The organism is Streptomyces melanogenes (genome assembly GCF_014649795.1).
Classification (GTDB): domain Bacteria; phylum Actinomycetota; class Actinomycetes; order Streptomycetales; family Streptomycetaceae; genus Streptomyces; species Streptomyces noboritoensis.
On the sequence record NZ_BMTS01000032.1, the window covers coordinates 1 to 56629 of the forward strand.

Genomic DNA, 56629 nt, shown 5'->3' on the forward strand with positions numbered 1-56629 from the left:
TCGTGGTAGGGGGCCGCGATGTCCAGCCAGGCACGCAGCACCCCCGCCAGGCGCGCCTCCAGATCGCTCTCGCGGTCCAGGACGTCGCGGACCGCCGCCTGGTGTTCGGCGGCGATCCGGTCGTAGAACCCCTGGATCAGGTGTTCCTTGCCCGCGAAGTAGTAGTACGCGTTGCCGACCGAGACCCCGGCCTCTTTGGCGATGGCCCGCATGGTCGTCTTGTCGTAACCCAGCTCCTGGAACAACCGCATCGCGGTCTCCAGGATCAGGGTGCGGGTCTGCTCGCCCTTGGCGGGACCCTGCTCGCTCTGCGGGACCTGGTTCTCTGCTGGCACGCCAAGAGCCTACGCATGACCGCGGTCAGGCTTCAGCCCGGGTGAGGACGGGAGTGTCCTGCACCGGGCGGCCGAACTGGCGCACCCCCGGCACCGCCGCCGTCGCCAGACAGGCCCCGCCCACCACCAGCGCGGCGGCCAGCAGCGGCACTTCGGGCCCCCAGGCGTCGGCGGCCAGCGGCCCGAGCGCGTACCCGACGGGCATCGCCGCCAGCGAGAGCAGCCAGTCGTACGAGGTCACGCGGGCCAGCGCGTGGCCGGGGATGGCCGACTGCACCGCGGTCTCCCAGACCGGCGAGAGGAAGCCGAGCCCGAGCTGGGCGATGCCGTACGCGGCGATGCAGACCGGCGCCGGGGCGGAGAGCGCAAGGAGGGTGAGCGGCAGGGCGTAGGTGGCCAGGCCCAGATTGGCCGTCAGGATGGGGCGCCTGGGCCGGGCGCGCCCGGCGAGCAGCGAGCCGAGCAGCAGGCCGACCGCGCCCGCCTGCATGAACGCCAGCCAGAACCCCTTGCCGTCGAACTGCTCGAAGGCGATGGCCGGTCCCAGCGTCATCAGGACGGCGGCGGCGCCGTTCCACGCGGAGTGGGCGAACAGGCTGGTCCAGTACCAGTCCCGCGACCGCATCTCGCCCCAGCCCTCCTTGAGGTCGGCGGCGAGCGAGCGCCGGACCAGCGGCACGTGCCGCACCCGGATCGAGGTCAGCAGAGCCGCGCTGACCGCGAAGGAGGCAGAGTCCAGCACGAAGGCCCAGCCAGGTCCGGCGGTCAGGATGAGCACGGCCGCGAGCGCCGGGCCGCCCAGCCGGGTGGCGCTGCTGACCACGCCCATCAGGGCGTTGGCGCGCCGCCGGTTCTCCTCCTCGACCGTGCTGGTGATCAGCGGCGCCATCGCGGGCATCGCGAAGGCGGAGGCGCAGCCGCCGATCGCCTCGGCGAGCGCGATCTGCCACAGCCGCGGGTCCCCGCCGAGCAGCTCGATGCCCACGAAGAGCTGGGTGGCGCAGCGGACGAGGTCGGTGCCGAGCGCGACCGTACGGGCGTTGACGCGGTCGCCCATGACGCCGCCGAACGGCAGGAGCAGCAGCTTGGGGACCATCGAACAGGCGAGCACGATCGCCAGCTTGGCGGTGGAGCCGGTCGCCATGAAGACGGCGAGGCTGAGCGCGGCCGGGATCACGGCGTCGCCGAGCAGGGACAGGGAGCGGCCGATGAAGAGCAGCCGGAACGCGCGCGTGCGCAGGGGATGCGGCAGTGGTGGCATGCCTCGCAATCTATTTCGGTGCCGAATAATTCGTCAACGAAATATTTCGCGGCCGAAGGGGCAGGTCGGGCTGTCGCGTACGTACGATCAGGACATGGAGAGCGCAGACAGAGCCGAGGAGCAGCGGGACTGGACCGACGGGCACGTGGAGCAGTGGCTGCCGGTGCTGCCGGGGCTCGACCCGGTGGTCGAGGGCGCGGTGACGCGGATGAAGAAGCTCTCCGTCCACCTCCAGCGCGTACGGGAGCAGTCCCTGGTCGACTTCGCGCTCGACCGGCCGGAGTTCGACACGCTGCACAAGCTGGCGGGGCGTGGGGGTACGGCGACGCCGTCGCAGCTCGCCACGGACCTGGACCTGGCGCCCGCGTCCGTCACGGGCCGCCTCGACGCGCTGGAGCGGCGCGGGTTCCTGCGCCGGACGCCCTCCACGACGGACCGGCGACGGGTCCACGTCGAGCTGACCGAGTCGGGTCGGGCGACGTGGCGGGGGGCGATGGACATGCTGGGGGACGAGGAGTCGCGGGTGCTGGGGGCGTTGTCGCGGGGCGAGCAGGAAGCACTCAACGACATGTTGCGGCGGATCATGGTGCTCGCGGAAGCGCGGGGCTGAGCGCTGGACGTGGGGCGACCATTAGGGGCGCGGGGAACTGCGCGACCAGCCCACGACGGCCCGCAGACGAGCAACTAGGCGGTACGCGAAAGGCCCCGCCTCCCGGAAGGGAAGCGGGGCCTACGCGTACCGCTCAGGGAATCAGAAGCGGCGCGTGATCAGCGCACGCTTGACTTCCTGGATCGCCTTCGTGACCTCGATGCCGCGCGGGCACGCGTCCGTGCAGTTGAACGTGGTGCGGCAGCGCCACACGCCGTCCTTGTCGTTCAGGATCTCCAGGCGCTGCTCCCCGGCCTCGTCACGCGAGTCGAAGATGAAGCGGTGCGCGTTGACGATCGCCGCCGGGCCGAAGTACTGGCCGTCGTTCCAGAACACCGGGCACGACGAGGTGCACGCGGCGCACAGGATGCACTTGGTGGTGTCGTCGAAGCGCTCGCGGTCCTCGGCGGACTGCAGCCGCTCACGCGTCGGCTCGTTGCCCTTCGTGACGAGGAAGGGCATCACGTCGCGGTACGCCTGGAAGAACGGGTCCATGTCCACGACCAGGTCCTTCAGGACCGTCAGGCCCTTGATGGCCTCGACCGTGATCGGCTTCTCCGGGTTCAGGTCCTTGATCAGCGTCTTGCAGGCGAGCCTGTTCTTGCCGTTGATCCGCATGGCGTCCGAACCGCAGATGCCGTGCGCGCACGAGCGCCGGAAGGTCAGCGAGCCGTCCAGTTCCCACTTGATCTTGTGGAGACCGTCGAGCACGCGCTCCTTCGGGTCGATCTCGACCTGGAAGTCCTGCCAGGTGGCCTCGTCCGAGATCTCCGGGTTGAACCGGCGGATCCGGAAGGTGACCGTGATGTACGGGGAGTCGGCGAAGCCCGCCTCCGCCTTTTCCAGAGTGGGGGTGGCCATCAGTACTTACGCTCCATCGGCTGGTAGCGGGTCTGGACGACGGGCTTGTAGTCGAGTCGGATCGAGTCCTTGCCGCCGTCCGCGACCTCGCGGTACGCCATGGTGTGGCGCATGAAGTTGACGTCGTCGCGGTTGGGGTAGTCCTCGCGGTAGTGACCGCCGCGGGACTCCTTGCGCGCCAGGGCCGAGACGGCCATGACCTCGGCCAGGTCGAGCAGGTTGCCCAGCTCGATGGCTTCCAGGAGGTCGGTGTTGAACCGCTTGCCCTTGTCCTGGACCGAGACGTTCTTGTAGCGCTCGCGGAGCTCCGCGATCTTCTCCACGGCCGTCTTGATCGTCTGCTCGGTGCGGAAGACCATGACGTTGGCGTCCATGGTCTCCTGCAGCTCCTTGCGGATCACCGCGACCCGCTCGGTGCCGGTCGACGACAGCAGGTTCTTGACCTGCGTCTCCACCAGCTCCGCCGGGTTCTCCGGAAGCTCGACGTAGTCGTGCTTGGCGGCGTACTCGGCGGCGGCGATGCCGGAGCGCTTGCCGAAGACGTTGATGTCGAGCAGCGAGTTGGTGCCCAGGCGGTTGGCGCCGTGCACCGATACGCAGGCGACCTCGCCGGCTGCGTACAGGCCCGGGACGACGGTGGTGTTGTCCGCCAGGACCTCACCCTCGACGTTGGTCGGGATGCCACCCATGGCGTAGTGCGCGGTGGGCTGGATCGGGATCGGGTCCGTGTACGGCTCGATGCCCAGGTACGTGCGCGCGAACTCGGTGATGTCCGGGAGCTTGGCGTCCAGCTGCTCCGGCGGGAGGTGCGTGAGGTCGAGGTAGACGTGGTCGCCCTCGGGACCGCAGCCGCGGCCCTCACGGATCTCCGTGTAGATGGAGCGGGACACGACGTCACGGGACGCGAGGTCCTTCATGACCGGCGCGTACTTCTCCATGAAGCGCTCGCCGTCCTTGTTGCGGAGGATGCCGCCCTCACCGCGGGCGCCCTCCGTCAGCAGGATGCCCATGCGCCAGATGCCCGTCGGGTGGAACTGGAAGAACTCCATGTCCTCCAGCGGCAGACCACGGCGGTAGCAGGCGGCCTGGCCGTCACCGGTCAGGGTGTGCGCGTTGGAGGTCACCTTGAAGAACTTGCCGGTGCCGCCGGACGCGTAGATCACGGACTTCGCCTGGAAGACGTGGATCTCGCCGGTCGCGAGCTCGTACGCCACCACACCGGCGGACGTCTTGACGCCGTCGACCTCGGTGATGAGCTGGTCGAGCACGTAGAACTCGTTGAAGAACTCCACGCCCTCCTTGACGCAGTTCTGGTACAGCGTCTGGAGGATCATGTGGCCGGTGCGGTCCGCGGCGTAGCAGGACCGGCGGACCGGGGCCTCGCCGTGGTTGCGCGAGTGGCCGCCGAAGCGGCGCTGGTCGATGGTGCCGTCCGGGGTGCGGTTGAACGGCAGGCCCATCTTCTCCAGGTCGAGGACCGCGTCGATGGCCTCCTTCGCCAGGATCTCGGCGGCGTCCTGGTCGACCAGGTAGTCACCGCCCTTGACCGTGTCGAAGGTGTGCCACTCCCAGTTGTCCTCCTCCACGTTGGCGAGCGCGGCGGCCATGCCGCCCTGCGCCGCGCCCGTGTGGGAGCGGGTGGGGTAGAGCTTCGTCAGCACCGCGGTGCGGCTGCGCTTCGTCGCCTCGATGGCGGCGCGCATACCGGCGCCACCGGCGCCGACGATGACGGTGTCGTACTTGTGGATCTTCATCAGAGAATTCCTCAGTCCCTCAGCCCGTGGCCTAGCGGATGTTCGGGTCGAAGGTGAAGATCACCAGCGTGCCCAGCAGGACGGTGAACACCGTGGCGGTGTAGAGCAGCATCTTCAGCCAGAAGCGGGTGTTGTCCCGCTGCGCGTAGTCGTTGATGACCGTGCGCAGGCCGTTGGCGCCGTGCAGCATCGCCAGCCACAGCATGGCCAGGTCCCAGACCTGCCAGAACGGGTTGGCCCAGCGGCCCGCCACGAAGGCGAAGCCGATCTTGGAGACGCCGCCGTCGAGCACCAGCTGGATGCACAGGTGGGTGACGACGAGGACGACCAGGACGACGCCGGACAGCCGCATGAAGAGCCAGCCGTACAGCTCGAAGTTGGTGCGGGTCGACTTCGGCGTCTTCTTGGTCCGCTTGCGCGGGGCCTCGATGAGCGGCGCGGGGTTGTCGGCGTCGTACAGGCCGGTGGCCTCGACCTCGCCGATCGCGGAAGTGGTTTCGGCAGACATGTCAGTCCTCAGCTCCCGAACAGTTCGCGGGCGGCGTGACCGAGCACCGGGTACAGCGCTCCGGCCATCAGAATCAGCCAGGTGATCACGACGGACCACAGCATCTGCTTCTGGTAGCGGGGGCCCTTGGCCCAGAAGTCGACCGCGATGATGCGGAGACCGTTGAGCGCGTGGAAGAGGATGGCGGCGACGAGGCCGTACTCCAAAAGAGCCACGATGGGCGTCTTGTAGGTAGCGACGACCTTGTCGTAGTCCTCGGGGGAGACACGCACGAGGGCGGTGTCGAGGACATGGACGAACAGGAAGAAGAAGATGAGGACACCGGTGACTCGATGAGCCACCCACGACCACATGCCTTCCCGGCCGCGGTACAGCGTTCCAGCCGGCACGGAAAAACCCTCCGGGAGCGGGGACTAGGGCCGGCCGGCTTGACTGTCGGTCTGACCCGGCCGGGTACGGTCCACCGGCCCCGGTCATCGTAGCGACGAGATGTCGGTTCGTTCGCGCGGGGTCCTCAGGTGTGATCAAACAGGCAATCAATCTGCCACGGACGGGCTACGGACGGGCCCGGACGGGCCGTCATGGGGCCGGTGGTGGGGGCGGGTTCAGCGGGGTGCGCCCGCCGTGTCCGGTTCCGGGTGGTTGGTCAGGAGATGGGTGAGTCGGGCACGGGCGAGTCGCCGCAGCTCCTCGGCGGCGATGGCCCGCTCCTCGTCCTGCTCGTTGGTCATCCGCACCCGGATTCCCCCGAGCATCTCGTTCAGGTGTTCGGTGGGGCGTCGCCCCTCCAGGCAGATCACGAAGGCGTGCCCGAACCGGCTCTCGTACGCGGCGTGCGCGGCCCGCAGCGCGGTGTGGGCCGCCGACGGGGCCGTGGGGTCCAGGCCCGGCGAGCGCTCGTCGGCAAGGGCCTCGGTGAGGTCGTCGTGCGCGAGGTCGTAGCTGGCCTCGTCGGCCGCGGCGAGCAGCGCGTCCAAATCCGGGTAGGGGCGGTGGGCGGCCACCCGCAGGGCCCAGCGGCGGCTGGCGCAGCACCCGAGCAGCACGGCCTCGGCGGCCGCCTCGGGGGCGTGGTTGAACCGTACGAGCCCGTCCTCGACCGGCTCGTACGGGCCCGGGATGACCGGGTTGGTGTAGGCCTGCTCCGATACGGCCGGGCGGCCTGTGGGGCGGGGAGTGTGATGAAGTGGCGGCGGTCGCTTCCGGGGGCCGGCGTGGGAATCGCTGGACAGCGTGGGCTCCTCGAACGAACGACGAACGGCGGCCGGCGACGGCTTCGTGCGGGCGCCGGCGGAGAGACAGCAGAGAGGCGGGAGGTGAAGAAGAGGTGGGAGTGCCGCCACGCTATCGAGGCCCGGTGGAGGGTGTCCGACGGTCGCGCGAATTTCACCCGGACGTGAGGGGTGAGGTGCGCATGGTGGACGCCTCCCGGGTCCCTCGCCTCGCCTTCGCCGTGGTTGTTCCCGTATGGGAGGATTCAGAGTGATGTCGCAGTCCAGGAGTGCCGGCGGCGCCGACGGCGCCCGCGGTGACCGGACGGCCCGGATCGGCCGGGGCGCCCTGGTGGCACGCGTCGCCGTCGCGGCGGCGGCCGCCCTCGTGCTCACCGTGCTGGTCTGGCCCGAGGACGACACCCACGGCGGCCACGGCGGCCGCCTCGATCCGAAACCGGGCGCCTCCTCCTCGCCCGCCCAGATCTACCCGCTCTCCTCGCCGCCCCGCACGATCCCCTCCGTACGGCAGCACGAGCCCGCCCGCGGCCCCGGCTTCCGGCCCGTCGCGGCCACCCGCGTCGTCGTGCCCACCGGCAGTGAGGCGCTCGCTGACGAGGCGCAGCTGCTCGCGGAGGAGCTCGACAAGGAGTACGCGCAGGGCGCGGCGCCCCGGCCCGGGGACATCGAGCTGGCCCTGGACCCGAAGGCCAAGGCCACCCCCGAGTCGTACACGCTGACCGCCCGCGAGCGGACCGTGCGGATCACCGGCCCCGACGAGGCCGGGGTCTTCTACGGCACCCGCACCCTCAAGCAGGCGCTGCGCGACGGCGGGGTGATGCCCGAGGGCGTCGTCGAGGACTGGCCCGACCGCCCCCAGCGCGGCCTCAACCTGGACATCGCCCGCAAGCCGTTCACGGCGGGCTGGATCGAGGCCCGGCTGCGCGAGATGGCCGACCTGAAGATGAACCAGCTCGGGCTGCACTTCTCCGACGACCAGGGCTTCCGTATCGAGTCCGCCTCGCACCCCGAGGTCGTCTCGCGCGACCACCTCAGCAAGCGCGAGGTCGAGCGGATCGTGGCGCTCGCCCGGCGGCTGCACATCGAGGTGGTCCCCGAGATCGACTCGCCGGGCCACCTGGGCGCGGTGATCAAGGCCCACCCGGCGCTCGGGCTGCGCAGCGCCACCGGCCGCACCGTCCAGGGCGCGGTCGACATAGCGAACCCGGAGGCGGCGCGGTTCGTCGACGACCTGCTGCGCGAGTACGCGGACCTGTTCCCCGGCGCCTACTGGCACCTCGGCGGCGACGAGTACCTCGCCCTGATGGCCAAGAACCCCGAGGCCACCTACCCGGGCCTGGCCGCCGCCGCGCGCGCCAAGTACGGCCCCAAGGGCGACATAGCGGACCTGGCGACCGGCTGGCTCAACGACCGGGCGGCGACGCTGCGCCCGTACGGCAAGAAGTTCAAGGCCTGGAACGACGGCTACTTCAAGGGCACCTCCGTCGCCCCCGACCGGGCCCGCGAGGTCGAGTACTGGACCGGCAAGGAGCTCGGCGCCCGCCCGCCGGAGGAGTACCTCGCCGAGGGCCGCAAGACGGTCAACCTCAACGACGAGTACCTGTACTACGTCCTGGGCGAGCCCAACGCCTTCAAGTACCCCACCGGGCGGCGCATCTACCAGGAGTGGACGCCGCTGGTGCTGCGCGGCACCAGGCCCGTCGCCGCCCGCTACTCCGACCAGGTGCTCGGCGCCCGGTTCGCCGTCTGGTGCGACTACGCCGACGCCCAGACCCAGGACCAGGTGGCCCGCGGCATCCGGATGCCGCTGCGCGCCACCGCCCAGAAGCTGTGGGACCCGCGCACGCCGGCCGTGGACTGGGAGGAGTTCAAGGAGCTCGCCGACAAGCTGGGGTGAGCTCCCGCCAGGCCCCGGCCGTCAGGCTGGGGTGAGCCCCGTCAGGCCCCGGCTGTGACAATTCCGGCCGCCCGTGCGCAGAACAGACCATGGGGGACGGGGGCCGGCATGGCCGGATACGGGCCGACGACGCGGAGCTCGGGGCGGCCGTCGCACGCGCCCAGGAGGGGGACGAGCGGGCCTTCGCCGTGGTCTACCGGCTGGTCCACCCGGGGCTGCTCGCCCAGATGCGGGCGCTGGTCGCCGCCGAGGCCGAGGACGTGGCGTCCGACGCGTGGCTGGAGATAGCCCGTGACCTGGCCCGGTTCCGGGGCGACGGGGCGGGCTTCAGAGGCTGGGCCGCGACCATCGCGCGCCACCGGGCCCTGGACCACCTGCGCCGCCAGAAGCGAAGACCGCGCACGGTCGGGCTCGACCAGGAGGCGCTGGAACTGCCGGGCGGCCAGGACACCGCCGAGGCGGCCCTGGAGTTCCTGTCGACCCGCTGGGCGCTCCAGCTGATCGCCACCCTGCCGCGCGAACAGGCCGAGGCGGTGCTGCTGCGGGTGGTGGCCGGGCTCGACGGCGTGGCGGCCGGGCGGGTCCTCGGCAAGCGCCCCGGGTCCGTACGGACCTCGGCGCATCGCGGGCTGCGGCGGCTCGCGCAGGGGCTCGGGTCGGAGACGGACCGGCCGTAGGCGCGGGGGAGTCGGCGCGGAAGGACGGCCGGGGCCGCCACCCCCCACAGGAGAGGCCCCGGCCGTCTTCCGTCGGGGCCGTGTGGCGACCCCGTACTCCTCTCAGCGCCATGGCTGCGTTTTCTGTCACACCGCGCTGTGTCAGTGAATTGTTGCGGGTTGTACAAGTAATGGACTTAACCGCCGCCCAGGCCGTAGCGTGCTCCTTCGCGCCGGTCGGCGCGGCAGCGATGACCGGCTGCGACACCAGGGCAGGGTGCAGGGAGTGCAGGGGGAAGACGCGGAGCTGACCGCCGCGATACTCGCGGCACAGGGCGGCGACGAGAGCGCGTTCCGTGCTGTGTACCGCGCGGTGCACCCACGGCTGCTGGGCTACACCCGCACGCTGGTGGGCGAGGCCGACGCGGAGGACGTGACGTCCGAGGCGTGGCTCCAGATAGCCCGGGACATCGAGCGCTTCAGCGGCGACGCGGACCGGTTCCGCGGCTGGGCCGCCACCATCGCCCGCAACCGGGCCCTGGACCACATCCGGATGCGCGGCCGCCGTCCCGCCGTGGGCGGCGACGAGACCGAGCTGACCGGCCGCCCCGCCGACTCGGACACCGCGGGCGAGGCGATGGAGTCGCTGGCCACCGGACATACGATGGCGCTCATCGCGCAGCTCCCGCAGGACCAGGCCGAGGCCGTGGTGCTGCGGGTGGTGGTCGGGCTCGACGCCAAGAGCGCGGCCGAGACCCTGGGCAAGCGGCCCGGCGCGGTGCGCACGGCCGCGCACCGCGGCCTCAAGCGGCTGGCCGAACTGCTGGGCACGGAGGACGCCCCGGCGGATCTCGGCGGTGTGCCGCCGCAACGGAACCGGTCGTGCGGTGTGACGCAATCGGGTGCGCCGACGCAGAAGGACATGTGATGGCCGACGAGCGCCACGAATGGCTGGACGAGGACGTCGCGGAGCGGCTGCTGCGCGGCGAGAACGTCGTTCCCGCCGACGACCGTGCCCGCGAGCAGGCCGAACGGCTCTCCGCCGTGCTGCGCGCGCTGGCCGGTCCCGACGTACGGCAGACCATGGACGCCCCGGCCGCCGCCACCCGCGACCTGCCGGGCGAGGCCGCGGCGCTGGCCGCGTTCCGCAGCGCCCGCGCCGAGGCCGGCGCCCCGTCCGGCGCCCGCGCCGACACCGTCGTACGGGTCGGGCGCGCGCCCCGTGGCACCCGCGCGCCCCGACGGCTACGGCCGGTCCGCTTCGGCCTGGCCGCGGCGCTCGCCGGGTGTGCCCTGGGCGGCGTCGCCATGGCCGCCGGGACCGGTGTGCTGCCGGGGCTCGGCACCGCGGGGCCCGGCCCCGAGTCGTCCGTGTCGGCCGTCGCGAGCCCGGAGCCGATCGCCTCGGAGTCGCCGTCCGCGCGCACCGGCGCCCCCGCCACCCCGAAGTCGCCCACGCCGGGCCGCTCTCCGTCGGGCGAGGCCACCACTCCGGGTGCCACACCGGGATCCGCCGGTACCCCGAAGACGACGCCCGCCCCACCCGCCCCGACCGAGGGGCAGAAGAACGACTGGGCTTCCAAGAAGGTCGAGTACTGCCGCGACTTCCGCTCGGGACGCCTCGACCAGAACCGTCGACAACGGCTGGAAATCGCCGCTCTGGGCGCCGAGCGCGTGAAGCAGTTCTGCGATGCCGTCATCGCGGAGGCCGACCGGGGCCGCAAGGGCGGCTCCGGGGGCAAGGGCGACTCGGGCGGCAAGGGCGGCTCCGGCGACGACAAGGGGGACGGCCATGGCGGCCCCGGCGGCACCTCCGGGGGCCGCGGCGGCCGTGACGGCTCGGTCCTGAAGCTGCCGAACGTGAGCTGGTCGACGCCGCCCGCGAGCGGCTCACCTGCGCTCCCCGGTCTGCCGGGCGTCCCGGGCACCGGCGACGCCGACCAGAGCGGCGCGACCCGGCCGCCCGCCCTGCCGGCCGTCCCGCCGGCCTCCCGCGCGCTCCCGGCGCCGCGCCCGCTCGCGCTGCTCGGCGCGGTCGTGACGGGCGCCGACCAGCGGCTCGCACACCGGCTCGACCGACTGGTGTGACACTTTTCGGCCCGCCGACGCAGTAGGAAGTGAGCCGACTGGTCATCGGCGGCGCAGTGAGCCCGGGTTCCCCCCGTACCCAGGGCTCGGCGCGAATGGCGCGGGCGGGAGACGTTCCCCCGATCCCGCCCGCGCCCTCTCTTGTCCGGCCGGGCCGCCCTGGGCGGCCCGGCGGCCGGATCACCAGTAGATGACGACCTTGTCGTTGACCTTCACCTGGTCGAAGAGCTTGGCGAGCTTGGCCTTGTCGCGCACGTTCACACAGCCGTGCGAGGCGCCCGCGTAACCGCGCTTGGCGAAGTCCGACGAGTAGTGCACGGCCTGGCCGCCGCTGAAGAACATCGCGTACGGCATCGGCGTGTGGTAGATCGACGAGACGTGGTTCTTGCTCTTCAGGAAGACCTTGAAGGTGCCCTCGCGGGTCGGCGTGTACTGCGAGCCGAACCGCACGTCCATCGACGACAGGACCTTGCCGTTCACCACCCAGTTGAGCGTGCGGGTGGTCTTGCTGATGCACAGCACGCGGCCGGTCATGCACCGCTTGTCCAGCTTGGTCTTCGGCTTGTTGACGGCCTTCCCGGCGAGCTCGTCGCGGGTCGGCTTGGTCGTCATGTCCGCCAGCCGCTGCAGGGTGGCGGTGTCTGCGGAGCCCGTGGTGGGCAGTCCGCGCTTGCTCTGGAAGCCCTTGACGGCGGCGACGGTGACGCTGCCGTATGTACCGGTCGGCGTGTCGTCGAACCAGCCGACCTGGGCGAGCCGGGCCTGGAGCTCCTGGACCTGGGCGCCCTTGGCACCGGTCGCCATCAGGATCTTCGGGGCGGACTTGGCGGCGCTGTTGGCGGACGGGGCGGACGCGGGGTCGGCCTCGGTGGCGCCGTCGGCGGTGCTGCCGTCGGCCTTGTTGTCGTTCGCGGTGCCGTCGGACGGTGCCGTCGACGGCGCTGCCGCCGCCGGCTTCTGGTCGGCGGCCCCCGCCGCCTTGTCCGACTGGGCCCCGCACGCGGCGGTGACGGTCAGCACGGTCGCCGCGGCGAGCGTCCTGGCTATGACAGTGGTGAGATGGATCCGGCGCATCGTCGCCCCCCTGATGATTCCCTCTGGTTGACCCCAGAGACTGTTTCCCGGCCCGAACGGTTGCAAAAAACCGTCGAGGAAGCGAGGCGGAAAACATGGCGCGCGAGTCGGACGGTGCCCGGCGCACCGAGAGCGGTCTTCCCCTCGACCCGGTCTACGGGCCGGACGCCCTGGCCGGGTGGGACGCGGCCGAGCAGTTGGGCGAGCCGGGCGCGTACCCGTTCACCAGGGGCGTCTACCCGACGATGTACACGACACGCCCCTGGACGATGCGCCAGTACGCCGGGTTCGGCACGGCGACCGAGTCCAACGCCCGCTACAAGCAGCTGATCGCCAACGGCACCACGGGCCTGTCCGTCGCCTTCGACCTGCCCACCCAGATGGGCCACGACAGCGACGCGCCGCTGGCGCACGGCGAGGTCGGCAAGGTCGGGGTGGCCGTCGACTCGGTCGAGGACATGCGGGTCCTGTTCGACGGGATCCCGCTGGGCGAGGTCTCGACGTCGATGACGATCAACGCGCCCGCGGCGCTGCTGCTCCTGATGTACCAGCTGGTCGCCGAGGAGCAGGGCGTCCCGGCGGGCGAGCTGACGGGGACGATCCAGAACGACGTGCTCAAGGAGTACATCGCCCGGGGCACCTACATCTTCCCGCCCAAGCCGTCGCTGCGGCTGGTCGCGGACGTGTTCCGGTACTGCCGGGCCGAGATGCCGAAGTGGAACACGATCTCGATCTCCGGCTACCACATGGCCGAGGCGGGCGCCTCGCCCGCGCAGGAGATCGCGTTCACGCTGGCCGACGGCATCGAGTACGTCCGTACGGCTGTGGCGGCCGGGATGGACGTGGACGACTTCGCGCCGCGCCTGTCGTTCTTCTTCGTCTCCCGTACGACGCTCCTCGAGGAGGTCGCCAAGTTCCGGGCGGCTCGGCGGATCTGGGCGCGGGTGATGCGGGAGTCGTTCGGCGCGAAGGACCCCAAGTCGTGGATGCTGCGCTTCCACACCCAGACGGCCGGGGTGCAGCTGACCGCCCAGCAGCCCGAGGTGAACCTGGTCCGGGTCGCCGTGCAGGGCCTGGCGGCGGTGTTCGGCGGCACGCAGTCGCTCCACACGAACTCCTTCGACGAGGCGATCGCGCTGCCCACGGACAAGAGCGCGCGCCTCGCCCTGCGGACGCAGCAGGTCCTCGCGTACGAGACGGACGTGACGGCGACCGTCGACCCCTTCGCCGGGTCGTACGTCGTGGAGTCCATGACGGACGCCATGGAGGCGGAGGTGCTGGCGCTGATGCGGCGGGTCGAGGACCTGGGCGGGGCGGTGAGCGCGATCGAACACGGCTTCCAGAAGGGCGAGATCGAGCGCTCGGCGTACCGGATCGCGCAGGAGACGGACAGGGGGGAGCGGGTGGTGGTGGGGGTGAACCGGTTCCGGTTGGAGGCGGAGGAGGCGTACTCGCCGCTGCGGGTGGATCCGGAGATCGAGGCGCGGCAGGGGGCGCGGCTCGCGCGTCTGCGGGCTTCGCGGGACTCGGGTGCGGTTGCCTCGGCGCTGGCGGAGTTGCGGTCCACCGCGGGGGGTTCGGGGAACGTCCTGTACCCCATGAAGACCGCGCTGTCCGCTCGCGCGACGGTGGGGGAGGTGTGCGGGGCGCTCCGCGAGGTGTGGGGGAGCTATGTTCCGCATGAGGTGTTCTGAGGCTGCGGGATGCCTGCGGACCGGTGGGGGCTGAGCGCGCAGTTCCCCGCGCCCCTAAAAACCCTCGTTTGTCTGCGGACCGTGGGTGGCTGGTCGCGCAGTTCCCCGCGCCCCTAAAAGCGCCCCTCCGGGCCGCCCAGGGGATTGCCGCGCAGCGGCATTCTTAGGGGCGCGGGGAACTGCGCGACCAGCCACTCACCCAGCCGCAGACGAAGGCCGGGCCCTTACCCCTCGTCCCGCCCCGCGAACACCGTCTCGATCCCCGCGATCACCACCCGCAAACCCCCCTCGAACCGCTCCTCGTACCCCCTGAAGAGATCCGGCCCCGCCGCCGCGGCCAGCGGAAAGTCGCCCAGGCGGACCGCGCGCGCGTCGATGTCGAGGGGCTCGGGGCCCATGCCCTGTTCCTCGGCCACGAAGCCCATCGTGTAGGCGTACGCGGTCGTCCCGGCCAGCACCGCGTCGCTCGGCGCGATCCCCGCCGCTTCCATCGCGGTGAGCAGCGCCTCCAGCGACGCGGCGTGATCGGTCCCGGTGAAGCGCGCACCCCCGTACACCTTCGCCCCGTCGCGATAGCTCAGCAGCATGGACCGCAACGCCCGGTTGAAGGCGGCGAGTTGGTCCTGCCAGGGCGTGTCGGGGGTCATGTCGGGGACGCCGTCCGCCGCCATGCGGCGGTACATCACCGTCGCCATCTCATCCAGCAGCGCCTGCTTGTTCTTGAAGTGCCAGTACAGCGCGGGCGCCTGGACCTTCAGCTCCTTGGCGATCGCCCGGAGCGTGAGCCCGTCCAGGCCCACCTCGTTCAGGAGCCGCAGCGCGGTGTCGGTGACCTGTGCGCGGTCGATTCTCGTCGTAGCCACCTTGACAACTTAACACCGTTAAGCGGATGCTCCCGGCATGGCACTTAACAACGTTAAGCAAGCGCCCGTGACCGCAGTCGACGTCCTCGTCGTCGGCGCCGGTCCCGCCGGGCTCGCCCTCGCCGTCGACCTCGCCCGGCGGGGCGTGGACACCCTGCTCGTCGAGAAGTCCGACGTGCTCTTCCCCGGCTCGCGCGGCAAGGCCGTCCAGCCGCGCACCCTGGAGGTGCTCTACGACTTCGGGATCCTGGACCGGGTCCGGGCGGGCGGGTGCGAGTACCCGCGGATGCTCACCTGGGAGGGCCCGGACGGGACCGTGCGCGGCCGCGAGTGGGACATCATGGAGCGCGCCGAGGCCACCGAGCGGACTCCGTTCCCCAACGCCCTGATGATCGGCCAGTCGCACCTCCAGGCGCTGCTCCACGACCATCTGCGCGCCCTCGGCGGCGAGGTCGTCTTCGAGGCCGAGGTGACCGGCCTCGACCAGGACGAGGACGCGGTCACGGCCACCTTCGCGGACGGCCGCGAGGTCCGCGCCCGCTATCTGGTCGCGGCCGACGGCGGCAAGTCCACCGTGCGGCGGCTGCTCGGCGTCTCCATGCGCGGCGAGCGCGTCGACCCCAAGCCGATGCTGGTGGCGGACGTGCTCCTCACCCCGGACGCGGTGCGGACCGTCGACGAGGACCACTGGCACATGTGGCCGGGCGCGAGCGGCGGCGGCGCCTCGCTCTGCCCGCTGCCGGGCGTGCCCCGGCTGTTCCAGCTGTACGCGCAGTACGAGGACGTGGACGCGGTGCCGGACACCACCCCGGAGGGCGTACGGAAGCTGGCCGCCACCCGTACCCCGGTCACCGCCGACCAGGTGGCCGAGGTCGTCTGGGCCTCGGAGTTCCGGCCGTGGGCCGCCTTGGCGGAGCGGTTCCGGGAGGGCCGCGTCTTCCTGGTCGGGGACGCCGCCCATGTGCACTCGCCGGCCGGTGCCCAGGGCCTCAACACCAGCGTCCAGGACGTCTACAACCTCGGCTGGAAGCTCGGCCAGGTGCTGCGGCACGGCGCCCCGGCCGAGCTGCTCGACACGTACGAGCAGGAGCGGGAGCCCGTCGCCGCCGACGTCCTCGGCATCAGCACCCGGCTGCACCGCGAGGCGCGGTTCGGGCAGCAGCCCCAGCGCGGCAACGAGGTCAAGCAGCTCGGCATCGGCTACCGGGGCGGCCCGCTCGCCTCGGGCGGCGCGGGCGCCCTGGAGCCCGGCGACCGCGCCCCGGACGGCATCCTCCCGGAAGGCCGCCTCTTCGACCTCTTCCAGGGCCCGCACTTCACCCTGCTGGCCTTCGGCACCGAACCCCCGAGGGATCTCGGCGACCAGATCCACGTCCACGAACTGAGCCCGTACGCCACCTACGGCCGCGGCCTGTTCCTGATCCGCCCCGATGGATACGTGGGCTGGGCGGGGGAGACGGCGGAGGGGCTCAGGGAGTACCTGGCGAGGACCGGGGCCGCCGCCGGGTGACCTACGCCGCCCGCGCCCGCCGCGCCGCGGCCCGCGCCCGGCGGGCCAGCTTCCGTACCGTCGCGTTGCGCGGGATGAAGGCCAGCTGGGACGGGATCGCGCCCGGGAGGGCCAGGGTCGTCAGGCGGCGGCGTTTGAAGTAGCGCCAGGTGTGCGGGGTGAGATGGCGGGAGAGGTAGCGCTCGGCCGCGGGGCGCAGGTCGGGGCGGATCTCGGACTGCATCGCGTAGCCGACCGCCGCCACCAGCGCCGCCAGGTCGTGCGGCGGCTCCGGCGGCTCGCCCTCCAGGGGCGGCAGCAGCGCGTCCACCAGCGTCACCGGCACCCGGTTGCTGTTCTGGTACGGGGTGAGGCGGTCCAGGAGGAGGTCCGTGCCGGTGCGGGCGACGGGGATGTCGTAGAACGCGGACGCGGTGAGGAGCGCGGTGGAGAAGCAGCCGACCACCAGCGCCGGGCGGATCCGCTCGTACAGCACCTCGGCCAGCAACGGGCTCTCCAGGACCGTCAGTTCGACGCCCAGGCCCTCGGCCTCCGTGCGCAGCGACTCCGACCAGGCGGGCGGCGCCGAGGGGTGCGGCTTGAAGACGATCCGGCGGTGGCCGCGCGCGGCCGCGCCCCGCACCATCGAAAGGTGCAGCCGCTCCTCCTCCGCCTCGGTCAGGATGGAGAGCGCGGCCAGGTACTGGCCGAGCAGCAGGGCCGCGCCCTCGGGCACGTCCAGGTCGGCGTCGTCGGCCGACAGCTCGCCCACCACCTTGGTGAAGGCCGCCGTCGGGATCACCTCCGCGCCCACCTCGAACTCGCCGAGCAGCAGCGGCTCCAGGCCCGGCACCAGGTCCAGGTGCAGCACCCGCCGCACCCGCGAACCCACCAGCGGGTCCAGCTTGTTGCGGGTGGGGCCGTAGCTCATCAGCCCGTCCGCGTACACGTGCAGCGGCGCGTCCGGGAAGAGCTGGGCGACCGCGCCCGCCGGGTTGACCTGGATGGACTCGACGGCCAGCTCGATCCGGTCGTCCCCGAGGTCCCAGGCGCGCCGCAGCTGCCGCTCCCACAGCGGGACGTCGTCCGCGCGCGGCGCCCAGCCGCCCGGGTGCATCGGCGCGATGGTCTCGTTCCACGACAGCACCCCGTCGAAGCGCTCCCGCAGCGGCGCGAAGCCCGGCATCTCGTCGAGCGAGGGCGAAGTCTCCGGGATCGGGGCGTTGTTGCTGACCAGGAGCAGCCGCCGGTCGGCCGGGCCGAAGCAGTCGCTGTCGATCGCGGCGGCCAGCGTCGCCACTCCGTACAGCGTCGTCGCCAGGAAGATCTGAGTCGTACGCATCAGGCCGCGGCCCCCGCCGAGCCGAGGGAGGCCGTGCGTCCGCGCAACCGTCGCAGCCGGGACGCGCGGCCCGAGTCCATCGAGTCGAGCGCCTCGTTGAGAATGTCCTGCGGCATCCTTTTCAGCGCTCCCGCACTCATTGTCCGCAGTTTCCGTGCCACGGCCGGTTCGAACCTTTCACTGTTTCCCAGGTGGTGGGAAATGATGGCGCAGTATGTCCGTACCGCCTTCGGCAGCAGTTCCGCGGAATTTGGATCTTGGGCTGTTTCCTCGATTACCTGGTCGAATGCCCGGATGAAATCGAGCTGGCGTACGTCACCGATCTGCGTCAGTGAAGTCGCCACTCCGCGCCGGTAGTAGACGCCGAGCAGACCCACCACCGCGAAGGATTCCGCCCGCCGGTGCAGCCGCCAGATCCACGGCCGGTCCTCGGCCGTGCGCAGCCCGTCCGTGAAGTGCAGCAGACCCCGCTCCACCAGCCGCCGGTGGTAGATCCCGGCCCAGGCGAACGCGTAGTCCACCGAGGTCGAGCGGGTGGTCGGCAGGATCGCCGTGCGCGGGTCCAGCACCTCGCCGCGCCGCCCGTGCGGCACCCGCTGCACCGAGCGCTGGCTGCCGGTGCACTGCACGTGGTCGGTGCGCAGGAAGTCGCAGCCCAACTCCTCGATCTCCGCCACCAGTCGGGAGTAGTAGCCGGGCGCGAGCCAGTCGTCCCCGTCGAGGAAGGTGACGTACTCGCCGCGCGCCGCGTCGATGCCGGTGTTGCGAGCGGTGGCGAGACCGCCGTTCTTCTCGTGTCTGAGCACCACCGCCCCCGGCAGCTCGCGCTCGGCGCGGGCGAGCAGCGCGGCCGTACCGTCCGAGGAGCAGTCGTCGACCAGAAGGAACTCGAAGTCCTCACGCGCGTTGTCGCGCAGACTTCTCAGGGTGTCGGGGGCATAGGTCCGCACGTTGTAGAACGGCACGACCACGGAGAGCTTGACCACCCGGGTGACGCTAAGTGCCGCCGCGTCATTCGCCCTGTCCGTGCGAGGGATGTTGGGTGAACACTGGGCGACCGGCTTATTAACCGGTTCACTTTGCGAGCTCTTTCTTCTTTCGTAGACGCGCTGTTAACCATCTGTTGCGGTCCAGTTGGGCCGCCAAACGGAATGGATTCCTAGTTTCGTCGACGTGCCATCACGTACGAACCCCACCGACACTCCGCCGCGGATCGCCGTTCTCGCCGATTCCGACACCCGGTGGAAATGGGGTGCCCTCACCGCCCGCCGGATCGCCGAGCGCCCGCCCGAGCTCAGCGGCTTCCTGCTGCGCGGCCGGGCCACCCCCACCCCGCGCCAGCTCGCCGAGGTCGGCGTCGACGCCGACGCCCTGCGCGAGGTGACGATGGCCGCGTTCCTGAAGGCGGTCGAGGGCGAGCGGTACGACGTGGTGGTCCTCGCGCTGGTCGGCGGCGCGGCCCAGGCGGCCCTGCACGGCCTCGCCCGGCTGTGGCCGGCCGGCACCCGCAGGCCCGTCCTGGTCACCGGCTACGTCGGCGTCGTCTACGAGAAGCTCGCCGACGGCCTGCTGCTGCGCCACGGCGCCGACGTGGTCCTTGCCAACTCCCGGCACGACGCCGAGCGGTTCCGCGCGGTGTACGAGGGCGTGGGCGCCGACGCCTCGGCGGTGACCGAGGCCGCCCTGCCCTTCCTCGGCGGTGCGCCCTACGCGCCCGAGCCGGGCCGCGACACCGTCGTCTTCGCCGCCCAGCCCTCCGTGCCCGAGAGCCGCGCCGACCGGCTCTACCTGCTGCGGCGCCTGATCGCCCACGCCCGCCGCCACCCCGACCGCGAGGTGCTGCTCAAGCTGCGCTCCAAGCCCGGCGAGCACACCACGCACATCGAGGAGCAGCCGTACCAGAAGCTGGCCCGCTCCCTGGAGCTGCCGCCCAACTTCCGTCTGGTGTACGGGAACATGGGCGAGGTCCTGGACCGCACCGACCTGCTGGTCACGGTCTCCTCGACGGCCGCCCTGGAGTCCCTGCACCGCTCGGTGCCCACCGCCGTCCTGACCGACCTGGGCGTACGCGAGGGCCTCGGCAACCACCACTTCGTCGGGTCGGGCTGCCTCGCCTCCTGGGACCAGCTGGACGACGGCCACCGCCCGGCCCCCGACGTGGGCTGGCTCGCCGCCCAGGGGGTGGCCCCCGGCGACGCCTACGCCACCGCCTTCGACGCGGCCCGCGCCCGCATCGCGGAGCTGCTCGCCCGGCCCGGCCTGCCGCCCGTGCGCCCCTACTACACGCCCGAAACCGCCCCCGGCTATCTGCCCGGCATCCTCGCCCGCCACCACCTCGCCCCCGACGGCACCCCGCTGCCGGGCGCCGCACCCGAGGCGGAGGCCACCGGCGTACGCCGCCTGGTGCGCGACGCCGTACGGGACGCGGCCCGCGGGGCCTACCGCCACGGCGTGCAGCGCGTGGCCCCGGTCATCCGCCGGATGGGAGAACTCTGATGAACGACCGGCCTTCGACGAACGCCCGGCCCAAGGTCCTGGCCGTCATCCCGGCCCGGGGCGGCTCCAAGGGCGTCCCCGGCAAGAACCTCGCCGCGGTCGGCGGCGTCCCGCTGGTCGTCCGGGCCGTCCGGGCCTGCCTCGCCGCCCACCACGTCACCGACGTCGCCGTCTCCACGGACGACCCGGCGATCGCGGCCGCGGCCGCCGCGGCCGGCGCGCACGTGGTGGTGCGGCCCGCCGCGATCGCGGGGGACACCGCGACCAGCGAGGCGGCCGTGCTGCACGCCCTCGAAGGGCACGCGGACACCGACGTCGTCCTGCTGGTGCAGTGCACCAGCCCCTTCCTGACCCACGAGGACGTGGACGGGGTCGCCGCGGCCGTCGTCGTGGACGGCGCCGACACCGCCGTCACCGTCGCCCCCTTCCACGGCTTCGTCTGGCGCGAGTCCGTCGAGGACGGCGGCGAGGGCATGGGCCACGACAAGAGCTTCCGCCCGCGCCGCCAGGACCGCCCCCAGGACTTCCTGGAGACCGGCGCCGCGTACGCGATGGACGCCGAGGGCTTCCGCACCCACCGCCACCGCTTCTTCGGCCGCACCGCGCTGGTCAAGACCGACCCGGCGCGCGTCCTGGAGATCGACGACCCGCACGACCTGGCCCGCGCCCGGGCGCTCGCGCCGCTGCTCGACCCGGCCCGCACCCCCGACCACGCCGACGTCGACGCGGTCGTCCTCGACTTCGACGGCACCCAGACCGACGACCGGGTGCTCATCGACTCCGAGGGCCGCGAACTCGTCGCCGTGCACCGGGGCGACGGGCTCGGCGTCGCCGCCCTGCGCCGCGCGGGACTGAAGCTGCTGATCCTCTCCACCGAGCAGAACCCGGTGGTCGCCGCCCGCGCCCGCAAGCTCCGGATCCCCGTACTGCACGGCGTCGACCGCAAGGATCTCGCCCTCAAGCAGTGGTGCGAGGACGCGGGGGTCGACCCGGCGCGGGTGCTCTACGCGGGCAACGACGTCAACGACCTGCCCTGCTTCTCCCTCGTCGGCTGGCCGGTCGCGGTCGCCGACGCCCACGACTCCGTGCGTGCCGCCGCGCGCGCGGTCACCGCCACCCCCGGCGGTGAGGGCGCGATCCGCGAGATCGCCGCCTGGCTCCTCGGACCCGAGCTCCACCACACCCCTTCGCTCCACAACTCCCCCGCCCAGTAAGGACACCCCCTCATGAGCAACCGTCTGCGCACCTTCGGCAGCCGTACCGCCGGACCGGGTCAGCCGGTGTACGTCACCGGTGAGATCGGCATCAACCACAACGGTGACCTGGGCAACGCCCTCGCCCTGATCGACGCCGCCGCCGACGCGGGCTGCGACGCCGTCAAGTTCCAGAAGCGCACGCCGGAGATCTGCACGCCGCGCGACCAGTGGGACATCGAGCGCGACACCCCGTGGGGCCGGATGACGTACATCGACTACCGCCACCGGGTGGAGTTCGGCGAGTCGGAGTACCGCACCATCGACGAGCACTGCAAGAAGCGCGGGATCGACTGGTTCGCCTCCCCGTGGGACACCGAGGCCGTCGCCTTCCTGGAGAAGTTCGACCTGCCGGCGCACAAGGTCGCCTCCGCCTCGCTCACCGACGACGAGCTGCTGCGCGCCCTGCGCGCCACCGGCCGCACGGTGATCCTCTCCACCGGCATGTCCACCCCGAAGCAGATCCGGCACGCCGTCGAGGTGCTCGGCAGCGACAACATCCTGCTCTGCCACGCCACCTCCACGTACCCGGCGAAGGCGGAGGAGCTCAACCTGCGGGTCATCAACAGCCTGATGGCCGAGTACCCCAACGTCCCGATCGGCTACAGCGGCCACGAGACGGGCCTGCAGACCACGCTGGCCGCCGTCGCCCTCGGCGCCACCTTCGTCGAGCGCCACATCACCCTGGACCGCGCCATGTGGGGCTCCGACCAGGCCGCCTCCGTCGAGCCGGGCGGTCTGCAGCGCCTGGTCCGCGACATCCGCACCATCGAGGCCGCGCTCGGCGACGGCGTCAAGAAGGTGTACGAGTCGGAGCTCGCCCCGATGAAGAAGCTGCGCCGGGTCACCGGTGTCGTCGCCGAGGCCGAGGCGGCCGACGCCGACCGCGCGCCGGTCTCGGTCTGAGCCGGGCCGGCCGCCGTGCCTCGGGACACCTCCGCCACGATCGCCTTCGTGGAGAGCCCGGTCCAGCTGCTCAACGTGCTGGAGTGGGCCCATTCCACGCGCCCGCTGCTGAACGGCGTGCCGGCCCAGCGGTCCGGGCCCCAGGACGCGGCGGCCGCCCACGACGACCTCACCGTCGTCGTCCTGTCGCCCACCGACCCGATGTCGCGCGGCCAGCTGCGCCGGATGGCGGAGCTGGCCCGCGAGGAGGGCATGCGGGTGCGCTGGGAAGAGGCGCGCGGCGGGCCCACCGCGCCGCTGCGCACCATCGGCGGGCTCTCCTCGCTGCTGCGCCGCGCCGACCGGATCGTCATCGGCGACCCGTTCTCGCGCTACGTCCAGCTGCTGCTGACCGTGGCCCGCGCCCGTGACCTGGTCGTCGTCGACGACGGCACGGCCACCATGGAGTTCGTCGCCCAACTGGGCAGCGGCGAGCGGCTGGTGCGCTGGCACCGGCGCGGCAGCCGGGCGGGGGCGCGCGACGTGCTCTTCGCCCCCTTCGCCGCCTCGGCCCGCCGTCGGCTCACGCCCTCGCGCGGGCGTACGGTCGAGGTGTTCAGTGCCATGCCCGTACAGGCGCCGGAGGCCGTCACGGTCACCCCGAACACCTTCGGCTGGACCCGGGCCCGGTTCGGTCCGCCGCGCATCACCAAGGGCGCGGACATGGTGGGCACCTCGCTGGTGGAAACCGGCGTGGTCGACCCCGACCGGTATCTGGAGGCGGTCGCCACCCTGGCCCGCACCCACGGCGTGACCCGGTACTTCGCCCACCGCCGCGAGTCCCCGGAGAAGCTGCGCACGCTGCACGTGCGCACCGGCCTGGAGATCGTCCGGCCGGACCTGCCACTCGAACTCATCGCCCGCCGCGGGCCCGTCGGGCGGACGATCCTCAGTTTCCCCTCCACGGTCGTGCACACCCTGCCGCCCGCCTTGGCGGGCACCGACGTGCGCCTGCTGGTCTGCGACATCGACCCCCGCTGGCTCACCGACAAGGCGTCCCCGCGCGCCCAGGGCTTCCTCGCGGACGTCACCGGCTCGGCCCGCGACGCCCACGGGCTGCGCATGGTCGCGGCGTGAGCGGGCGCCCGGGCCGGGGCGCCCGCCGGGGCCCCGGCGGGCCGTCCGCGCGCGCCGGACTGAGACGGCGCTGAGAGCGCGCTGAGAGAACACTGCGAAACATCTGCGACACGCCTGAGAAACGAGCGGCGAGTTTACCCAGCCCCCACGGCCGACAACCGTCGGCCGGGCAGATTTCTTTCCCCTATCGGGCTGAACTTTTGTTGATCGACGGTTAGTTGGCCCTTGAAGGGGCCTACTCTTCAACAGGTGAACCAGTTGATGTCGCGCGCCTCCGACGAACCCGAAGCCGATCTGCCCGGGGAAGCCCCACTGCCCGGGTTGCTCCCCGAGCCCCTGGGCGCCGAACTCATCGCCTTCCGCCGGGACTTGCACATGCACCCCGAGCTGGGAAACCAGGAGTACCGCACCACCGCGGCGATCAAGAAGCGGCTGGAGGCGGCCGGGCTCAAGCCCCGGGTCCTCGACAGCGGGACCGGACTCCTGTGCGATGTCGGCACCTGGAAGGGGGGACGGCCCATGCTGGCGATCAGGGCGGACATCGACGCCCTGCCGATCCCGGACGCCAAAGTCAACACGCCGTACCGCTCGACCGTCCCCGATCGGGCGCATGCCTGCGGCCACGACATCCACACCACCACCGTGCTCGGCACCGGTCTGGTGCTGGCCGAGCTCGACCGCCAGGGCCTGCTGCCGAACCCGGTCCGGCTGGTCTTCCAGCCCGCCGAGGAGGTGCTGCCCGGCGGCGCCACCGACGCGATCCGCTCCGGCGCGCTGGACGGCGTGGGCAGGATCATCGCGGTGCACTGCGACCCGCGCGTCGACGCGGGCCGGATCGGGCTGCGGGCCGGGCCGATCACCTCGGCCTGCGACCGGCTGGAGATCACCCTGGACGGGCCCGGCGGCCACACCGCCCGCCCGCACCTGACCACCGACATGGTCACCGCGGCCGCCCGGGTGGCCGTCGACGTGCCCGCGCTGCTCGCCCGCCGGATCGACGCCCGCGCCGGGCTCGCCGTCACCTGGGGCCGCATCGACGCCGGGCACGCCTGCAACGTCATCCCGATGCGCGCGGAGCTGGCCGGAACCGTGCGCTGCCTGGACCTGGACGCCTGGCGCGACGCGCCCGACAAGGTGCACGCCGCGATCGACGAGGTGGCCACTCTGCACGGCGCGAAGTCCGAGATCAACTACGTCCGCGGCGTGCCGCCGGTCGTCAACGATCCGGCGGTGGCCGAACTCCTGCGCGAGGCTCAGACGGCGCGCCGAGGGGCCGTCGCGATCGAGGACACCGAGCAGAGTCTGGGTGGCGAGGACTTTTCCTGGTACCTGGAGCACGTGCCGGGCGCGATGGCCCGGCTCGGCGTGCGCACTCCGGGGTCCAACGCCCGTCTTGACCTGCATCGGGGTGATTTCGACGCCGATGAGGCGGCCATCAAGGTCGGTGTGGAGCTCTTCACTGCCGCAGCGCTGCTGGAAGGACACCGTTCGTAACCGGACACTTCATCCTCTGTTCGCGGCGATTCGATAACGGCTTCCGAACAGGTCTTTACGCGACATCTACGCGCGTTACGATCCGACGCGAAACCAGCGCCGGTAGGGGCGCTCTCGGTTCGTTTTGAAGGGACCTCCTCGTGCGCCGGGTATCCAAGATCGCTGCGGCCGGTATCGCCACCGCCGCGCTCGCGCTTTCCGCCACCGCGTGTGGCAGCACCTCCTCCGAGAAGGACAAGGACACCTCCTCGTCGTCCAGCGCGGGCGGCAAGGGCGTCAAGGTCGGTGTCGCGTACGACGTCGGCGGCCGTGGCGACCACTCGTTCAACGACTCCGCCGCGCGCGGCATCGACAAGGCCAAGGCGGAGTTCGGCGGTGAGATCAAGGAGCTGACGGCCAAGACGACCGACACCGAGGCCGACCGCGTCGAGCGCCTCACCCAGCTGGCCCAGGCGGGCTACAACCCGGTCATCGGCATCGGCTACGCCTACGCCAACTCGATGAAGCAGGTCGCCGCCAAGTTCCCGAAGACCAGCTTCGGCATCGTCGACTCGGTCGTCGAGGGCGCCAACAACGTCGACAACATCGTCTTCACCGAGGAGCAGGGCTCCTACCTGGCCGGCGTCGCCGCCGCCCTGAAGACGAAGACCGACCACGTCGGCTTCATCGGTGGCGTGGACGTTCCGCTCATCAAGAAGTTCGAGGCGGGCTTCGTCCAGGGCGTCAAGGACACCAAGCCGGGCGTCAAGGTCGACCCGCAGTACCTGTCGCACGGCTCGGACACCTCCGGCTTCGCCAGCCCCGACAAGGGCAAGGCCGCAGCGCAGGGCATGCTCGACAACGGCGCCGACGTCATCTACACGGCGGCCGGCTCCTCCGGCAACGGCGCCATCGAGGCCGTCGCGGGCAAGAAGGGCGCCTGGGCGATCGGCGTCGACTCCGACCAGTACAACCAGGCGTCGCTGGCCAAGTACAAGGCCTCGATCCTGACCTCGGTCGTCAAGAACGTCGACATCGGCGTCTACGACCTGGTCAAGTCCGTCAAGGACGGCAAGCCGCTGACCGGCACCAACAGCTACCCGCTGGCCAAGGACGGCGTGTCCCTCGCCACCAGCGGCGGCTTCATCGACGACATCAAGCCCAAGCTCGACGAGGCCAAGAAGAAGATCGTCGACGGCCAGATCAAGGTCAAGACGACCCCGTGATCCGGGCCGTGACCCGGCCCCCTCGCGGGGGCCGGACCGCGTCACGGCACTGAAGCAGTGACGGGCTCGGCGGGGAGGGAGAGCCCCCTCCCCGCCGAGCCCATAACGATGTGTCAACTCTACGCGCGTAGGCGGGAGTTGGCGCGCTAGCGTCACCACGCCCTCTGCCCCCACCCCCTCCTTCTCGTAGGAGAGTGCGCCATCAACGCGTCCAGCCCTCCCGCCGTCGAACTGCGCGGCATCACCAAACGATTCCCCGGCGTCGTCGCCAACAAGGACATCGACATCACCGTCAAGAAGGGCACCGTCCATGCCCTCTGCGGTGAGAACGGTGCCGGCAAGTCGACCCTGATGAAGATCCTCTACGGCATGCAGAAGCCGGACGAGGGAACCATCACCGTCGACGGCGAGCAGGCGGTCTTCCACAGCCCCGCCGACGCCATCGCGCGCGGGATCGGCATGGTGCACCAGCACTTCATGCTCGCCGACAACCTCACCGTCCTGGAGAACGTCGTTCTCGGCGGCGAGAAGCTGTACGGCATCGGCGCCAAGGCCCGTAAGAAGATCAAGGAGATCTCGGACGCGTACGGCCTGGGCGTCCGTCCCGACGCCATGGTCGAGGACCTGGGTGTCGCCGACCGCCAGCGCGTGGAGATCCTCAAGGTCCTCTACCGCGGCGCCCGCACCCTCATCCTCGACGAGCCGACGGCCGTCCTGGTCCCGCAGGAGGTCGAGGCGCTCTTCGACAACCTGCGCGAGCTCAAGGCCGAGGGCCTGACCGTCATCTTCATCTCCCACAAGCTGGGCGAGGTGCTCTCGGTCGCCGACGACATCACCGTCATCCGGCGCGGCACCACGGTCGGCACCGCCGACCCGAAGAACACCACCACCAAGCAGCTCGCCGAGCTGATGGTCGGCAGCGAGCTCCCGTCCCCGGAGACCCGCGAGTCGACCGTCACCGACGTGCCGATGCTCAAGGTGGACGAGCTGCGGCTGGCCGCCACCGACCCCGACGGCGTGGTCCGCGAGGTGCTCTCCGGAGTCTCCTTCACCATCCACAAGGGCGAGGTGCTCGGCATCGCCGGCGTCGAGGGCAACGGCCAGGCCGAGCTCGTCGAGGCCATCATGGGCATGCGCGACCCGGACGGCGGTGTCATCACCCTCGACGCCACCGACATCTCGCACGCGCCCACCCGCAAGCGCCGCGAGGGCGGCATCGGGTACATCCCCGAGGACCGCCACCGCCACGGCCTGCTCCTGGAGGCCCCCCTCTGGGAGAACCGCGTCCTCGGCCACGTCACCGAGCGCCCCAACTCCAAGGGCGGGCTGCTCGACAACAAGGCCGCGCGGGCGGACACCGAGCGCATCGTGCGCGAGTACGACGTGCGCACCCCGGGCATCGAGGTCACCGCGGCCTCGCTCTCCGGTGGCAACCAGCAGAAGCTGATCGTCGGCCGCGAGATGAGCCACAACCCCAAGCTCCTGATCGCCGCGCACCCCACCCGGGGCGTGGACGTGGGCGCACAGGCGCAGATCTGGGACCAGATCCGCACGGCCCGCCGCGAGGGCCTCGCGGTGCTGCTGATCTCCGCCGACCTGGACGAGCTGATCGGCCTGTCCGACACCCTGCGGGTGATGTACCGCGGCCGCCTGGTCGCCGACGCCGACCCCGCCACGATCACCCCTGAGGAGCTGGGCTCCGCCATGACCGGCGCCGCCGCCGGCCATCTGGAGCACCACGACAGCACCGGGGGAGAGGACCGATGAAAAAGTTCACCCAGCGCATCGACAAGGAGAAGCTGCTCCTCGCGATCGCGGCCCCCGTGCTCGCGGTGGTGGCGGCGCTCGTCGTCACCGCCCTGGTCATCCTGGCCACCGGCAAGAACCCGATGCCCGCGTTCAACGACATGCTGTCGTACGGCTCCGCCAGCGACAGCCAGGTCTACATCCTGAACAAGGCGACGACGTATTACCTCGCGGGCATCGCGGTGGCCGTCGGCTTCCGGATGAACCTCTTCAACATCGGTGTGGACGGCCAGTACCGCATCGCGGCCTTCCTCGCCGCCGTCATCGGCGGCGCGGTCTCGCTGCCGGGCATCGTCGCCATCCCGCTGATGATCCTCGCGGCGATGGTGACGGGCGCCCTGTGGGCGGCCATCGCGGGTGTCCTCAAGGTCACCCGGGGCGTCAGCGAGGTCATCTCGACCATCATGCTGAACGCCATCGCGACCGCGATCATCGCCTATCTGCTCCAGCCCGAGCGGCTCGGCCAGCTCGACCAGGCGGGCACGCTCGTCTCCACCAAGCCGCTGCCGCACAGCTCCTGGTTCTTCAGTATCGACAACGGTGACGCCGGCCAGATCTGGGGCTTCGTCGTCATCGCGGTGCTCGTGGGCCTCGCCTACTGGTTCGTGCTCGGCCGCACCCGCTTCGGCTTCGACCTGCGGGCCGTCGGCCAGTCCGAGTCCGCGGCCGCGGCCAGCGGTGCCAACGTCAAGAAGATGATCATCACCAGCATGATCATCTCGGGTGCGGTGGCCGGTCTGGTCGGTCTGCCGACGCTGCTCAACGACAGCCACCAGTTCGACAACAGCTTCCCGCTGGGCCTCGGCTTCACCGGCATCGCCGTCGCGCTGCTCGGCCGCAACCACCCGGTGGGCGTCGCGCTCGCCGCGCTGGTCTGGGGCTACCTGGAGCGCACCACCGGCCACTTCGAAGTGATCGGCTACGACAAGGAGATCCTCGGCGTGATCCAGGGCGTCATCGTCCTGTGCGTCGTGATCGCGTACGAAGTCGTCCGCCGCTACGGCCTCAAGCGCCAGCAGCAGCGCGTCGGCGCCGAGCTCGCGGCCCAGGCCGCCAAGAAGCAGGAGGTGACGGCATGAGCGTCACGACGACCCCCGCCAAGACCCCGCCGCCCCCCGCCGGGCTCAAGGGCAACGCCAAGCGCAAGTTCTCCCTGGCGCAGCTCCTGCTGATCATCGCGGGCGCGCTGATCCTGGTCTCCGCCGTGCGCGTGATCACCGGCGCCGACCAGCTGACCTCCACCGGCCAGATCAGCGCCGCCCTCGGCCTCGCGGTGCCGATCGGCCTGGCGGGCCTCGCCGGCCTGTGGTCGGAGCGGGCCGGCGTGGTCAACATCGGCCTCGAAGGCATGATGATCCTCGGCACGTTCGGCGCCGGCTGGGTCGGCTGGCAGTCCAGCCCCTGGCTCGGCCTGCTCGCCGGCATCGGCTTCGGCGTGCTGGGCGGCCTCGTCCACGCGGTCGCCACCGTCACCTTCGGCGTCGACCACATCGTCTCCGGTGTGGCCGTCAACCTGCTCGCGCTCGGCGCCACGCAGTACATGGCGAAGCTCTTCTTCAACGAGGGCGACGCGGCGGCCAAGGGCGGCAACCCCAAGCAGTCGCCGCCCGCCGACACCCTGCCCGACTTCACGATCCCGGGCCTGTCCTCGGGCCTGGAGTCGATCCAGAAGCACCACTGGTTCCTGATCTCCGACCTCGCCGGGATCCTCGGCGGCCTGGTCACCGACGTCTCCTGGGTCACCGTCATCGCCGTGCTGCTCTTCGTGGGCACCTGGTGGGTGCTGTGGAAGAGCGCGTTCGGCCTGCGGCTGCGCTCCTGCGGCGAGAACCCGATCGCCGCCGAGTCCCTCGGCGTCAACGTGTACACGTACAAGTACGCGGCGGTCGCGATCTCCGGCGGCCTCGCCGGTCTCGGCGGCGCGTTCCTGGCGCTCGTCACCTCGCACATCTACCTGGAGGGCCAGACCGGCGGCCGCGGCTACATCGGTCTCGCCGCGATGATCTTCGGTAACTGGCGGCCGGGCGGACTCGCCATGGGCGCCGGCCTGTTCGGCTTCTCCGACGCGCTCCAGCTGCGCAACGGCGGCACCACCGTCCACGCCCTGCTGCTCCTGCTCGTCGTCCTGCTGGTCGCCCTGGCCGCCTGGAAGGCGTACAAGAAGGCCGTGCTCCAGGCCGTCATCAGCGCGGTCCTGGCCGCCGCGATCCTGGTCTGGTACCTGGTCACCGACGACGTGCCCGGCGACTTCGTCGGCGCCACGCCGTACGTGGTCACGCTGCTCGTGCTCTCGCTCTCCGCGCAGCGCCTGCGGATGCCCAAGGCCGACGGCATGCGCTACCGCAAGGGCCAGGGCAAGTGACGCCGGACGCCCCCGGCACCTCCGTCGACTGGGAAGCCCTGCGCGAGGCGGCCCGGGACGCCATGTCCCGGGCGTACGCCCCGTACTCGGACTACCCGGTCGGCGCGGCGGCGCTCGTCGACGACGGGCGCACGGTCACCGGCTGCAACGTCGAGAACGCCTCGTACGGCCTGGCGCTGTGCGCCGAGTGCGGGCTCGTCTCGGCGCTGCGGCTCGGCGGCGGCGGCCGGCTGACGCACTTCGTGTGCGTCGACGGCCACGGCACGGTGCTGGTGCCCTGCGGCCGCTGCCGCCAGCTGCTGTACGAGCACGGCGGACCGGAGCTGCTGGTGGAGACCCCGGAGGGGATCCTGCCGCTCTCCGCGATGCTGCCGCAGGCCTTCGGGCCCGACCACCTCAGGCAGTCGCTCAAGTAACCACCGCGGCCCCTCCGTTGCCGACCGGCGAAGGAGGGGCCGCACCCGTCACCCCTCTCTATGCGCGTAGAGTCGCGTATACCGTACGGACGAACCGCACTTGCCGGAAGGAATGCCATGGACGTCATCTCCGTCATCCGCACCAAGCGAGACCGGGGCGAGCTGAGCCCGGAGCAGATCGACTGGGTCATCGACGCCTACACCCGCGGCGTGGTCGCCGACGAGCAGATGTCGGCACTCGCCATGGCGATCCTGCTCAACGGCATGAACCGTACGGAGATCGCCCGCTGGACCGCCGCGATGATCGCGTCCGGCGAGCGCATGAACTTCGACGCGCTCTCGCGCCCCACCGCCGACAAGCACTCCACCGGCGGCGTCGGCGACAAGATCACGCTGCCGCTCGCCCCGCTGGTCGCCGCGTGCGGCGCGGCCGTGCCGCAGCTGTCCGGCCGGGGCCTCGGCCACACCGGCGGCACCCTGGACAAGCTGGAGTCCATCCCCGGCTGGCGCGCGCTGCTCTCCAACGAGGAGATGCTGAACGTCCTGGACACCACCGGCGCGGTCATCTGCGCGGCGGGCGACGGCCTGGCCCCGGCCGACAAGAAGCTGTACGCGCTGCGCGACGTGACCGGCACGGTCGAGGCGATCCCCCTGATCGCCTCGTCCATCATGTCGAAGAAGATCGCCGAGGGCACCGGCTCGCTGGTCCTCGACGTCAAGGTCGGCACCGGCGCCTTCATGAAGACCATCGAGGACGCCCGCGAGCTCGCCTCCACCATGGTCGCGCTCGGCACCGACAGCGGCGTCAAGACCGTCGCGCTGCTCACCGACATGTCCACCCCGCTGGGCCTCACCGCGGGCAACGCCCTGGAAGTGCGCGAGTCCGTCGAGGTCCTCGCGGGCGGCGGCCCCCAGGACGTCGTCGACCTCACCCTGGCGCTGGCCCGCGAGATGCTGGACGCGGCCGGGATCAAGGACGCCGACCCTGAGAAGGCGCTCGCCGACGGCTCGGCCATGGACGTCTGGCGCCGGATGATCGCGGCCCAGGGCGGCGACCCGGACGCGACCCTGCCGGTCGCCCGCGAGCAGCACGTCGTCACCGCCCCGCAGTCGGGCGTGCTGACCCGCCTCGACGCGTACGACATCGGCGTCGCCGCCTGGCGCCTGGGCGCCGGCCGGGCGCGCAAGGAGGACCCGGTGCAGGCGGGCGCGGGCGTCGAGCTGCACGCCAAGCCGGGCGACACGGTGACGGCGGGTCAGCCGCTGCTGACCCTGCACACGGACACGCCGGAGAAGTTCGAGTACGCCCTCCAGACGCTGGGCGGCTCGTACGACATCGCTCCGGCGGGCACCTCGTTCACCGCGAACCCGATCGTCCTCGACCGGATCGCCTGACGCCTCCGCGCCACCCCGCAGACCCGCACCCGGCCGATGACTTTCCCGGCCGGGGCGGGTCTGTCTGCGTGTGAAGCCCACCGAACCGGCCCACCTGGTCGTCCCCGCCCCCGTCACCCTCGCCGACGTACCCGCGCTGTGCGAGCGGCTGCGGGAGCTGTACGCGGCGGGGGCGCGGGAGGTGGTGTGCGACCTGCGGGAGGTGGTCAGGGCCGACCTGGCGGCGGTGGAGGCGGTGGCCCGCCTCCGCCTGACCGCGCGCCGGGCGGGCGGCCACCTGTCGATACGGAACGCGGGGCCGGGGTTGGTGGCGCTGCTGCACCTTGCGGGTCTGGTGGAGTAGTCGTTCGTCTGCGGGTGGGTGGCTGGTCGCGCAGTTCCCCGCGCCCCTAAAAGCCTGTGGCTGAGCTGGATTCTCCGGCTGCGGCCTACTGCCTAAGGGGCGCGGGGAACTGCGCGACCAGCCCACCACCGGGCCGCACTGTTCCTACGAAAGCCCGTCCGGCAACCCGAACATCGGGAACCAACGCGCCGTGTCCAAGAACGCGTTGAGCCCGACTATCTTCCCGTCCGCGATCTCCACGACCTGAAGCGCCCACGGCTCATGCCGCCCGCCAGGGCCGGGCCGGTACTGCCCGAACGCGGGCGTGCCGTTGGCCACCGTCGGCACCAGACGTGACCCCCGGCACCCATGACCCGTACCGAGATGCCACGCCACGATGTCCTCGGGGCCCCGCAGCCACAGGTCGTACGGCGGCATCGACAGCGTCGCGTCCTCGTGCAGCAGGGACGTCAGGGCCGACATGTCGTACCCCTCGAACGCCGCCACATAGCGGGCCAGGAGCTTCTGCTGCTCCTCGTCGAGCGGGTCCGCCGCGTCCGAGGCGCGCGGCTCCGACTCCGCCAGCGTCGAACGCGCCCGCTGGAGCGCGCTGTTGACCGACGCCACCGTCGTGCCGAGCAGCTCGGCCACCTCGCTGGCCTTCCACGCGAGCACCTCGCGCAGGATGAGCACCGCCCGCTGCTTGGGCGGCAGATGCTGGAGGGCAGCCACGAAGGCGAGCCGCACGCTCTCGCGCGCGACCGCCGTCTCGGCCGGGTCGTCCACCGCCGTCGGCAGCACCCGCGCGTCCGGCACCGGCTCCAGCCAGGTCACCTCCGGCCGCGAGCGCAGCACGGCCGAGGAGGCCGTCTGCGGGGCCGTGAGGTCCATCGGGCGGGCCCGCTTGCCGCTGGCGGTGAGCATGTCCAGGCAGACGTTGGTCGCGATCCGGTACAGCCAGGACCGCAGGGACGAGCGGCCCTCGAACTTCTCGTAGCTCCGCCAGGCGCGGACCAGCGTGTCCTGCACCGCGTCCTCCGCCTCGAAGGCCGAGCCGAGCATCCGGTAGCAGTACCCCGTCAGCTCGACCCGGTGCTTCTCCAGGCGGGAGTCCAGGTCCGTCGCCGTTGACAGATCACTCATCGCGTCCACCCCAGATCGACCGTGCGCTTTTCCGTGCCCCAGCCCTTCGGAAGCTACCGGAGGCCACTGACAATCGCGCCCCGTGGTGGCGTTTCAGCAGGTCGCGTGGGTCGTGGCGAAGCGCCGTTCGACCCGGGCGGCGTGGCTGCCGTACAGCGTCACCGAGACGACGCCGAGGACCGCGAGCAGGCCGAGCAGGACCGTGGCGGGCCAGCCGCCCGCGTGGAAGGCGATCGCGCCGAGCGTGCCGCCGGCGCTGCTGCCCAGGTAGTACGCGGACTGGTAGAGCGCCGACGCCTGGGCGCGGCCCGTCTTCGCGGTGCGGCTCACCGAGGAGGAGGCCACCGCGTGGCCCGCGAAGAAGCCCGCGGTGATCAGCACCAGGCCCGCCAGGACCGCCGCCAGCGTGTCGAGCAGGCTCAGCACCAGACCGGCGGTCGTGGTCGAGACGGCCAGGTAGAGCGCGCCCCGGCGGCCGAGCCGGGCGACCAGCTGTCCGGCCGCGGCCGAGGAGACCGTACCGACCAGGTAGACCAGGAAGATCGAGCCGACCACGCCCTGCGGGAGGTGGAAGGGCGCGGCGGTGAGCCGGTAGCCGATCACCGTGTAGACGGCGCCGAACACCGTCATGAAGAGCGCGCCGATCGCGTACAGGCGGACGAGCAGCGGGTCCGCGAGGTGGCCGCGCACGGTGGCCGCGAGGGCCCGCGGGTCCAGGGGCGCGGCCTTGAAGTGGCGGGAGCGGGGGAGCAGCAGCCGGAACGCCACCGCGCACCCGGCGGCGAGCAGCCCGACCGCCGCCAGCGCCGCGCGCCAGCCCCACGCCTGGGCCACCCAGCCGGTGAGGATCCGGCCGCTCATGCCGCCGATGGAGTTGCCCGCCACGAACAGGCCGATCGCCGCGACCAGCGCCTTGGGCCGCACCTCCTCCGCGAGATAGGCCATCGCGGAGGCGGGCAGCCCGGCGAGCGCCGCGCCCTGCACCGCCCGCAGCGCCACCAGCCAGCTCACGTTCGGCGCGAACGGGACCAGCAGCCCCACGGCGACCGCCACAACCAGGGAGACCGTCATCATCCGGGACCGGCCGAACCGCTCGGACAGCGCGCTCAGCGGCAGTACGCACAGCGCCAGCGCGCCGGTCGCCGCTGACACGGTCCAGCTCGCCGCGGAGGCCGACACCCCCAAGTCGTCCGAGATCAGCGGGAGAAGGGCCTGGGTGGAGTAGAGGAGGGCGAAGGTCGCGACCCCGGCGGCGAAGAGCGCGAAGCTCATCCGGCGGTAGCCGGGAGCGCCCGGGAAGAGCTGGTCGGGGGACGGCGCGGTGGAGGCACCCACGGTGGTGGGTGCCCCGGTACTGGCAGGAGGCATGTCTCGACCGTAGGCCCGGCAGATTTATGCGTCCAATGCATCGAGCGCGCATAATTGATGCGTGTACGCATAAGCACAGCTCAGGCGGGTGTCTGTCATTGAACAGTAACGAAGAAGACATTGTCACGGTGCTCGCGCCCCGCCTGGCGTACTTCGCCGCGGTCGCCCGCCACGAGCACGTCACGCGCGCGGCGCAGGAGCTCGGGGTGCCCCAGCCGACGCTCTCGCGGGCCATGGTCCGGCTCGAAGAGGACCTCGGCGTCGCCCTGTTCGCCCGCAAGGGCCGTACGGTCTCGCTCACCCCGGCCGGGCGCACCTTCCTCGCCTCGGCCGAGCGCGCCCTGGACGGGGTCGAGCGGGCCGCCGAGTCGGTGCGGGCCGACGCCGACCCGGCCACCGGCAAGGTCGCCTTCGGCTTCCTGCACACCATGGGCTCCGAGACCGTGCCCGCCCTCATCCGGGCCTTCCGGGTCACCCACCCCCGGGTGCGCTTCACGCTGGTGCAGAACTACGGCGAGGCGATGATCGAGCGGCTGCGCGCGGGCGACCTCGACCTCTGCCTCACCTCGCCGGTGCCCGACGCGCCCGACCTCGTGGCCCGGCGTCTGGACGAGCAGCGGCTGCGGCTCGTCGTCCCCGACGACCACCGCCTCGCGGCCCGCAAGCGGGTCCGGCTCGCGGAGGCCGCCGACGAGACGTTCGTGACCCTGGAGCCCGGCTACGGACTGCGGCGCATCACGGACGACCTGTGCGCGCAGGCCGGGTTCACGCCGAGGGTCGCCTTCGAGGGCGAGGAGGCGGAGACCCTGCGCGGCCTGGTGGCGGCGGGCCTGGGCGTGGCCCTGCTGCCGCCGCCCGCGTTCGCCCGCCCGGGCGTCGTGGAGCTGACGGTGACGGCGCCGCGCGCGGCCCGCGAGATCGGCGTGGCTTGGCTGGACGGCCACCCGGACACCCCGCCGGTGGCCGCCTTCAAGGCGTTCCTGCTGTCCCGGCGGGGGCAGTTGCTGCCGGAGTGAGCCGTACGGGATCGACGGCTGCGCTCACACGTGCAGCGACTTCCCGAATCCCGCCGCCAGCGGCATCCGCAGCCCCAGCGGCGGCGGCGCGGCCAGGGCGTCGGCGACCGGACGCGCGTACGGGTGTGTGAAGAGCGACCCCTTCACGAAGTCGGCCGCCAGCGCCAGGACTTCGGCCCGGTGCTGGCGCAGGCTGTGCCCGTCCGAGTGGACCTCGAAGCGGCAGGTGTCGCGGTTGGTCTTCTTGGCGCGCGCGGCGAGCCGGAATGACAACTCCGGGTCGCTGCGGGCGTCGTTGGTGCCGTGGACTATCAGCACCCGCCGCCCCACGAGCTGCTTCACCGGCTCCGGCTCGGCCGCCACGTCCTCCTCCGGCAGCCAAGGCGCCAGCGAGAGCACGCAGTTGACGGCCGAGTGTCCCGCCGCCCGCAGCGCCGCCCGCCCGCCCATCCCGTGCCCGGCGAGGCACACGGGCACGTCCCCGTACCGCCGCACCACCTCTTCGGCGGCCCACTCGGCGTCCGCCGCGAGCCGCGCGTCGCCGCCGTTCCAGCCGCGCCCCCGGTAGCGGACGAGGTGCGCCACGAGTCCGTCGTCCCGCCCCGCCCGGGCGAGCCGGCGGGCCAACGGCAGTGCCGAGGCGTACGAGACGGGCGAAGGGCGGCGCGCCGAGACGGGGTCGCCGTCCGGCAGCACCAGCACCACACCGCCGACCGAGGAGCCGGCGCCGCTCGCACCGACGGGCCGTCCGAGCCGGGCAGCAGGCAGGGAAGTCGCATGCTGTGCCATGACAGAACAGTCTCAGAAGGCGAGGTGTACTCCACCCGTCCGCGCGGTCACTGTTACGTATCGGCAACCGAGCGACTCCCGGCGATCTACGCGCGTAGGGGCTAGCATGCGCAGATGACGAGCCAGACCACCGACGTACCGACCACGGACCAGATCCGCCGCGCCCCGAAGGTGCTGCTCCACGACCACCTCGACGGCGGTCTGCGTCCTGGCACCATCATCGAGATCGCTCAAGAGACCGGGTACACCGGTCTGCCCGAGACCGAGGCCGACAAGCTCGGCATCTGGTTCCGGGAAGCCGCCGACTCCGGTTCCCTGGAGCGGTATCTGGAGACCTTCGCGCACACCTGCGCCGTCATGCAGACCCGCGACGCGCTGTTCCGCGTCGCCGCCGAGTGCGCCGAGGACCTGGCCGAGGACGGGGTCGTCTACGCCGAGGTGCGGTACGCGCCGGAGCAGCACCTGGAGCAGGGGCTGACGCTCCAGCAGGTCGTGGAGGCCGTCAACGACGGCTTCCGGGAGGGCGAGCGGCGGGCCCGCGCCAACGGGCACCGGATCCGCGTCGGCGCGCTCCTGACCGCCATGCGGCACGCCGCCCGCGCCCTGGAGATCGCCGAACTCGCCAACACCTACCGGGACTCGGGCGTCGTCGGCTTCGACATCGCGGGCGCCGAGGCGGGCTTCCCGCCCACCCGCCACCTGGACGCGTTCGAGTACCTCAAGCGCGAGAACAACCACTTCACCATCCACGCGGGCGAGGCCTTCGGCCTGCCGTCGATCTGGCAGGCGCTCCAGTGGTGCGGCGCCGACCGGCTCGGCCACGGGGTGCGGATCATCGACGACATCGAGGTCGCCGAGGACGGCACCGTGAAGCTGGGTCGGCTCGCCTCGTACGTACGGGACAAGCGCATCCCGCTGGAGATGTGCCCGACGTCCAACCTCCAGACCGGCGCCGCCGCTTCGTACGCCGAGCACCCGATCGGGCTGCTGCGCCGGCTCCACTTCCGGGCCACCGTGAACACCGACAACCGCCTGATGAGCGGCACCAGCATGAGCGAGGAATTCGAGCGGCTGACCGAGGCGTTCGGCTACACGCTCGACGACATGCAGTGGTTCACCGTCAATGCGATGAAATCAGCGTTCATTCCTTTCGACGAACGCCTCGCCATGATCAATGACGTCATCAAGCCCGGCTATGCCGAGCTGAAATCCGAATGGCTGTTCAAGCAGACCGCCGCGACCAGCGGGTCTACCCCGCCCATGGGCTGATCGGATAAATCGCTGAACGGCCGGGAGGAGCAATTCCCGGCCGTTTTCCGTGGTTTCACGTGTTTGCGGGGCGAGTGGCGGCGTGACTAGCTTGCAGAGCCGCTCACATCCCCTTCCCTAGGATGAATTCCAGATGAAGCAGTCTGCCGTCAAGTCGCTCGGTGCCGCCGCCGTCGGTGTCGCTTTCGCCGCCGCTGCCGCCGGTACGGCCTCCGCCGCGCCCGCCATCGCGGGCGTGCCCGAGCTCCCCGCCCTCTCGGGCCTGACCAAGACGCTGCCCGTCGAGGGCGTCACCGACAATCTCCCGACGGGTGCCCCGGAGTCGCTGGCCGCCGGTCAGAACGCCCTCGCCCAGGGCACGTCCGCGATCGGGGACCCCAACCCGGTGAAGGGCCTCCTCGGCGGCCTGCCGGTCGGCGGAGCCCTGGGCGGTGGCCTGCCCGGCCTCGGCGGCTGATGGCCGAAACGTACCGCCTGGCGGTGCTTTGAGGCGTTGTGGTGGGGCGCACACCCGGTCGCGGGTGTGCGCCCCACCGCGTCTGTGTCAGGATCGCGGCTCGTACGCTGGTTATTGACAGGTGAGTAGGGTTCCGACGATGCGTGTGCAGGCGACTTGGCGTGCCGTACTGGTGACGGCGTCGGCGCTGTTCCTCACCACCGCGTGCGGCGCTTCGGGCGGCGGGTCCGACGGCAAGGCCTCCGCGCCCGCCCCGAAGGGCTCCTCGGCCACCGCGCGGACCGCGCTCCAGCGGGCCGCCCTCGAACAGGGCGACGTGCCCGGCTATCAGGTCTCCGCCGACACCACCGCCCAGGGCCGGTCCCGCCCGCAGGCCGACCGCAAGCCGTGCCAGCCGCTCGCCGACGTCATGGGCGACCAGCCGAACCCGCAGGCGCGCGAGACGGTCAACCGGGGCCTCGGCTCCCAGCGCAAGCTCGGCCTCGCGGTCGCGGCGTCGCTCAGTACGTACGCGCGCCCCGACGCCGAGAAGCTGATCAGGGACCTGCGCGCGGCGGTCGCCACCTGCACCGGATTCAAGGTCGAACTGGGCGGGACGAGCTCCACGTACGGGCGCGTCCAGGTGCGGCCGTACCGGATCGGCGGTGACGAGTCGGTGAGCTGGTCCGCGTCGTCCACGCAGGTCAACGTGGAGACGCCGGTCCACATCGTGGTGGTGCGCCAGGGCGCCACGATCGTGCGGTTCATGACGATCAACCTCGGCGCGCCGGTCCAGGGCAGGGCCCAGGAGCTGGTCGAGGTGCCGCGGGACGTGGCGGACAAGCAGCTGGAGAAGGTACGCCGGGTGCTGTCGGCCCCCTAGGGGTTCACCAGGCGGTGCTGGGGGTGCTCTGGGCGCCGGAGCCCTTCTCGTTCGGGAAGAGGATCCACAGCGCGATGTAGAGCAGGAACTGAGGGCCCGGCAGCAGGCACGAGAGCACGAAGATCACGCGCATGGTGGTGGCCGAGGTGCCGAAGCGCCGCGCCAGCGCCGCGCACACTCCGCCGATCATCCGTCCGTCGCGGGGGCGGGCAAGGGTGGCCATGAGGTGCTCCTTCGGTTCGGGAGGTGGTCTGTGATGTCTCCATCCTCCCGTCCCGAACCGGGCAAAGCGTCGGACTACGGGGCGATCCCGACCCTGGGAATCGTCGGGGTACGACCCTGAGCCGGAGCCTGTACGGGGACGCGCCGCCGCAGTGCGATGCGCCCGGCGGGGACGACGGCGATGTGCGCGAACGCCGCGCCCGCGGTGTTCAGGAGCAGCGCGTCCACGTCGGCGACCTGCCCCGGTACGGAGGTCTGGAGCAGGGCGATGCCGAGCGAGACGAGTGCGGCGGCGGCGGTCGTCCGCAGGAGCGAGCCCACGGGGGAGACGTCCAGCCGTCCCCCGATGAGCGGCAGCAGTACGCCGAGCGGGGCGAGCAGGAGCAGCCCCTCCCCGATGCGGTGCGCGGCCTCCAGGGAGCCCAGTGCCAGGTCGGCGCGGATTCCGGCGAGCGGGGTGAGGTTGGGTGCGGTCACCCACATGACGTCGCGGGGTCTCAGCGTGAGCCATGCGACCAGCGCCATGTGCGCGAGGAGGATCGCGCAGCCCGCCACGCGGAACCGGATGGCGGCGCGGCCGCCTGCACCATGACGCTGTTGCACGCCCCCCAAGACGCACGGGGCTGCGCGATCGGTTCCGCGTTCCCGGTGGCGGGGCCCCAGACCCCCTTCCCGGCCTGCGGCCGGGCGGCTTGGTTCTTCGTCCGCGGGCCGTCCCCAACTGGTCGCGCAGTTCCCCGCGCCCCTTAAATGCGCCCCTTCGGGGCGCTCCTAGGGGCGCGGGGAACTGCGCGACCAGCCACCCACGGTCCGCAGACGAACGCGAAGCGGGGTGCAGGGGCCGCAGGCCCCGCTCGGGGGTCCGGGGGCGTAGCCCACGGGAGAGCCACCTTCACCCCCACCCACCCCCGGAGGGTTTAGGGAAGGGGCGGGGTGGGGGAGCTGCCCCCGGAGGGGTGGAGCGCCTCGCCCAGCGTGGGCGACGTGTCCGGGCGGGACTTCATCTCCGCCGTGCACGCGTAGCCCCGCGCCGGGTCCTCGCCAGGACCGCCCAGGACCACCTGCTGCGTCCCCGACGACGTCGGCGTGTTCTCGGCGTACGTGCAGACGATCTGCGACAGGGAAAGGGCAGGCAGATCCTCCGGGCGGCGCGAGAGGCGCAGCGCCCCCGCCGGGTCCCCCCGACGCGCCCCCGTCACCGTCAGCGGCCCCCGCACATCCGTCGTGTACCCCGCCGCCTTCTCGTCCCCCGCCGGCGCGACCTCCAGCTCCGCGAGCAGCGCCTCCGCGAACCGGAGCCGGTCGGCCGACGCCCGGCCCTCCGGAATCCGCACCGACCGCTCGGCCGACACCAGCTGCGCCCCGCACACCAGATACACCCGGACCGTCACGCCCTCGAACTGCGGCGTCACCGAGTTCCCCGGCACCTCGCACGGCACCCGCGACGGCGCGGGCCCCGCGTCCACCGGCACCGCGGTGGGCCGGATGCCGCACCCGGTGAGCGCGGCGAGGGACAGCAGCGCGGCGCCCAGCAGCTTCGCCCTCACGCCTCCTCACCCCCACCGCGCGGCAGCCGCAGCACGAACACCGCACCGCCCTCGGGCGAGTTCGCGGCCGTGATGTCACCGCCGTGGATGTGCGCGTTCTCCATCGCGATGGACAGGCCCAGACCGCTGCCCTCCGACCGGGGCCGGGACGCGCTCGCCTTGTAGAACCGGTCGAACACGTGCGGCAGCACCTCCTCCGGGATGCCGGGCCCGTGGTCCCGTACCGAGATCACCAGCTCCTCGCCCTCCACCCGCACCGACACCCGCACCGGGGACCCGCCGTGCTTGAGCGCGTTCCCGATCAGGTTGGCCAGGATCACGTCCAGGCGGCGCGGGTCGAGCCGCGCCATGATGCCGCGTTCGGCGTCCAGGTCCACCGCGTCCAGCCAGGCCCGCGCGTCGATGCACGCGGTGATCTGGTCGGCGATGTCCACGTTGTCCAGGACGAGCCGGGCCGTACCGGCGTCGAAGCGCGTGACCTCCATCAGGTTCTCGACCAGGACGTTCAGCCGCCGCGTCTCGGAGACCACCAGCTGCACGGCCGGCGCGATCATCGGGTCGAGGCTGTCCGCCTCGTCCTCCAGGACCTCGGTGACGGCGGTGAGGGCGGTCAGCGGCGTACGCAGCTCGTGCGACATGTCGGCGACGAACCGGCGGCTCGCCTCCTCCCGTGCGCTCATGTCGCTGACCTTCTTCTCCAGGCTCTCGGCCGTCTTGTTGAACGTCCGCGACAGATCGGCCAGTTCGTCCGTGCCCGAGACCCGCAGCCGGGTGTCGAGCTTGCCCTCGCCGAGCTGGCGGGCCGCGTCGCCCAGCCGCTGCACCGGCCGCAGCACGGTCGTCGCGGCGGCCTGCGCGAGCAGCGCGGAGCCGAGCAGTGCGAGCCCGGTGGCGATGCCCAGCGACCAGGCCAGCGAGTTGAGGTCCTGGCGCTCCTGGTCGAGCGAGGCGAGCATGTAGCCGGTGGCGCCGCCGCCGATGATCCGCGTGCCGCCCACCAGGTAGGGCTTGCCGCGCAGGGTCCGGCGCTGCCAGAACAGGTGGTACGGATAGTCGTTGCTGTCCGTGACCTTCTGCTTCTTGTTCACCGCCTCCTGGAGCGAGTCGGGTACGTCGTCGAGCGTGAAGCGGTCCACGTCGGACGCCCCCACGATCGGCTTGCCCGGGTCGCGCTGGTCCACCAGGAGCACCTGGTAGCCGGAGCTGACGTGGTAGCCGGAGCGGCTGCTGGCCGCCATCTGCTGGGCGGTGGTCTGCAGGTCGCGGGCGGTGGGCTGGAGCGGCAGCGAGGCCGCCCGGTTCTGCATCTCCTGCCGGAAGTCGCCGAGCGCCGCGTCCTGCGTACGCACCAGCACGGCCTCGCGGTTGAGCCAGTACGCGATCCCCGACGCGGACACCGCGGCGGTCAGCGCGACGAGCGCGAACACGACGACCAGACGCAGGCGCAGACTGGTCCAGCGGAGGCCGGCGAGTATCGCCTTCTTCACGTTCCGAATCGCTGCTTTCTTGGGTTCGTCCGCTGGGGCGGGGTCACGACGGGGTGTCGAGACGGTAGCCCACGCCGCGCACGGTACGGATCAGGGTGGGGGACGACGGGACGTCCTCGACCTTGGCCCGCAGCCGCTGCACGCACGCGTCGACCAGGCGGGAGTCGCCCAGGTAGTCGTGCTCCCACACCAGCCGCAGCAGCTGCTGGCGGGAGAGCGCCTGGCCGGGCCGCCGGCTCAGCTCAAGCAGCAACCGCAGCTCGGTGGGCGTCAGTTGCAGGTCCTCGCCGTTCTTGGTGACCGTCATCGCGGCGCGGTCGATCACCACGTTGCCGAACGTCGCCGAGTCGGTGGCCTCGCGCTCGCCCCGGCGCAGCACCGCACGGATCCGGGCGTCGAGCACCCGGCCCTGCACCGGCTTGACCACGTAGTCGTCGGCGCCGGACTCCAGGCCGACGACCACGTCGATGTCGTCGCTGCGCGCGGTCAGCAGGATGATGGGCAGCTGGTCCGTGCGCCGGATGCGGCGGCACACCTCGAAGCCGTCGATCCCGGGCAGCATCACATCCAGCACGACCAGATCCGGCCGCTGCTCACGGAGCAGCTTCAGGCCGTCCTCTCCCGTCGCCGCGGTGGCCACACGGTGGCCCTGGCGGGACAGGGAGAGTTCGAGCGCCGTGCGGATGGCGTCGTCGTCCTCGATCAGCAACAGGAAAGGCACGGAGGTCATTCTGACCCATGGGGGAGCGGAGTTCGACCTTCTGTGGACAACGCCCCTTCTCCGCCGTGCACAGCCAGCTTTCTCCACTCTGCACAGGCCGCTGTGACAGGCCTGTGACAGTCGTCGGACACCGCGATGAAACTGGCCGGGCAAGCTCTTCCTCGTACCGACCGAAACAAGACTCCACCGACGGGGGGCGCGAGATGAACGCACTGCACAGCACCACCTCAAGCGCAGTTGTCACGCGTCTCCACGACGTCGTGCGGAGCGAGAAGTCCGGTGCCGTGAGCGGACGGGGGTGCGCTCGCGGCACCGGGCGCCAGCACCAGACGTACATGACGGTGCTCGAATCGGTACCGACCTCGCCCTTCAAGGGCGCGGAAGCCGGCGGGGATGCGGCGTACGGGGAGGCCACGGGGGAGCGTTCCGCCTCCGAGGCCGAGTTCACGGCCTATGTGCAGGAGCGCCGGGCCTCCCTGTACGCCACCGCCTACCACCTGACCGGCGACCGGTTCGAGGCCGAGGACCTGCTGCAGAGCGCGCTGTTCTCGACCTACCGGGCCTGGGACCGGATCAGCGACAAGGCCGCGGTCGGGGGCTACCTCCGCCGCACCATGACGAACCTCCACATCAGCGCGTGGCGCCGCCGCAAGCTGAACGAGTACCCGACCGAGGAGCTGCCGGAGACGGCGGGCGACACGGACGCGATGCGCGGCACGGAACTGCGCGCGGTGCTCTGGCAGGCGCTGGCGCGACTGCCCGAACTCCAGCGCACCATGCTGGTCCTGCGCTACTACGAGGGCCGTACGGACCCGGAGATCGCGGACATACTGGACATCAGTGTCGGCACGGTGAAGTCGAGCATCTGGCGGTCGCTCCGCCGGCTGCGCGAGGACGACGTCCTCGCCTTCGGCCGTGACGAGGAGGAGTCCTTCGGCGAGCTGGTGGCCTGAAGGTCTGGCCCGGCGGTGGCAGCCGCCGGAGTACGGGGGTCAAGGGGGGAGCAACGGGGGCCGGCGTCTCGGGGGATACGTCGGGCGTACGGGTAACGGGGGAACGAGGCGGGACCGATGGGGCTGGGGGGCCCACTCGGTCCCGCTTTTTTGGGCGGAGCCCATTAAGGGGCGCGGGGAACTGCGCGACCAGCCACGCACGGTCCGCAGACGCCCGACAAGGCGATCAGACCCGTGCGGTCGGCGCAGTCACACACCGCCCCGCGGCCGCCGCCGCGAGCCGACCAAGTGCCTCCTCGCGGCCGCACGGGTGGGCGCCCAGGGCGGCCTGCCGGGCCACGATGCCGCGCTCGGCCCGCATCAGCCGCCACCCCCGCCGCAGCAGGAACGGCACGGACTTGCGCCCCTCCTTGAGGTCGCGCGCGAGCCGGCGGCGGAACGTCGTCGAGGGCCGCCCGCGCAGACAGAGCGCGTCGGCGAGCACGCCGTGCTCCCGTACCCGCGCCACGATGTCCGCCGCGAAGATCCCCTCCGCGACGAACAGCGGCGTGCGGTCGATGCCGAACAGGCTCGCCCCGGTCCGCGAGCTGGTGGAGATGTCGTAGTCCGGCACGGCCGTACGTCCCGTACGGCACAGCTCGACGACGGCCGCCACGGCCGCGTCGGCGTCCCAGGACTGCGGCGAGTCCCAGTCGATGTCCTCCGAGCCGGGCACACGCGGCAGGGTCGGGTCGTCGCCCTCCTTGTAGAAGTCGTCCAGGCGCAGCACGGGAAGGCCCGTGCGGGCGGCGAGGGAGGACTTTCCGGAACCGGAGGGGCCCGTGAGGAGAACGACGCGGGTCGTCGGGGTGGCGTGTGCGGTCACGGGACACCAGTCTGAGGCATCCACCCGGGAGGTGGACCCCTCGGGGAGCCCGTTGGTATCGAGCATCACACCTCAACTACGCTGCGTGCGCGAACCGATACGTAGGAGAGTGGGACGACATGGCAGGAAACCAAGCCGGCGGGGCCCGTCGCGGCCGTGTGCTGCTGCGCGCCGGGCTCACCGCGACCGCCGCGGGCGCGGCGCTGGCCGGGACCGCGGGCGCGGCCCAGGCGGCCCCCGGCCCGGCCGAGCCGGTCGGGCGGACCGTGGCGAGCCCGGAGGCCGCGACGGACGGCCCGACACGCTCCGTGACGGGCGACCTGTCGGCCGGGCTGACCAACGGCCTCGCCCCGGCCAAGACGCTCAGCCTCAACCCGTTCGCCAAGACGCCGGTGGACCCGTTGGGCAACGCGGTGGGCACCCAGATCGCCGACTTCAAGCCGGTCTCGACGGCGATCGCGACCGGCCCGCTGCACGAGAGCGGCGCCCTCAAGGACTTCCCCCTGATCGGCGCGGCAACGCACCTGCTCCCAGGCTGACCCCGAACAGACCGAACGGCGCCACGGGTGGGGGCCCGGGGCGCCGTTCGGGGTATGTGGGGGGCGAGGCGAATTGGCCTGAGCCGCTACACCCCCTGCTTTTAGGGGCGCGGGGAACTGCGCGACCAGCCCCCACCGACCCGCAGCCGTACAACCGACCTAGTACGCCGAGCCAGACGCCCCCAGCGACCCCGTCGGATGCCAAACCGTCTTGGTCTCCAGGAACGCGGTCATCCGGTGCGTACCAGGATCGGCAGACCAGTCGGCCGCCCCGGGGCGCAGCACGCGCTTGAGGTTGTCGGCCGCAGCGATCTCCAACTCCGTGGCCAGCACAGAATCCGCCCCCGCGAGATCGATCGCGTTGACATCCTGATGCGCGGCCAGATGCGGCCCCATCTCCGCGGCCTTGCCGGAGAGGATGTTGACGACACCCCCCGGCAGATCGGACGTGGCCAGCACCTCACCCAGCGACAGCGCCGGCAGCGGCGCCTTCTCCGAGGCGATCACCACGGCCGTGTTACCGGTGGCGATCACCGGCGCGATCACCGACACCAGCCCGAGGAAGGACGACTCCTGGGGGGCGACGACGGTCACGACACCCGTCGGCTCCGGCGTGGACAGGTTGAAGTACGGCCCCGCCACGGGGTTCGCCCCGCCCACGATCTGGGCGATCTTGTCGGTCCACCCGGCGTACCAGACCCAGCGGTCGATCGCCGCGTCGACGACCGCGCCCGCCTTCGACTTCGACAGGCCCTCCGCGTCGGCCACTTCCCGTACGAACTGCTCCCGGCGGCCCTCCAGCATCTCGGCGACGCGGTAGAGGATCTGGCCCCGGTTGTACGCGGTCGCGCCCGACCAGCCGCCGAACGCCTTGCGGGCGGCGACGACCGCGTCACGGGCGTCCTTGCGGGAGGACAGCGGGGCGTTGGCCAGCCACTTGCCCTTTGAGTCGCTCACCTCGTACACCCGGCCGCTCTCGGAACGCGGGAACTTCCCGCCCACGTACAGCTTGTAGGTCTTGAAGACGCTCAGACGCGTCGAAGAAGACGAAGAAGTCTCAGACATCGAGGTAGCCCTCCAGGCCGTGACGGCCGCCTTCGCGCCCGAAGCCCGACTCCTTGTAGCCGCCGAACGGCGAGGTCGGGTCGAACTTGTTGAACGTGTTGGCCCACACCACACCGGCCCGGAGCTTGTTCGCGACCGCGAGGATGCGCGAGCCCTTCTCCGTCCAGATGCCCGCCGACAGGCCGTACTGGCTGTTGTTGGCCTTGGCGACGGCCTCGTCCGGCGTACGGAACGACAGCACCGACAGGACCGGGCCGAAGATCTCGTCGCGGGCGATGGTGTGCGCCTGGGTGACGTTGGTGAACAGCGTCGGGGCGAACCAGTAGCCCGCGGACGGGAGCTCGCACTCGGGGGACCAGCGCTCGGCGCCCTCGGCCTCGCCGGTCTCGGCGAGCGCCGTGATCCGGGCGAGCTGCTCCGCCGAGTTGATCGCTCCGATGTCGGTGTTCTTGTCCAGCGGGTCGCCGAGGCGCAGCGTCGAAAGACGGCGCTTCAGGGAGTCGAGCAGCTCGTCCTGGATCGACTCCTGGACCAGCAGGCGCGAGCCCGCGCAGCAGACCTGGCCCTGGTTGAAGAAGATGCCGTTGACGATGCCCTCGACGGCCTGGTCGATCGGGGCGTCGTCGAAGACGATGTTGGCGCCCTTGCCGCCCAGCTCCAGGGTGACCTTCTTGTCGGTGCCGGCGACGTGGCGGGCGATCTTCTTGCCCACGGCGGTCGAGCCGGTGAAGGCGACCTTGTTGACGTCCGGGTGCTCGACGAGGGCCGCGCCCGCGTCGCCGTACCCGGTGAGGATGTTGACGACGCCCTTGGGCAGGCCCGCCTGGCGGCAGATGTCCGCGAAGAACAGGGCGGTCAGCGGGGTCGTCTCGGCGGGCTTGAGGACCACCGTGTTGCCGGTGGCCAGCGCCGGGGCGATCTTCCACGCCAGCATCAGCAGCGGGAAGTTCCATGGGATGACCTGGCCGGCGACGCCCAGCGGCTTCGGGTTCGGGCCGTAGCCCGCGTGGTCGAGCTTGTCGGCCCAGCCCGCGTAGTAGAAGAAGTGCGCGGCGACCAGCGGGAGGTCCGCGTCGCGGGTCTCCTTGATCGGCTTGCCGTTGTCCAGGGTCTCCAGGACGGCCAGCTCGCGGCTGCGCTCCTGGATGATCCGGGCGATGCGGAAGAGGTACTTGGCGCGCTCGGAGCCCGGCAGCGCCGACCACTTCTCGAACGCCTTGCGGGCGGCCTTCACGGCCCGGTCCACGTCCGCCTCGCCCGCCTGGGCGACCTCGGACAGGACCTCCTCCGACGACGGGCTGACGGTCTTGAAGACCTTGCCGTCGGCCGCGTCGACGAACTCGCCGTCGATGAACAGGCCGTAGGAGGGGGCGATGTCCACGACCGAACGCGACTCCGGCGCCGGTGCGTACTCGAATGCAGATGCCATGGTGATCAGTCCACCGTCACGTAGTCGGGGCCGGAGTAGCGGCCGGTCGCCAGCTTCTGACGCTGCATCAGCAGGTCGTTGAGCAGCGAGGAGGCGCCGAAGCGGAACCAGTGGTTGTCCAGCCAGTCCTCGCCCACGGTCTCGTTGACCAGGACCAGGAACTTGATGGCGTCCTTGGTCGAGCGGATGCCGCCGGCGGGCTTCACGCCGACCTGGACGCCGGTCTGGGCGCGGTAGTCGCGCACGGCCTCAAGCAGGACCAGGGTGTTGGGGGGCGTCGCGTTCACCGCGACCTTGCCGGTCGACGTCTTGATGAAGTCGGCGCCGCCCATCATGCCGAGCCAGGAGGCGCGGCGGATGTTGTCGTACGTGGAGAGCTCGCCGGTCTCGAAGATGACCTTGAGGCGGGCCTTGTCACCGCACTCGGCCTTCACGGCCGCGATCTCCTCGTACACCTTGAGGTAGTGGCCGGCCAGGAACGCGCCCCGGTCGATCACCATGTCGATCTCGTCGGCGCCGGCGGCCACCGCGTCGCGCACGTCCGCGAGCTTGACCGGGAGGGCGGCGCGGCCCGCGGGGAAGGCGGTGGCGACGGACGCGACCTTCACGTCCGACCCCTTCAGGGCCTCCTTGGCGGTGGCCACCATGTCGGGGTAGACGCAGACGGCCGCGGTGGCCGGGGTGGTGCGGTCGAGCGGGTCGGGGTGGACGGCCTTGGCGGCGAGCGCCCGGACCTTGCCCGGGGTGTCCGCGCCTTCGAGCGTCGTCAGGTCGATCATCGAGATGGCCAGGTCGATGGCGTACGCCTTGGCCGTCGTCTTGATCGAGCGGGTGCCGAGGGACGCGGCGCGCGCTTCCAGGCCCACCGGATCGATGCCGGGGAGCCCGTGGAGGAAGCGGCGCAGAGCCGCGTCCGACGCGGTCGCGTCGGCGAGGGCTGCGGGTGCATTGGTGGGCATGGTCACCAGATGAGCATATCTACGCGCGTAGCGTCCTGTACAGGGCCTCTGACCTGGACCGATTTGGAACGTACGCCTCCGGTCCCTGTCACGCCGCTGTGACAGGGAGCGGACAGCTCCGGAGAACAAGATCATTAAATTCATTGATGCAGCCCGCCGAAGCCTCCAACGGCCCCACCCGAACGAGAACACAGCGGCATGCGGCTCTTCCCTTCCTCCACCACTTGTCTCCCTGGGAGTCGTCATGCGTCACGCCCTCCGCACCGCCCTCGCGACCGCCGTCGTCGCCGGTGTCGCCCTCACCCCGGTCGTCACCGCGACCACCGCGCTCGCCGCGCCGTCCGCCTCCTCCTCCGCCGCCAAGACCACGACGGAGAACCGTTACTCCGGCTACCCCGTCTACCTCGCCAAGGGCTACGTCGCCGTCCTGCGCAACCGCGTCTCCGACGGCGGTCCGGAGGCCTGGATCCGCGCGGTGAACCCGAACTGGCAGCGCGGCGACGACTACATGGGCCGCCTGATGGCGAAGCTCGACCTGGGCAACAGGAACGCCACGGTCGACGGGCTGCGGCTGACCCTGGACAACGCCGACGGCGATGTCCCGCTCCTCAAGTTCAACGGCGCGGGCGAGAGCCGGACGATCATGTTCCCGGAGCGCAGGAACGACGTCGACGGCGTGCTCGTGCGGACGGTCCCGCTCAAGGGCGGGCTGACCGCGATGGTCTACCGCTACGGCGACCAGCACGTCTTCTACGGGGCCACCATCCTCAAGGGCAAGGACAACCAGGAGATCGGCCACCTCACGGCGGGCGGCGGCCACGCCCTCAAGGACACCAAGGTGTTCGCGGGCATCCAGGTCACCCTCGACTTCCAGGGCAAGGTCACCTCGGTCCAGGACCAGGGCGGCGGCGGCCAGGGCCCGACCACCCCGGTCGGCACGGACCTCGGCAAGCGCAAGCTGGCCGACGGCACGTACGGAGAGCTGTGGAAGAAGGGGGCGGGCTGGTACGAGCTGGAGCTCGACCGGGCCCGCCGCCACCACACCATCGCGGTGGGCGGCCCCGCCGGCGGCTCCACGGTCGGCGACCAGATCGACTCGATGTGGGTCGGCCTCGACACCTCCGGCACCGTGCGCTCGTGGACCAACACGGCGGCCGGGTTCGACCACGGCGTCGTCCAGGGCGCCCAGGGCTGCATGGTGGTGCGGGCGAGCGACACCCCGTTCAAGGGCGTCAAGGTCCGCCTCACCAACGGCCCGCTGGGCCCGAAGGCCGACCTGATCAACTCGTCCGACACGTCGATGACCGCGTTCGAGACGCTCAGCCTCAAGAACCGCACCGGCCTGTACAAGGGCGCCCGGATCACGCAGCTCGCCTCGGGACAGGTCGTCTTCCAGATGCGGGTGGCGGGCGCCACCGCCCCGTGGCGGTCCGTCGACATCCCGAAGGCGCCCACCGGCAAGAACTGCAAGGGCGCCGCCGAGACGACGGCCACCACTGGCAAGAGCACGGGCGGCGCCACCGCCCAGACCGCCACCACCGGCGTGCAGATCGTCCCCAAGGGCGCCGTCGCCGCCGGGGCCGAGGTCGAGGGCGGCAAGGGCGGCAACACCGCGCTCGTCGCGGGCGGTGCGGGCCTGGCGTCCGTCGGCGTGGCCGGGCTCGGCTTCGCCGCCCTGCGCCGCCGGGCCGCTGCCCGCCGCTGACGACGTCCGCCACCCATCGGGGGTGTCGCCACGACCGTGGCGGCACCCCCGTGCGCGTGGGCCGCGGCCGGTCGGCCGGGCGCGTCCGCGCCCTCTCTCGGCCCCGCTCGAACACGTAGTGCACAATCGCCTCCATGACGAGCCCCACGCCGCCCGCCGAGCCCACCTACGCCGACCGCGTCTACCGCTCCGCCGGCGGTATCGCCGGAGGCGCGGTGCTGCTCGCGCTCGGTCTCTGGCTCGCCGGGGACGCGATCGTCCGGGGGCACGGCAGCGCCCCCTGGCTGGCCCTGGCAGGCCTGCTCTGCGCCGTGCCGCTGGTCTTCGCGTTCACCATCCGCCCGGCCGTGTTCGCGGGCGACGACCGGATGCGGATCCGCAACCCGTTCCGCACCATCACCCTGCCGTGGGCGGCGGTCGCAGACGTACGGGCCGGATACTCCAGCGAGGTGTTCGACCAGAGCGGCACCAAGTACCAGCTGTGGTCCATCCCCGTCTCGCTGCGCCAGCGCAAGCGCGCCGCCCGCGCCCAGGTGCGCGACTCCGCGTCCGACCCGTACGGCCGCACCTCGCCGACCGCGAGCGCCGACGAGAAGTCCCGGCTCGCGCCCGCCGACCGCACCATCCGCGAGCTGCGCGAGCTGGCCGAGCGCAACGCCGGGCGCGAGGGCGCGCAGGGCGGGCCGAGCGTGCGCTGGGCCTACGAGGTCATCGCCCCGGCCGCCGCGGGCGCGGTCCTGCTGACCGTGCTCCTCGCCATCGGCTGAGACGCCCGTACGGTACGGGGCCGCCGTCGCGTCACGGCGCCCCCGGCCACACAAGCAGCATGTACGCGCCCAGCCACGCCGATGACAGCGCTGCCGCGCCCAGCATCAGCGCGGCCACATGGCGGCGCGCCCTGGCCAGCGCCACCGCGAGCGGCAGCAGCAGCGGGAAGCCCGGGAGCAGGAACCGGGCGCGCGGGAAGTAGACGCCGCCGCTGCCCAGGACGACCAGCAGCAGCACCCCCGAGAAGACCAGCAGCGCCAGGGGCTGCCGGTCGGCGAGGCAGAGCAGGAACAGCACGCCCGCCAGGATCAGCACGAGCGAGACGACCACCAGGAACAGCGCAGGGAAGCGGTCGTAGACCAGCAGGGTGCGCAGCTCGCGCAGGGTGTCGGCGCCGCCGTCCCACTCGTTGCGCCACAGCCGCTGGACCGCGAAGTAGCCGTCCCAGCGGCCGAGCCGGAACCCGACCCAGGCGACGAACCCGAACCAGCCCAGCGGGGCGAGCAGCGCGCCCGTGAGCGGGCCCCGGACGGGTGCGCCGCGCCACAGCGCGGCCAGGGCCGCCGCCACGACGGCCGCCGCGACCGCGATGCCGGTGGGCCGGGTCAGCCCCGCCAGCGCGGCCAGCGCCCCGGCCGCCACCCAGCGGCCGGTCAGGACGCAGTACAGCGACCACGCGGCGAGCGCCGTGAACAGCGATTCGGTGTAGCCCATCCACTGCACGACGCCGACCGGCAGCGCGCCCCACAGGACGGCGAGGAAGGTCCCGGCGCGCCGCCCGTACAACCGGTCCCCGACCGCGAAGACCCCCCAGGCCGCGGCCGACGAGCAGAGCACCGCGACGACGAGCCCGACGCTCGCGCGCGAGCCGGGCGTGACGGCGGCGACCGCCTTGACCACGGCCGGGTAGAGCGGGAAGAACGCCAGGTCGTTGTGGTTGAACCGGGTACCGAGCTCGTGGTCGTAGCCGTGGTCCGCGATGCCGAGGTACCAGTGGGAGTCCCAGGAGGTGGCGAGCGTCGTCCACACGCCGTGGTGCTTCAGGTGCGCCCAGCGGGCCAGGACGGCGAGGCCGAGCAGCCGTACGGCCAGGTGGCCGAGGAGGGCCGGGGCGGCTCTGGCCGCGGCCCGGGCGAAACGGGAACCGTCCCCGTCGCCCCGCCCCTGCGGGCGGCGGGCTGCGGGGACGGCACGGGGGCCCGTACGGGCCGCCGGTGAGGTGATCGGGGGCACGGCGGTGCTCCTGGGCTCGGCGAGCGGTTCCGGGTCACCCTTCCTCGGAAGATCCGGAAAGGGCGCGGGGGGCTGCGCCGGACGCCGTAGGGGATTCACGCTTTCGGGTGCCGAGCCCCGGGCGGGGAGCGTGTTCCATTCGGCTGCGGACTGTGGTGGGTTGCTCGCGCAGTTCCCCGCGCCCCTGGAAGCGCCCCTTCGGGCCGCCCCGGGGATTGCCGCGCAGCGGCATCTAAGGGGCGCGGGGAACTGCGCGACCAGCCACATACGGCCCGCAGACGAACTCCGGGCTCAGATGCCTGCTGCCGCAGCCAAGTCCCGCTTGATCCCCGCCAGCAGCTCCGTCGCCTTCTCGCGCGCCGCGCCCAGCGCATCCCGCGACGCCACCGGAACCACAACCTCCAGGTAGCACTTGAGCTTCGGCTCCGTGCCGCTCGGACGGACGATCACCCGCGCGCCTTCGAGGTAGTAGCGCAGACCATCGGTCGGCGGCAGCTCCTCCGTGCCCTCGGTGAGGTCCTCCGCCTTGGTGACCGCGAGGCCCGCCAGCGCCGTCGGCGTCTTCTCGCGCAGGCGCCGCATCGCGTCGGAGATGACCGACAGGTCCTCGACGCGCACCGACAGCTGGTCGGTGGCGTGCAGCCCGTGCCGTACGGCCAGGTCGTCCAGGAGGTCCAGGAGCGTGCGCCCCTGCTCCTTCAGGACGGACGCGAGCTCCGCGACGAGCAGGGCGGCGGTGATGCCGTCCTTGTCGCGTACGCCGTCGGGGTCGACGCAGTAGCCCAGCGCCTCCTCGTACCCGTACCGCAGACCGTCCACGCGGGCGATCCACTTGAAGCCCGTCAGGGTCTCCTCGTAACCGAGGCCGGCCGCCTCGGCGATCCGGCCGAGCAGCGAGGACGAGACGATCGACTCGGCGAAGACGCCGCTGACGCCCCGGTCCACCAGGTGCTGGGCGAGCAGCGAGCCGACCTCGTCGCCGCGCAGCATCCGCCAGCCGCCCTCCACCGACGCGTCCGGCACGGCGACCGCGCAGCGGTCCGCGTCCGGGTCGTTGGCGATGACGATGTCCGGGTTGACCGCGCGGGCCGCCTCGAAGGCGAGGTCCATCGCGCCCGGCTCCTCCGGGTTGGGGAACGCCACCGTCGGGAACGCGGGATCCGGGTCGGCCTGCTCGGCCACCAGCGCCGGCGGCGGGAAGCCCGCCCGGGCGAAGGCCGCCGTCAGGACGTCCTTGCCGACGCCGTGCATGGCCGTGTAGACGACGCGGGCGGTGCGCGGGGACCCGGGGGTCAGCACCGCGTCCGTACGCGCCAGATATGCCTCCAGGACCTCCTCGCCCAGTGTCTCCCACCCGTTCTCGGGGCGGGGTACGTCGTTGAGCGAGGCGACCGCCGCGATCTCGGCGGCGATCTCGGCGTCGGCGGGCGGCACGATCTGCGAGCCGTCGCCGAGGTAGACCTTGTAGCCGTTGTCGCGCGGCGGGTTGTGGCTGGCGGTGACCTCGACGCCGGCGACGGCGCCCAGGTGCCTTATCGCGTAGGCCAGGACGGGCGTCGGCAGCGGGCGCGGCAGCACCACGGCCTTCAGGCCCGCGCCGGTCATCACGGCGGCCGTGTCGCGCGCGAAGTCGGCCGACTTGTAGCGCGCGTCGTAGCCGACGACGACCAGGCCGTCGCCCTGGCCCTTCGCCTTCAGGTACGCGGCGAGGCCGGCGGCCGCGCGGATGACGACCGAGCGGTTCATCCGCATCGGGCCGGCGCCCAGCTCGCCGCGCAGCCCCGCGGTGCCGAACTGGAGCGTGCCCGCGAAGCGGGCGGCCAGCTCGTCGAGCTCCTCGTTGTCGATGAGCTTGGCCAGCTCCTCGCGCGTCTCGCCGTCCGGGTCCTCGGCCAGCCAGGCCTTGGCCCGCGCGATCAGGTCCTGCGTCAGGTCCTGCGTCACGTCGATGAATCCCTTCCGGGGTCGGATCGGGGTCAGATGCGGTCGAGTACCCGGGTCAGCAGCGAACCCATGCGCGCCGCCGAGTCACGGCCGGCCTGGAGCACCTCTTCGTGGTTGAGGGGCTCGCCGGTCAGGCCTGCGGCCAGGTTGGTGACCAGGGAGATGCCCAGCACCTCGGCGCCGGCCTCGCGGGCCGCGATGGCCTCCAGGACGGTCGACATGCCGACCAGGTCGCCGCCGAGCACGCGGACCATGTTGATCTCGGCCGGGGTCTCGTAGTGCGGCCCGGGGAACTGGACGTACACGCCCTCTTCCAGGGACGAGTCGACCTCCTTGCACAGCGCGCGCAGCCGCGGCGAGTACAGGTCGGTCAGGTCGACGAAGTTGGCGCCGATGATCGGGGACGCGGCCGTCAGGTTGAGGTGGTCGCTGATCAGCACGGGCTGGCCCGGGCGCATGCCCTCGCGCAGACCGCCGCAGCCGTTGGTGAGGACGACGGTCTTGCAGCCGGCGGCGACGGCGGTGCGCACGCCGTGCGCGACGGCGGCGACGCCGCGGCCCTCGTAGTAGTGCGTACGGCCCAGGAAGACCAGCGCGCGCTTCTCGCCGATCCGGTACGAGCGGATCTTGCCGCCGTGGCCCTCGACGGCGGGCGGCGGGAAGCCGGGCAGCTCGGTGACCGGGAACTCGGCCTCGGGCTCACCGAGCGCGTCGACGGCCGGCGCCCAGCCGGAGCCCATCACGAGGGCGACGTCGTGGGTCTCGGCACCGGTCAGCTCGCGCAGGCGGGCGGCGGCGGCGTCGGCGGCGGCGTGGGGGTCGCCCTGGATGTTGTCCGGAATAACAGATGCGTTCACGACGACGAGGGTAACCGCTGGTTCCCTACGCGCGTAGATGACTGGCGCACAAGGGCGCGATCGTTGTCTTGTCGTTTCCGACAACAGTGCCCACCACGCCGCAGCGATCGCCCCGAAGGGGCGCATTTAGGGGCGCGGGGAACTGCGCGCTCAGCCCGCCACCGGCCCGCAGACAAACGCCGGGCAAAGCGTCAGCAGGGGCGCTTGCGCAGTTCCATGACGTAGTCGTGCGGGGCTCCCGCCGACTCCGCCGCGTCGGCGAGCTCGCCCAGATAACGGGCGGACGGCAGGCCGCCCTCGTACGCGTTCAGCACGTACACCCACGCCGGCTCCTCCCCGTCCAGCGTGTCCACGCGCACCCGCATGCGGCGGTAGATGTCGAGGCCCACGCCCTCCCAGCGGTCCATGGAGTCCTCGTCGAGCGGCGCGATGTCGTACAGGGCGACGAACACCTGCGAGCGCGGGGCCTCCACGATCGTGGCGAGCGCGCCCTCCCAGCCCATCTGCTCCCCGCCGAACGTCAGCCGCCAGCCGTTCAGCCAGCCGGTGCCGCGCAGCGGGGAGTGCGGTGCGCGGCGCGTCATCAGCCGCGGATCCATGTTGCCGGCGTACGCGGCGTAGAGCGACATGGTGTCGAGGGTACGACAGCGGCCCACGGGTGCCCGCGCGAGAATGGCACACGGGTGTGACAGCCGGATGGCGCCCCGGGGGGCGAAGCATCTTGAAGCGTGCGGGACAATGAGCTACGTACTGCATTCCACAATGCGAGGCGGAACTTTTCGTGACCCGGATCGTGATCATCGGTGGCGGACCCGGCGGATACGAGGCGGCCCTGGTGGGCGCCCAACTCGGCGCGGAGGTGACCGTCGTCGACTGCGACGGTCTGGGCGGGGCGTCGGTGCTCACCGACTGCGTACCGTCGAAGACTCTGATCGCGACGGCCGAGGTGATGACCAC

At 71.9% G+C, this 56629-nt stretch carries 55 protein-coding genes (1 of these 55 cut by a window edge); 28 read left to right on the forward strand and 27 right to left on the reverse strand.

Annotated features, from left to right (window positions below; genetic code table 11):
* Positions 1-335: TetR/AcrR family transcriptional regulator (locus IE252_RS37850; protein WP_190094034.1), on the reverse strand; the 335-nt coding region annotated here is incomplete at its 3' end.
* Between the two features lie 25 nt (positions 336-360).
* Positions 361-1596: an MFS transporter gene (locus IE252_RS37855; RefSeq protein WP_190094035.1), complete on the reverse strand. Its 1236-nt coding sequence runs from the start codon at positions 1594-1596 to the stop codon at positions 361-363.
* Positions 1597-1690: 94 nt separating this feature from the next.
* Between IE252_RS37855 and IE252_RS37860 the strand changes: the two genes are divergently transcribed.
* Positions 1691-2206 carry a MarR family winged helix-turn-helix transcriptional regulator gene (locus tag IE252_RS37860; protein WP_190094036.1) on the forward strand — a complete coding sequence of 172 codons (516 nt, stop codon included), beginning with the start codon at positions 1691-1693 and terminating at the stop codon, positions 2204-2206.
* A 141-nt stretch (positions 2207-2347) separates the two neighbouring features.
* On the opposite strand, the gene IE252_RS37865 is transcribed toward IE252_RS37860, so the two are convergent.
* The 5 genes from IE252_RS37865 to IE252_RS37885 form a co-directional block, all read right to left on the reverse strand.
* Complete coding sequence (locus IE252_RS37865) at positions 2348-3106, reverse strand: succinate dehydrogenase iron-sulfur subunit (RefSeq protein ID WP_190094037.1); 759 nt, start codon at positions 3104-3106, stop codon at positions 2348-2350.
* Positions 3106-4860: a succinate dehydrogenase flavoprotein subunit gene (gene sdhA, locus IE252_RS37870; protein WP_190094038.1), complete on the reverse strand. Its 1755-nt coding sequence runs from the start codon at positions 4858-4860 to the stop codon at positions 3106-3108. The genes IE252_RS37865 and sdhA overlap by 1 nt, the downstream gene beginning before the upstream one ends.
* 31 nt (positions 4861-4891) lie before the next feature.
* Complete coding sequence (locus IE252_RS37875) at positions 4892-5368, reverse strand: succinate dehydrogenase hydrophobic membrane anchor subunit (protein ID WP_101389719.1); 477 nt, start codon at positions 5366-5368, stop codon at positions 4892-4894.
* A gap of 8 nt (positions 5369-5376) precedes the next feature.
* Positions 5377-5757, reverse strand: coding sequence for a succinate dehydrogenase, cytochrome b556 subunit (gene sdhC / locus IE252_RS37880; RefSeq protein ID WP_101389720.1), 381 nt, complete (start codon positions 5755-5757; stop codon positions 5377-5379).
* A gap of 216 nt (positions 5758-5973) precedes the next feature.
* A complete protein-coding gene (locus IE252_RS37885; RefSeq protein ID WP_229849065.1) occupies positions 5974-6489 on the reverse strand; it encodes a 2-oxo-4-hydroxy-4-carboxy-5-ureidoimidazoline decarboxylase in 516 nt (171 codons plus the stop codon).
* A 364-nt stretch (positions 6490-6853) separates the two neighbouring features.
* On the opposite strand from IE252_RS37885, the gene IE252_RS37890 reads away from it, so the two are divergent.
* From IE252_RS37890 to IE252_RS37905, 4 genes are all read left to right on the forward strand, one after another.
* Entirely contained in the window at positions 6854-8497 is a 1644-nt protein-coding gene (locus IE252_RS37890; RefSeq protein ID WP_190094039.1) for a beta-N-acetylhexosaminidase, read from the forward strand.
* A gap of 89 nt (positions 8498-8586) precedes the next feature.
* Positions 8587-9174, forward strand: coding sequence for an RNA polymerase sigma factor (locus IE252_RS37895; protein WP_190094040.1), 588 nt, complete (start codon positions 8587-8589; stop codon positions 9172-9174).
* Positions 9175-9439: 265 nt separating this feature from the next.
* Positions 9440-10081 (forward strand): RNA polymerase sigma factor, encoded by a 642-nt coding sequence (locus IE252_RS37900; RefSeq protein ID WP_190094041.1) that lies wholly within the window; start codon positions 9440-9442, stop codon positions 10079-10081.
* Positions 10081-11241: a hypothetical protein gene (locus tag IE252_RS37905; RefSeq protein WP_190094042.1), complete on the forward strand. Its 1161-nt coding sequence runs from the start codon at positions 10081-10083 to the stop codon at positions 11239-11241. Before IE252_RS37900 ends, IE252_RS37905 begins: the two co-directional genes overlap by 1 nt.
* A 180-nt stretch (positions 11242-11421) precedes the next feature.
* On the opposite strand, the gene IE252_RS37910 is transcribed toward IE252_RS37905, so the two are convergent.
* Positions 11422-12315: a L,D-transpeptidase family protein gene (locus IE252_RS37910; RefSeq protein ID WP_190094043.1), complete on the reverse strand. Its 894-nt coding sequence runs from the start codon at positions 12313-12315 to the stop codon at positions 11422-11424.
* 95 nt (positions 12316-12410) lie between these two features.
* Between IE252_RS37910 and IE252_RS37915 the strand changes: the two genes are divergently transcribed.
* A complete protein-coding gene (locus IE252_RS37915) occupies positions 12411-14009 on the forward strand; it encodes an acyl-CoA mutase large subunit family protein (RefSeq protein ID WP_190094044.1) in 1599 nt (532 codons plus the stop codon).
* 224 nt (positions 14010-14233) lie between these two features.
* Here the strand turns inward: IE252_RS37915 and IE252_RS37920 are convergent, their stop codons facing one another.
* A complete protein-coding gene (locus IE252_RS37920) occupies positions 14234-14872 on the reverse strand; it encodes a TetR/AcrR family transcriptional regulator C-terminal domain-containing protein (RefSeq protein WP_190094045.1) in 639 nt (212 codons plus the stop codon).
* A 67-nt stretch (positions 14873-14939) separates the two neighbouring features.
* Between IE252_RS37920 and IE252_RS37925 the strand changes: the two genes are divergently transcribed.
* A complete protein-coding gene (locus IE252_RS37925; RefSeq protein ID WP_308434600.1) occupies positions 14940-16382 on the forward strand; it encodes an FAD-dependent oxidoreductase in 1443 nt (480 codons plus the stop codon).
* Between the two features lies 1 nt (position 16383).
* Here IE252_RS37925 and IE252_RS37930 read toward each other — a convergent pair whose 3' ends face one another.
* Both IE252_RS37930 and IE252_RS37935 read right to left on the reverse strand, forming a co-directional pair.
* Positions 16384-17703, reverse strand: a complete 1320-nt coding sequence (locus IE252_RS37930) for an alpha-2,8-polysialyltransferase family protein (protein ID WP_190094047.1) — start codon at positions 17701-17703, stop codon at positions 16384-16386.
* On the reverse strand, positions 17703-18689 hold the full coding sequence (locus tag IE252_RS37935; protein ID WP_190094048.1) for a glycosyltransferase family 2 protein: 987 nt from the start codon (positions 18687-18689) through the stop codon (positions 17703-17705). Before IE252_RS37935 ends, IE252_RS37930 begins: the two co-directional genes overlap by 1 nt.
* A gap of 187 nt (positions 18690-18876) precedes the next feature.
* Between IE252_RS37935 and IE252_RS37940 the strand changes: the two genes are divergently transcribed.
* The 12 genes from IE252_RS37940 to IE252_RS37990 all read left to right on the forward strand — a co-directional run bounded on the left by IE252_RS37940 (position 18877) and on the right by IE252_RS37990 (position 32495).
* A complete protein-coding gene (locus IE252_RS37940) occupies positions 18877-20199 on the forward strand; it encodes a DUF6716 putative glycosyltransferase (RefSeq protein ID WP_190094049.1) in 1323 nt (440 codons plus the stop codon).
* Entirely contained in the window at positions 20199-21413 is a 1215-nt protein-coding gene (locus tag IE252_RS37945) for an acylneuraminate cytidylyltransferase (protein WP_190094050.1), read from the forward strand. The genes IE252_RS37940 and IE252_RS37945 overlap by 1 nt, the downstream gene beginning before the upstream one ends.
* Before the next feature lie 12 nt (positions 21414-21425).
* Positions 21426-22358 carry an N-acetylneuraminate synthase family protein gene (locus IE252_RS37950; protein ID WP_190094051.1) on the forward strand — a complete coding sequence of 311 codons (933 nt, stop codon included), beginning with the start codon at positions 21426-21428 and terminating at the stop codon, positions 22356-22358.
* Between the two features lie 108 nt (positions 22359-22466).
* Positions 22467-23474 carry a hypothetical protein gene (locus IE252_RS37955; RefSeq protein ID WP_373298678.1) on the forward strand — a complete coding sequence of 336 codons (1008 nt, stop codon included), beginning with the start codon at positions 22467-22469 and terminating at the stop codon, positions 23472-23474.
* Between the two features lie 261 nt (positions 23475-23735).
* On the forward strand, positions 23736-24968 hold the full coding sequence (locus IE252_RS37960; protein WP_190094082.1) for an amidohydrolase: 1233 nt from the start codon (positions 23736-23738) through the stop codon (positions 24966-24968).
* 140 nt (positions 24969-25108) lie between these two features.
* Complete coding sequence (locus IE252_RS37965; RefSeq protein ID WP_190094053.1) at positions 25109-26173, forward strand: BMP family lipoprotein; 1065 nt, start codon at positions 25109-25111, stop codon at positions 26171-26173.
* A gap of 231 nt (positions 26174-26404) precedes the next feature.
* A complete protein-coding gene (locus IE252_RS37970) occupies positions 26405-27940 on the forward strand; it encodes an ABC transporter ATP-binding protein (RefSeq protein WP_373298679.1) in 1536 nt (511 codons plus the stop codon).
* Complete coding sequence (locus IE252_RS37975) at positions 27937-29058, forward strand: ABC transporter permease (protein WP_190094054.1); 1122 nt, start codon at positions 27937-27939, stop codon at positions 29056-29058. Before IE252_RS37970 ends, IE252_RS37975 begins: the two co-directional genes overlap by 4 nt.
* On the forward strand, positions 29055-30341 hold the full coding sequence (locus IE252_RS43635) for an ABC transporter permease (protein WP_229849060.1): 1287 nt from the start codon (positions 29055-29057) through the stop codon (positions 30339-30341). Before IE252_RS37975 ends, IE252_RS43635 begins: the two co-directional genes overlap by 4 nt.
* Positions 30338-30757: a cytidine deaminase gene (locus IE252_RS43640; protein ID WP_268248459.1), complete on the forward strand. Its 420-nt coding sequence runs from the start codon at positions 30338-30340 to the stop codon at positions 30755-30757. Before IE252_RS43635 ends, IE252_RS43640 begins: the two co-directional genes overlap by 4 nt.
* A 117-nt stretch (positions 30758-30874) precedes the next feature.
* Positions 30875-32152 carry a thymidine phosphorylase gene (locus IE252_RS37985; RefSeq protein WP_190094055.1) on the forward strand — a complete coding sequence of 426 codons (1278 nt, stop codon included), beginning with the start codon at positions 30875-30877 and terminating at the stop codon, positions 32150-32152.
* A 70-nt stretch (positions 32153-32222) separates the two neighbouring features.
* The gene (locus tag IE252_RS37990; RefSeq protein ID WP_190094056.1) at positions 32223-32495 is read left to right on the forward strand and encodes an STAS domain-containing protein; all 273 of its coding nucleotides are present in this window, start codon (positions 32223-32225) and stop codon (positions 32493-32495) included.
* A 144-nt stretch (positions 32496-32639) separates the two neighbouring features.
* On the opposite strand, the gene IE252_RS37995 is transcribed toward IE252_RS37990, so the two are convergent.
* Both IE252_RS37995 and IE252_RS38000 read right to left on the reverse strand, forming a co-directional pair.
* Positions 32640-33617, reverse strand: coding sequence for a sigma-70 family RNA polymerase sigma factor (locus tag IE252_RS37995; RefSeq protein WP_190094057.1), 978 nt, complete (start codon positions 33615-33617; stop codon positions 32640-32642).
* Positions 33618-33710: 93 nt separating this feature from the next.
* Positions 33711-34985, reverse strand: a complete 1275-nt coding sequence (locus tag IE252_RS38000) for an MFS transporter (protein WP_190094058.1) — start codon at positions 34983-34985, stop codon at positions 33711-33713.
* Between the two features lie 35 nt (positions 34986-35020).
* Between IE252_RS38000 and IE252_RS38005 the strand changes: the two genes are divergently transcribed.
* Positions 35021-36001 (forward strand): LysR family transcriptional regulator, encoded by a 981-nt coding sequence (locus tag IE252_RS38005; RefSeq protein WP_190094059.1) that lies wholly within the window; start codon positions 35021-35023, stop codon positions 35999-36001.
* Between the two features lie 24 nt (positions 36002-36025).
* Here IE252_RS38005 and IE252_RS38010 read toward each other — a convergent pair whose 3' ends face one another.
* Entirely contained in the window at positions 36026-36790 is a 765-nt protein-coding gene (locus IE252_RS38010; RefSeq protein ID WP_190094060.1) for an alpha/beta hydrolase, read from the reverse strand.
* Between the two features lie 114 nt (positions 36791-36904).
* Here IE252_RS38010 and IE252_RS38015 point away from each other — a divergent pair, with 114 nt between their 5' ends.
* The 3 genes from IE252_RS38015 to IE252_RS38025 all read left to right on the forward strand — a co-directional run bounded on the left by IE252_RS38015 (position 36905) and on the right by IE252_RS38025 (position 39378).
* On the forward strand, positions 36905-38059 hold the full coding sequence (locus tag IE252_RS38015) for an adenosine deaminase (protein WP_190094061.1): 1155 nt from the start codon (positions 36905-36907) through the stop codon (positions 38057-38059).
* A gap of 133 nt (positions 38060-38192) precedes the next feature.
* Positions 38193-38516, forward strand: coding sequence for an ATP-binding protein (locus tag IE252_RS38020; RefSeq protein ID WP_190094062.1), 324 nt, complete (start codon positions 38193-38195; stop codon positions 38514-38516).
* 139 nt (positions 38517-38655) lie between these two features.
* On the forward strand, positions 38656-39378 hold the full coding sequence (locus IE252_RS38025) for a hypothetical protein (protein ID WP_190094063.1): 723 nt from the start codon (positions 38656-38658) through the stop codon (positions 39376-39378).
* Between the two features lie 4 nt (positions 39379-39382).
* On the opposite strand, the gene IE252_RS38030 is transcribed toward IE252_RS38025, so the two are convergent.
* The 5 genes from IE252_RS38030 to afsQ1 all read right to left on the reverse strand — a co-directional run bounded on the left by IE252_RS38030 (position 39383) and on the right by afsQ1 (position 43355).
* Entirely contained in the window at positions 39383-39601 is a 219-nt protein-coding gene (locus IE252_RS38030) for a PspC domain-containing protein (RefSeq protein ID WP_190094064.1), read from the reverse strand.
* A gap of 74 nt (positions 39602-39675) precedes the next feature.
* Positions 39676-40203 (reverse strand): VanZ family protein, encoded by a 528-nt coding sequence (locus IE252_RS38035; protein WP_229849061.1) that lies wholly within the window; start codon positions 40201-40203, stop codon positions 39676-39678.
* A 314-nt stretch (positions 40204-40517) separates the two neighbouring features.
* Entirely contained in the window at positions 40518-41147 is a 630-nt protein-coding gene (locus IE252_RS38040) for a hypothetical protein (protein ID WP_190094065.1), read from the reverse strand.
* Complete coding sequence (locus IE252_RS38045; RefSeq protein ID WP_190094066.1) at positions 41144-42634, reverse strand: ATP-binding protein; 1491 nt, start codon at positions 42632-42634, stop codon at positions 41144-41146. Before IE252_RS38045 ends, IE252_RS38040 begins: the two co-directional genes overlap by 4 nt.
* A 43-nt stretch (positions 42635-42677) precedes the next feature.
* Positions 42678-43355, reverse strand: a complete 678-nt coding sequence (gene afsQ1, locus IE252_RS38050; protein WP_190094067.1) for a two-component system response regulator AfsQ1 — start codon at positions 43353-43355, stop codon at positions 42678-42680.
* A gap of 203 nt (positions 43356-43558) precedes the next feature.
* Between afsQ1 and IE252_RS38055 the strand changes: the two genes are divergently transcribed.
* Positions 43559-44308: a SigE family RNA polymerase sigma factor gene (locus tag IE252_RS38055; protein WP_190094068.1), complete on the forward strand. Its 750-nt coding sequence runs from the start codon at positions 43559-43561 to the stop codon at positions 44306-44308.
* Positions 44309-44534: 226 nt separating this feature from the next.
* Here the strand turns inward: IE252_RS38055 and IE252_RS38060 are convergent, their stop codons facing one another.
* The gene (locus IE252_RS38060; protein WP_190094069.1) at positions 44535-45239 is read right to left on the reverse strand and encodes a uridine kinase; all 705 of its coding nucleotides are present in this window, start codon (positions 45237-45239) and stop codon (positions 44535-44537) included.
* A 53-nt stretch (positions 45240-45292) separates the two neighbouring features.
* On the opposite strand from IE252_RS38060, the gene IE252_RS38065 reads away from it, so the two are divergent.
* Positions 45293-45712, forward strand: coding sequence for a hypothetical protein (locus tag IE252_RS38065; protein WP_190094070.1), 420 nt, complete (start codon positions 45293-45295; stop codon positions 45710-45712).
* 159 nt (positions 45713-45871) lie between these two features.
* On the opposite strand, the gene IE252_RS38070 is transcribed toward IE252_RS38065, so the two are convergent.
* Genes IE252_RS38070 through deoC form a run of 3 tightly spaced genes read right to left on the reverse strand, consistent with a single transcriptional unit; the run spans position 45872 to position 49165 of the window.
* Positions 45872-46777, reverse strand: coding sequence for an aldehyde dehydrogenase family protein (locus IE252_RS38070; protein WP_190094071.1), 906 nt, complete (start codon positions 46775-46777; stop codon positions 45872-45874).
* Positions 46770-48206 carry an aldehyde dehydrogenase family protein gene (locus IE252_RS38075; RefSeq protein ID WP_190094072.1) on the reverse strand — a complete coding sequence of 479 codons (1437 nt, stop codon included), beginning with the start codon at positions 48204-48206 and terminating at the stop codon, positions 46770-46772. Before IE252_RS38075 ends, IE252_RS38070 begins: the two co-directional genes overlap by 8 nt.
* 5 nt (positions 48207-48211) lie before the next feature.
* Entirely contained in the window at positions 48212-49165 is a 954-nt protein-coding gene (deoC, locus tag IE252_RS38080; RefSeq protein WP_190094086.1) for a deoxyribose-phosphate aldolase, read from the reverse strand.
* Between the two features lie 244 nt (positions 49166-49409).
* On the opposite strand from deoC, the gene IE252_RS38085 reads away from it, so the two are divergent.
* Both IE252_RS38085 and IE252_RS38090 read left to right on the forward strand, forming a co-directional pair.
* Positions 49410-50870: a hypothetical protein gene (locus IE252_RS38085; RefSeq protein ID WP_190094073.1), complete on the forward strand. Its 1461-nt coding sequence runs from the start codon at positions 49410-49412 to the stop codon at positions 50868-50870.
* Positions 50871-51004: 134 nt separating this feature from the next.
* Positions 51005-51637, forward strand: a complete 633-nt coding sequence (locus IE252_RS38090; protein ID WP_190094074.1) for a PH domain-containing protein — start codon at positions 51005-51007, stop codon at positions 51635-51637.
* 31 nt (positions 51638-51668) lie between these two features.
* On the opposite strand, the gene IE252_RS38095 is transcribed toward IE252_RS38090, so the two are convergent.
* The 4 genes from IE252_RS38095 to IE252_RS38110 form a co-directional block, all read right to left on the reverse strand.
* Complete coding sequence (locus IE252_RS38095) at positions 51669-52871, reverse strand: glycosyltransferase family 39 protein (RefSeq protein WP_229849062.1); 1203 nt, start codon at positions 52869-52871, stop codon at positions 51669-51671.
* A gap of 291 nt (positions 52872-53162) precedes the next feature.
* A complete protein-coding gene (locus IE252_RS38100) occupies positions 53163-54803 on the reverse strand; it encodes a phospho-sugar mutase (RefSeq protein WP_190094087.1) in 1641 nt (546 codons plus the stop codon).
* A gap of 44 nt (positions 54804-54847) precedes the next feature.
* Complete coding sequence (locus IE252_RS38105) at positions 54848-55672, reverse strand: purine-nucleoside phosphorylase (RefSeq protein WP_190094076.1); 825 nt, start codon at positions 55670-55672, stop codon at positions 54848-54850.
* A 191-nt stretch (positions 55673-55863) separates the two neighbouring features.
* A complete protein-coding gene (locus IE252_RS38110) occupies positions 55864-56301 on the reverse strand; it encodes a gamma-glutamylcyclotransferase family protein (protein WP_190094077.1) in 438 nt (145 codons plus the stop codon).
* A gap of 152 nt (positions 56302-56453) precedes the next feature.
* On the opposite strand from IE252_RS38110, the gene IE252_RS38115 reads away from it, so the two are divergent.
* Positions 56454-56629, forward strand: the 5' portion of a protein-coding gene (locus IE252_RS38115) for an NAD(P)H-quinone dehydrogenase (protein WP_101389761.1). Its footprint extends 1264 nt past the window's final position; only the first 176 of its 1440 coding nucleotides appear in the window; its start codon is at positions 56454-56456; its stop codon lies off the right edge, out of view.

Excerpts from the sequence above, each read along its gene's own strand:
- IE252_RS38015 (WP_190094061.1), top strand. The coding sequence starts at position 36,905 with ATGACGAGCCAGACCACCGACGTACCGACCACGGACCAGATCCGCCGC.
- IE252_RS38030 (WP_190094064.1), bottom strand. The coding sequence starts at position 39,601 with ATGGCCACCCTTGCCCGCCCCCGCGACGGACGGATGATCGGCGGAGTG.
- IE252_RS38060 (WP_190094069.1), bottom strand. The coding sequence starts at position 45,239 with ATGCTCGATACCAACGGGCTCCCCGAGGGGTCCACCTCCCGGGTGGAT.
- IE252_RS37915 (WP_190094044.1), top strand. The coding sequence starts at position 12,411 with ATGGCGCGCGAGTCGGACGGTGCCCGGCGCACCGAGAGCGGTCTTCCC.
- IE252_RS38025 (WP_190094063.1), top strand. The coding sequence starts at position 38,656 with ATGCGTGTGCAGGCGACTTGGCGTGCCGTACTGGTGACGGCGTCGGCG.
- IE252_RS38005 (WP_190094059.1), top strand. The coding sequence starts at position 35,021 with ATGCATCGAGCGCGCATAATTGATGCGTGTACGCATAAGCACAGCTCA.
- IE252_RS38065 (WP_190094070.1), top strand. The coding sequence starts at position 45,293 with ATGGCAGGAAACCAAGCCGGCGGGGCCCGTCGCGGCCGTGTGCTGCTG.
- IE252_RS37985 (WP_190094055.1), top strand. The coding sequence starts at position 30,875 with ATGGACGTCATCTCCGTCATCCGCACCAAGCGAGACCGGGGCGAGCTG.
- IE252_RS37945 (WP_190094050.1), top strand. The coding sequence starts at position 20,199 with ATGAACGACCGGCCTTCGACGAACGCCCGGCCCAAGGTCCTGGCCGTC.
- IE252_RS37890 (WP_190094039.1), top strand. The coding sequence starts at position 6,854 with ATGTCGCAGTCCAGGAGTGCCGGCGGCGCCGACGGCGCCCGCGGTGAC.
- IE252_RS38110 (WP_190094077.1), bottom strand. The coding sequence starts at position 56,301 with ATGTCGCTCTACGCCGCGTACGCCGGCAACATGGATCCGCGGCTGATG.
- IE252_RS37860 (WP_190094036.1), top strand. The coding sequence starts at position 1,691 with ATGGAGAGCGCAGACAGAGCCGAGGAGCAGCGGGACTGGACCGACGGG.
- IE252_RS37905 (WP_190094042.1), top strand. The coding sequence starts at position 10,081 with ATGGCCGACGAGCGCCACGAATGGCTGGACGAGGACGTCGCGGAGCGG.
- IE252_RS37930 (WP_190094047.1), bottom strand. The coding sequence starts at position 17,703 with ATGCGTACGACTCAGATCTTCCTGGCGACGACGCTGTACGGAGTGGCG.
- deoC (WP_190094086.1), bottom strand. The coding sequence starts at position 49,165 with ATGCCCACCAATGCACCCGCAGCCCTCGCCGACGCGACCGCGTCGGAC.
- IE252_RS38055 (WP_190094068.1), top strand. The coding sequence starts at position 43,559 with ATGAACGCACTGCACAGCACCACCTCAAGCGCAGTTGTCACGCGTCTC.
- IE252_RS37960 (WP_190094082.1), top strand. The coding sequence starts at position 23,736 with ATGTCGCGCGCCTCCGACGAACCCGAAGCCGATCTGCCCGGGGAAGCC.
- sdhA (WP_190094038.1), bottom strand. The coding sequence starts at position 4,860 with ATGAAGATCCACAAGTACGACACCGTCATCGTCGGCGCCGGTGGCGCC.
- IE252_RS37995 (WP_190094057.1), bottom strand. The coding sequence starts at position 33,617 with ATGAGTGATCTGTCAACGGCGACGGACCTGGACTCCCGCCTGGAGAAG.
- IE252_RS37895 (WP_190094040.1), top strand. The coding sequence starts at position 8,587 with ATGGGGGACGGGGGCCGGCATGGCCGGATACGGGCCGACGACGCGGAG.
- IE252_RS37875 (WP_101389719.1), bottom strand. The coding sequence starts at position 5,368 with ATGTCTGCCGAAACCACTTCCGCGATCGGCGAGGTCGAGGCCACCGGC.
- IE252_RS43635 (WP_229849060.1), top strand. The coding sequence starts at position 29,055 with ATGAGCGTCACGACGACCCCCGCCAAGACCCCGCCGCCCCCCGCCGGG.
- IE252_RS38070 (WP_190094071.1), bottom strand. The coding sequence starts at position 46,777 with ATGTCTGAGACTTCTTCGTCTTCTTCGACGCGTCTGAGCGTCTTCAAG.
- IE252_RS38010 (WP_190094060.1), bottom strand. The coding sequence starts at position 36,790 with ATGGCACAGCATGCGACTTCCCTGCCTGCTGCCCGGCTCGGACGGCCC.
- IE252_RS38000 (WP_190094058.1), bottom strand. The coding sequence starts at position 34,985 with ATGCCTCCTGCCAGTACCGGGGCACCCACCACCGTGGGTGCCTCCACC.
- IE252_RS38085 (WP_190094073.1), top strand. The coding sequence starts at position 49,410 with ATGCGTCACGCCCTCCGCACCGCCCTCGCGACCGCCGTCGTCGCCGGT.
- IE252_RS37855 (WP_190094035.1), bottom strand. The coding sequence starts at position 1,596 with ATGCCACCACTGCCGCATCCCCTGCGCACGCGCGCGTTCCGGCTGCTC.
- IE252_RS37865 (WP_190094037.1), bottom strand. The coding sequence starts at position 3,106 with ATGGCCACCCCCACTCTGGAAAAGGCGGAGGCGGGCTTCGCCGACTCC.
- IE252_RS38090 (WP_190094074.1), top strand. The coding sequence starts at position 51,005 with ATGACGAGCCCCACGCCGCCCGCCGAGCCCACCTACGCCGACCGCGTC.
- IE252_RS37975 (WP_190094054.1), top strand. The coding sequence starts at position 27,937 with ATGAAAAAGTTCACCCAGCGCATCGACAAGGAGAAGCTGCTCCTCGCG.
- IE252_RS38020 (WP_190094062.1), top strand. The coding sequence starts at position 38,193 with ATGAAGCAGTCTGCCGTCAAGTCGCTCGGTGCCGCCGCCGTCGGTGTC.
- IE252_RS37910 (WP_190094043.1), bottom strand. The coding sequence starts at position 12,315 with ATGCGCCGGATCCATCTCACCACTGTCATAGCCAGGACGCTCGCCGCG.
- IE252_RS38075 (WP_190094072.1), bottom strand. The coding sequence starts at position 48,206 with ATGGCATCTGCATTCGAGTACGCACCGGCGCCGGAGTCGCGTTCGGTC.
- IE252_RS37950 (WP_190094051.1), top strand. The coding sequence starts at position 21,426 with ATGAGCAACCGTCTGCGCACCTTCGGCAGCCGTACCGCCGGACCGGGT.